68 protein-coding genes, 2 pseudogenes and 1 riboswitch (1 of these 71 running past the window's edge) are annotated in these 55,520 nt (G+C 42.2%); of the genes and pseudogenes, 24 read left to right on the top strand and 46 right to left on the bottom strand.

The features are described from left to right. Positions 1-600, bottom strand: the beginning of a protein-coding gene (pmbA, locus tag F0226_RS09930) for a metalloprotease PmbA (RefSeq protein WP_171735482.1). Its footprint begins 744 nt before the window's first position; only the first 600 of its 1,344 coding nucleotides appear in the window; it begins with the start codon at positions 598-600; its stop codon lies beyond the left edge, outside the window. A gap of 117 nt (positions 601-717) precedes the next feature. Here pmbA and yjgA point away from each other — a divergent pair, with 117 nt between their 5' ends. Beyond that, the gene (gene yjgA / locus F0226_RS09925; protein ID WP_137375178.1) at positions 718-1,242 is read left to right on the top strand and encodes a ribosome biogenesis factor YjgA; all 525 of its coding nucleotides are present in this window, start codon (positions 718-720) and stop codon (positions 1,240-1,242) included. Between the two features lie 161 nt (positions 1,243-1,403). On the opposite strand, the gene thiQ is transcribed toward yjgA, so the two are convergent. The 5 genes from thiQ to mpl all read right to left on the bottom strand — a co-directional run bounded on the left by thiQ (position 1,404) and on the right by mpl (position 7,065). Then, on the bottom strand, positions 1,404-2,108 hold the full coding sequence (gene thiQ, locus F0226_RS09920) for a thiamine ABC transporter ATP-binding protein (RefSeq protein WP_171735481.1): 705 nt from the start codon (positions 2,106-2,108) through the stop codon (positions 1,404-1,406). Then, positions 2,108-3,721, bottom strand: coding sequence for a thiamine/thiamine pyrophosphate ABC transporter permease ThiP (thiP, locus tag F0226_RS09915; RefSeq protein ID WP_171735480.1), 1,614 nt, complete (start codon positions 3,719-3,721; stop codon positions 2,108-2,110). Before thiP ends, thiQ begins: the two co-directional genes overlap by 1 nt. Positions 3,722-3,764: 43 nt before the next feature. Then, on the bottom strand, positions 3,765-4,775 hold the full coding sequence (gene thiB, locus F0226_RS09910; protein ID WP_171735479.1) for a thiamine ABC transporter substrate binding subunit: 1,011 nt from the start codon (positions 4,773-4,775) through the stop codon (positions 3,765-3,767). Positions 4,776-4,826: 51 nt separating this feature from the next. After that, positions 4,827-4,946, bottom strand: a riboswitch (TPP riboswitch). A gap of 43 nt (positions 4,947-4,989) precedes the next feature. After that, positions 4,990-5,613, bottom strand: coding sequence for a flavin prenyltransferase UbiX (locus tag F0226_RS09905; RefSeq protein WP_171735478.1), 624 nt, complete (start codon positions 5,611-5,613; stop codon positions 4,990-4,992). Between the two features lie 39 nt (positions 5,614-5,652). After that, positions 5,653-7,065: a UDP-N-acetylmuramate:L-alanyl-gamma-D-glutamyl-meso-diaminopimelate ligase gene (mpl, locus tag F0226_RS09900; RefSeq protein ID WP_171735477.1), complete on the bottom strand. Its 1,413-nt coding sequence runs from the start codon at positions 7,063-7,065 to the stop codon at positions 5,653-5,655. Between the two features lie 284 nt (positions 7,066-7,349). Here mpl and fbp point away from each other — a divergent pair, with 284 nt between their 5' ends. Continuing rightward, positions 7,350-8,360, top strand: coding sequence for a class 1 fructose-bisphosphatase (fbp, locus tag F0226_RS09895; protein ID WP_171735476.1), 1,011 nt, complete (start codon positions 7,350-7,352; stop codon positions 8,358-8,360). Between the two features lie 175 nt (positions 8,361-8,535). Next, positions 8,536-9,066, top strand: a complete 531-nt coding sequence (ppa, locus tag F0226_RS09890) for an inorganic diphosphatase (RefSeq protein WP_171735475.1) — start codon at positions 8,536-8,538, stop codon at positions 9,064-9,066. 71 nt (positions 9,067-9,137) lie between these two features. Here ppa and F0226_RS09885 read toward each other — a convergent pair whose 3' ends face one another. From F0226_RS09885 to F0226_RS09875, 3 genes are read right to left on the bottom strand one after another with little or no spacing between them, the layout of a single operon-like run. Continuing rightward, on the bottom strand, positions 9,138-9,488 hold the full coding sequence (locus F0226_RS09885) for a gamma-glutamylcyclotransferase family protein (protein WP_171735474.1): 351 nt from the start codon (positions 9,486-9,488) through the stop codon (positions 9,138-9,140). Positions 9,489-9,541: 53 nt separating this feature from the next. After that, positions 9,542-13,315 carry a translocation/assembly module TamB domain-containing protein gene (locus F0226_RS09880; RefSeq protein WP_171735473.1) on the bottom strand — a complete coding sequence of 1,258 codons (3,774 nt, stop codon included), beginning with the start codon at positions 13,313-13,315 and terminating at the stop codon, positions 9,542-9,544. Further along, complete coding sequence (locus F0226_RS09875) at positions 13,312-15,039, bottom strand: autotransporter assembly complex family protein (protein WP_171735472.1); 1,728 nt, start codon at positions 15,037-15,039, stop codon at positions 13,312-13,314. The genes F0226_RS09880 and F0226_RS09875 overlap by 4 nt, the downstream gene beginning before the upstream one ends. 326 nt (positions 15,040-15,365) lie before the next feature. Between F0226_RS09875 and msrA the strand changes: the two genes are divergently transcribed. After that, on the top strand, positions 15,366-16,004 hold the full coding sequence (gene msrA / locus F0226_RS09870) for a peptide-methionine (S)-S-oxide reductase MsrA (protein ID WP_171735471.1): 639 nt from the start codon (positions 15,366-15,368) through the stop codon (positions 16,002-16,004). A 150-nt stretch (positions 16,005-16,154) separates the two neighbouring features. Here msrA and F0226_RS09865 read toward each other — a convergent pair whose 3' ends face one another. Further along, complete coding sequence (locus tag F0226_RS09865) at positions 16,155-16,355, bottom strand: DUF1107 family protein (protein ID WP_137375166.1); 201 nt, start codon at positions 16,353-16,355, stop codon at positions 16,155-16,157. Positions 16,356-16,600: 245 nt separating this feature from the next. On the opposite strand from F0226_RS09865, the gene F0226_RS09860 reads away from it, so the two are divergent. The 7 genes from F0226_RS09860 to F0226_RS09830 all read left to right on the top strand — a co-directional run bounded on the left by F0226_RS09860 (position 16,601) and on the right by F0226_RS09830 (position 22,335). Beyond that, complete coding sequence (locus F0226_RS09860) at positions 16,601-17,152, top strand: YtfJ family protein (RefSeq protein WP_171735470.1); 552 nt, start codon at positions 16,601-16,603, stop codon at positions 17,150-17,152. A gap of 89 nt (positions 17,153-17,241) precedes the next feature. Continuing rightward, on the top strand, positions 17,242-17,532 hold the full coding sequence (locus F0226_RS09855; protein WP_171735469.1) for a DUF2607 family protein: 291 nt from the start codon (positions 17,242-17,244) through the stop codon (positions 17,530-17,532). Between the two features lie 38 nt (positions 17,533-17,570). After that, a complete protein-coding gene (locus F0226_RS09850) occupies positions 17,571-18,404 on the top strand; it encodes a DUF2796 domain-containing protein (protein WP_171735468.1) in 834 nt (277 codons plus the stop codon). A 105-nt stretch (positions 18,405-18,509) separates the two neighbouring features. Next, positions 18,510-19,217 carry an ABC transporter ATP-binding protein gene (locus F0226_RS09845; protein WP_171735467.1) on the top strand — a complete coding sequence of 236 codons (708 nt, stop codon included), beginning with the start codon at positions 18,510-18,512 and terminating at the stop codon, positions 19,215-19,217. Beyond that, the gene (locus F0226_RS09840) at positions 19,214-20,473 is read left to right on the top strand and encodes an ABC transporter permease (RefSeq protein WP_171735466.1); all 1,260 of its coding nucleotides are present in this window, start codon (positions 19,214-19,216) and stop codon (positions 20,471-20,473) included. The genes F0226_RS09845 and F0226_RS09840 overlap by 4 nt, the downstream gene beginning before the upstream one ends. 14 nt (positions 20,474-20,487) lie before the next feature. Then, positions 20,488-21,036 (top strand): DUF3299 domain-containing protein, encoded by a 549-nt coding sequence (locus F0226_RS09835; RefSeq protein ID WP_171735465.1) that lies wholly within the window; start codon positions 20,488-20,490, stop codon positions 21,034-21,036. 360 nt (positions 21,037-21,396) lie between these two features. Next, on the top strand, positions 21,397-22,335 hold the full coding sequence (locus tag F0226_RS09830; protein WP_171735464.1) for a TIGR03899 family protein: 939 nt from the start codon (positions 21,397-21,399) through the stop codon (positions 22,333-22,335). Positions 22,336-22,519: 184 nt separating this feature from the next. Here the strand turns inward: F0226_RS09830 and cysC are convergent, their stop codons facing one another. From cysC to cysD, 4 genes are all read right to left on the bottom strand, one after another. After that, positions 22,520-23,140 carry an adenylyl-sulfate kinase gene (cysC, locus tag F0226_RS09825; RefSeq protein WP_171735463.1) on the bottom strand — a complete coding sequence of 207 codons (621 nt, stop codon included), beginning with the start codon at positions 23,138-23,140 and terminating at the stop codon, positions 22,520-22,522. A gap of 24 nt (positions 23,141-23,164) precedes the next feature. Further along, positions 23,165-24,889, bottom strand: a complete 1,725-nt coding sequence (locus F0226_RS09820) for an SLC13 family permease (RefSeq protein WP_171735462.1) — start codon at positions 24,887-24,889, stop codon at positions 23,165-23,167. 62 nt (positions 24,890-24,951) lie between these two features. Then, positions 24,952-26,379, bottom strand: coding sequence for a sulfate adenylyltransferase subunit CysN (cysN, locus tag F0226_RS09815; RefSeq protein WP_171735461.1), 1,428 nt, complete (start codon positions 26,377-26,379; stop codon positions 24,952-24,954). Between the two features lie 18 nt (positions 26,380-26,397). Continuing rightward, positions 26,398-27,342 carry a sulfate adenylyltransferase subunit CysD gene (gene cysD, locus F0226_RS09810; RefSeq protein WP_261856030.1) on the bottom strand — a complete coding sequence of 315 codons (945 nt, stop codon included), beginning with the start codon at positions 27,340-27,342 and terminating at the stop codon, positions 26,398-26,400. Between the two features lie 414 nt (positions 27,343-27,756). On the opposite strand from cysD, the gene F0226_RS09805 reads away from it, so the two are divergent. The 11 genes and pseudogenes from F0226_RS09805 (at position 27,757) to F0226_RS09755 (ending at position 38,039) form a co-directional block, all read left to right on the top strand. Further along, positions 27,757-29,733: a bifunctional 2',3'-cyclic-nucleotide 2'-phosphodiesterase/3'-nucleotidase gene (locus F0226_RS09805; RefSeq protein WP_171735460.1), complete on the top strand. Its 1,977-nt coding sequence runs from the start codon at positions 27,757-27,759 to the stop codon at positions 29,731-29,733. Between the two features lie 326 nt (positions 29,734-30,059). Then, positions 30,060-30,647 (top strand): DedA family protein, encoded by a 588-nt coding sequence (locus F0226_RS09800; protein ID WP_171735459.1) that lies wholly within the window; start codon positions 30,060-30,062, stop codon positions 30,645-30,647. After that, a complete protein-coding gene (locus tag F0226_RS09795; RefSeq protein ID WP_171735458.1) occupies positions 30,644-31,777 on the top strand; it encodes an ATP-grasp domain-containing protein in 1,134 nt (377 codons plus the stop codon). The genes F0226_RS09800 and F0226_RS09795 overlap by 4 nt, the downstream gene beginning before the upstream one ends. Positions 31,778-31,911: 134 nt before the next feature. Next, entirely contained in the window at positions 31,912-32,418 is a 507-nt protein-coding gene (locus tag F0226_RS09790; RefSeq protein WP_171735517.1) for a hypothetical protein, read from the top strand. A gap of 1 nt (position 32,419) precedes the next feature. Beyond that, positions 32,420-33,097: pseudogene (locus F0226_RS09785) on the top strand (NRDE family protein); the annotation flags it as partial. 161 nt (positions 33,098-33,258) lie between these two features. Beyond that, the gene (locus F0226_RS09780) at positions 33,259-33,696 is read left to right on the top strand and encodes a YHS domain-containing (seleno)protein (protein WP_171735456.1); all 438 of its coding nucleotides are present in this window, start codon (positions 33,259-33,261) and stop codon (positions 33,694-33,696) included. A gap of 10 nt (positions 33,697-33,706) precedes the next feature. Beyond that, positions 33,707-34,159, top strand: coding sequence for a hypothetical protein (locus F0226_RS09775; protein ID WP_171735455.1), 453 nt, complete (start codon positions 33,707-33,709; stop codon positions 34,157-34,159). A 2-nt stretch (positions 34,160-34,161) separates the two neighbouring features. Further along, entirely contained in the window at positions 34,162-35,916 is a 1,755-nt protein-coding gene (locus F0226_RS09770; RefSeq protein WP_171735454.1) for a lysophospholipid acyltransferase family protein, read from the top strand. Between the two features lie 112 nt (positions 35,917-36,028). After that, entirely contained in the window at positions 36,029-36,598 is a 570-nt protein-coding gene (locus F0226_RS09765) for a Crp/Fnr family transcriptional regulator (protein ID WP_171735453.1), read from the top strand. Positions 36,599-36,727: 129 nt separating this feature from the next. Continuing rightward, positions 36,728-37,183 (top strand): GNAT family N-acetyltransferase, encoded by a 456-nt coding sequence (locus F0226_RS09760; RefSeq protein ID WP_171735452.1) that lies wholly within the window; start codon positions 36,728-36,730, stop codon positions 37,181-37,183. A gap of 13 nt (positions 37,184-37,196) precedes the next feature. Then, entirely contained in the window at positions 37,197-38,039 is an 843-nt protein-coding gene (locus F0226_RS09755; protein WP_171735451.1) for a DMT family transporter, read from the top strand. A 46-nt stretch (positions 38,040-38,085) separates the two neighbouring features. Here the strand turns inward: F0226_RS09755 and F0226_RS09750 are convergent, their stop codons facing one another. After that, the gene (locus F0226_RS09750; RefSeq protein WP_171735450.1) at positions 38,086-38,643 is read right to left on the bottom strand and encodes a LysM-like peptidoglycan-binding domain-containing protein; all 558 of its coding nucleotides are present in this window, start codon (positions 38,641-38,643) and stop codon (positions 38,086-38,088) included. Positions 38,644-38,854: 211 nt separating this feature from the next. Between F0226_RS09750 and F0226_RS09745 the strand changes: the two genes are divergently transcribed. Both F0226_RS09745 and F0226_RS09740 read left to right on the top strand, forming a co-directional pair. Continuing rightward, positions 38,855-39,475: an FKBP-type peptidyl-prolyl cis-trans isomerase gene (locus F0226_RS09745; RefSeq protein WP_171735449.1), complete on the top strand. Its 621-nt coding sequence runs from the start codon at positions 38,855-38,857 to the stop codon at positions 39,473-39,475. A 117-nt stretch (positions 39,476-39,592) separates the two neighbouring features. Then, on the top strand, positions 39,593-40,087 hold the full coding sequence (locus tag F0226_RS09740; RefSeq protein ID WP_171735448.1) for a DUF2780 domain-containing protein: 495 nt from the start codon (positions 39,593-39,595) through the stop codon (positions 40,085-40,087). Positions 40,088-40,320: 233 nt separating this feature from the next. On the opposite strand, the gene rplQ is transcribed toward F0226_RS09740, so the two are convergent. The 31 genes and pseudogenes from rplQ to F0226_RS09585 form a co-directional block, all read right to left on the bottom strand. Then, positions 40,321-40,701 (bottom strand): 50S ribosomal protein L17, encoded by a 381-nt coding sequence (gene rplQ / locus F0226_RS09735; protein WP_004729812.1) that lies wholly within the window; start codon positions 40,699-40,701, stop codon positions 40,321-40,323. Between the two features lie 24 nt (positions 40,702-40,725). Then, on the bottom strand, positions 40,726-41,718 hold the full coding sequence (gene rpoA / locus F0226_RS09730; protein WP_004729813.1) for a DNA-directed RNA polymerase subunit alpha: 993 nt from the start codon (positions 41,716-41,718) through the stop codon (positions 40,726-40,728). Between the two features lie 22 nt (positions 41,719-41,740). After that, a complete protein-coding gene (gene rpsD / locus F0226_RS09725) occupies positions 41,741-42,361 on the bottom strand; it encodes a 30S ribosomal protein S4 (RefSeq protein WP_137375141.1) in 621 nt (206 codons plus the stop codon). A 31-nt stretch (positions 42,362-42,392) separates the two neighbouring features. Beyond that, positions 42,393-42,782, bottom strand: a complete 390-nt coding sequence (gene rpsK, locus F0226_RS09720) for a 30S ribosomal protein S11 (RefSeq protein WP_004738778.1) — start codon at positions 42,780-42,782, stop codon at positions 42,393-42,395. A gap of 19 nt (positions 42,783-42,801) precedes the next feature. Further along, complete coding sequence (gene rpsM, locus F0226_RS09715; RefSeq protein WP_004738779.1) at positions 42,802-43,158, bottom strand: 30S ribosomal protein S13; 357 nt, start codon at positions 43,156-43,158, stop codon at positions 42,802-42,804. A gap of 148 nt (positions 43,159-43,306) precedes the next feature. Beyond that, complete coding sequence (gene rpmJ, locus F0226_RS09710) at positions 43,307-43,420, bottom strand: 50S ribosomal protein L36 (protein ID WP_000868186.1); 114 nt, start codon at positions 43,418-43,420, stop codon at positions 43,307-43,309. A gap of 39 nt (positions 43,421-43,459) precedes the next feature. Continuing rightward, a complete protein-coding gene (gene secY / locus F0226_RS09705; protein WP_137375140.1) occupies positions 43,460-44,794 on the bottom strand; it encodes a preprotein translocase subunit SecY in 1,335 nt (444 codons plus the stop codon). 20 nt (positions 44,795-44,814) lie between these two features. Further along, positions 44,815-45,249 carry a 50S ribosomal protein L15 gene (gene rplO, locus F0226_RS09700; RefSeq protein WP_137375139.1) on the bottom strand — a complete coding sequence of 145 codons (435 nt, stop codon included), beginning with the start codon at positions 45,247-45,249 and terminating at the stop codon, positions 44,815-44,817. A 6-nt stretch (positions 45,250-45,255) separates the two neighbouring features. Next, on the bottom strand, positions 45,256-45,432 hold the full coding sequence (gene rpmD, locus F0226_RS09695; protein ID WP_004736756.1) for a 50S ribosomal protein L30: 177 nt from the start codon (positions 45,430-45,432) through the stop codon (positions 45,256-45,258). A 7-nt stretch (positions 45,433-45,439) separates the two neighbouring features. Then, a complete protein-coding gene (gene rpsE, locus F0226_RS09690) occupies positions 45,440-45,940 on the bottom strand; it encodes a 30S ribosomal protein S5 (protein ID WP_137375137.1) in 501 nt (166 codons plus the stop codon). 14 nt (positions 45,941-45,954) lie between these two features. After that, positions 45,955-46,308, bottom strand: coding sequence for a 50S ribosomal protein L18 (gene rplR / locus F0226_RS09685; RefSeq protein ID WP_137375136.1), 354 nt, complete (start codon positions 46,306-46,308; stop codon positions 45,955-45,957). A gap of 9 nt (positions 46,309-46,317) precedes the next feature. Continuing rightward, entirely contained in the window at positions 46,318-46,851 is a 534-nt protein-coding gene (rplF, locus tag F0226_RS09680; RefSeq protein WP_171735447.1) for a 50S ribosomal protein L6, read from the bottom strand. A gap of 13 nt (positions 46,852-46,864) precedes the next feature. Further along, positions 46,865-47,257, bottom strand: coding sequence for a 30S ribosomal protein S8 (gene rpsH, locus F0226_RS09675; protein ID WP_017061309.1), 393 nt, complete (start codon positions 47,255-47,257; stop codon positions 46,865-46,867). Positions 47,258-47,286: 29 nt separating this feature from the next. Further along, entirely contained in the window at positions 47,287-47,592 is a 306-nt protein-coding gene (rpsN, locus tag F0226_RS09670) for a 30S ribosomal protein S14 (RefSeq protein WP_171735446.1), read from the bottom strand. 17 nt (positions 47,593-47,609) lie between these two features. Continuing rightward, positions 47,610-48,149: a 50S ribosomal protein L5 gene (gene rplE / locus F0226_RS09665; protein WP_137375134.1), complete on the bottom strand. Its 540-nt coding sequence runs from the start codon at positions 48,147-48,149 to the stop codon at positions 47,610-47,612. Between the two features lie 24 nt (positions 48,150-48,173). Beyond that, a complete protein-coding gene (gene rplX, locus F0226_RS09660; protein ID WP_137375133.1) occupies positions 48,174-48,491 on the bottom strand; it encodes a 50S ribosomal protein L24 in 318 nt (105 codons plus the stop codon). An 11-nt stretch (positions 48,492-48,502) separates the two neighbouring features. Then, positions 48,503-48,874, bottom strand: coding sequence for a 50S ribosomal protein L14 (rplN, locus tag F0226_RS09655; protein WP_004738793.1), 372 nt, complete (start codon positions 48,872-48,874; stop codon positions 48,503-48,505). Positions 48,875-49,035: 161 nt separating this feature from the next. Continuing rightward, a complete protein-coding gene (gene rpsQ / locus F0226_RS09650) occupies positions 49,036-49,290 on the bottom strand; it encodes a 30S ribosomal protein S17 (protein WP_137375132.1) in 255 nt (84 codons plus the stop codon). Continuing rightward, complete coding sequence (rpmC, locus tag F0226_RS09645; RefSeq protein ID WP_004736737.1) at positions 49,290-49,481, bottom strand: 50S ribosomal protein L29; 192 nt, start codon at positions 49,479-49,481, stop codon at positions 49,290-49,292. The genes rpsQ and rpmC overlap by 1 nt, the downstream gene beginning before the upstream one ends. After that, positions 49,481-49,891 (bottom strand): 50S ribosomal protein L16, encoded by a 411-nt coding sequence (gene rplP / locus F0226_RS09640; protein ID WP_004736736.1) that lies wholly within the window; start codon positions 49,889-49,891, stop codon positions 49,481-49,483. Before rplP ends, rpmC begins: the two co-directional genes overlap by 1 nt. Positions 49,892-49,902: 11 nt before the next feature. Then, positions 49,903-50,601 (bottom strand): 30S ribosomal protein S3, encoded by a 699-nt coding sequence (gene rpsC / locus F0226_RS09635; RefSeq protein ID WP_004736734.1) that lies wholly within the window; start codon positions 50,599-50,601, stop codon positions 49,903-49,905. Positions 50,602-50,619: 18 nt separating this feature from the next. Further along, positions 50,620-50,952, bottom strand: a complete 333-nt coding sequence (gene rplV / locus F0226_RS09630) for a 50S ribosomal protein L22 (RefSeq protein ID WP_004736732.1) — start codon at positions 50,950-50,952, stop codon at positions 50,620-50,622. Between the two features lie 10 nt (positions 50,953-50,962). Further along, positions 50,963-51,241, bottom strand: coding sequence for a 30S ribosomal protein S19 (gene rpsS / locus F0226_RS09625; protein ID WP_004736729.1), 279 nt, complete (start codon positions 51,239-51,241; stop codon positions 50,963-50,965). 19 nt (positions 51,242-51,260) lie between these two features. Next, positions 51,261-52,085: a 50S ribosomal protein L2 gene (gene rplB, locus F0226_RS09620; RefSeq protein WP_171735445.1), complete on the bottom strand. Its 825-nt coding sequence runs from the start codon at positions 52,083-52,085 to the stop codon at positions 51,261-51,263. 15 nt (positions 52,086-52,100) lie between these two features. Beyond that, positions 52,101-52,403 (bottom strand): 50S ribosomal protein L23, encoded by a 303-nt coding sequence (rplW, locus tag F0226_RS09615; protein ID WP_137375130.1) that lies wholly within the window; start codon positions 52,401-52,403, stop codon positions 52,101-52,103. Beyond that, positions 52,400-53,002, bottom strand: coding sequence for a 50S ribosomal protein L4 (gene rplD / locus F0226_RS09610; protein ID WP_171735444.1), 603 nt, complete (start codon positions 53,000-53,002; stop codon positions 52,400-52,402). Before rplD ends, rplW begins: the two co-directional genes overlap by 4 nt. Before the next feature lie 16 nt (positions 53,003-53,018). Beyond that, the gene (rplC, locus tag F0226_RS09605) at positions 53,019-53,648 is read right to left on the bottom strand and encodes a 50S ribosomal protein L3 (RefSeq protein ID WP_004736763.1); all 630 of its coding nucleotides are present in this window, start codon (positions 53,646-53,648) and stop codon (positions 53,019-53,021) included. A gap of 14 nt (positions 53,649-53,662) precedes the next feature. Then, the gene (gene rpsJ / locus F0226_RS09600; protein ID WP_004736761.1) at positions 53,663-53,974 is read right to left on the bottom strand and encodes a 30S ribosomal protein S10; all 312 of its coding nucleotides are present in this window, start codon (positions 53,972-53,974) and stop codon (positions 53,663-53,665) included. 380 nt (positions 53,975-54,354) lie between these two features. Further along, a complete protein-coding gene (bfr, locus tag F0226_RS09595) occupies positions 54,355-54,837 on the bottom strand; it encodes a bacterioferritin (RefSeq protein WP_171735443.1) in 483 nt (160 codons plus the stop codon). An 80-nt stretch (positions 54,838-54,917) separates the two neighbouring features. Continuing rightward, positions 54,918-55,106 carry a (2Fe-2S)-binding protein gene (locus F0226_RS09590; RefSeq protein ID WP_171735442.1) on the bottom strand — a complete coding sequence of 63 codons (189 nt, stop codon included), beginning with the start codon at positions 55,104-55,106 and terminating at the stop codon, positions 54,918-54,920. A 310-nt stretch (positions 55,107-55,416) separates the two neighbouring features. Then, positions 55,417-55,520 (bottom strand): annotated as a pseudogene (locus F0226_RS09585) (elongation factor Tu); the annotation flags it as partial.

Below are 55,520 nucleotides of genomic sequence, written 5' to 3'. Positions count from 1 at the left end.
TCGCTCCATTTCCCCATTTGCACCTTCACCAATCACACAACAGCTCGTGCTGTGACGACTTGAAGCATAGCTGGCTAATAATCCATGGCTATTACCATAAACCTTCACACCGTAATGGCTGTCGTAACTTGCACCATCACTTTGCTTAATCTTGTCACTATAAGCCAGAGCTTGTCTTTCTGCTGCAATAGCAATCTCAGCGGCAGTATCAGGGTTAGGTTCGTCAGGGTGGAATAGGTCAAGGTCAGGAATATCTTGAACCATTAACTCTTTAGGTGCAGGACCTGCATATGGGTCTTCAGAAGTGTACTGGGCAATATCTAATGCAGCAGCAACAGTCTGAGCGATAGCTTTTTCACTAAGATCAGATGTTGATGCGCTGCCTTTCTTCTGACCGCGATAAACAGTAATACCAAGCGCACCATCACTATTAAATTCAACGTTTTCCACTTCACACATGCGAGTAGAAACACTTAATCCCGTTGATTTAGTTATTGCGACTTCAGCAGCGTCTGAGCTGACTGATGCCATGTCTAATGCTTTCGCTACTGCGGCTTCTAACTCAACGCGTTGCTGAGCGACTTGCTGTTTCACATCCATATCTAATCTAATTTTAAGTATCAATATTCGTTAGGATAACAAGAATTTCGCATTCTCCCCAAGATTCTTGCTAAAATAGGCGTATATTCGTTTGAGATAGTGATATAGGCAGAAAAGATGGCTCGCAAAAACCAAAAAGCCCCATGGGAACCAGAAGAAGAAATCATCTGGGTAAGTAAGACAGAAATGAAAACGGACATGGACGCCCTGCAAAAGCTGGGAGAAGAGCTTGTTGAACTAAAGCCTTCTATTCTTGATAAGTTTCCTTTGTCTGAAGATCTGGCTTTAGCGATTAAAGATGCACAGCGCTTTAAGAACGAAGCAAAGCGACGTCAGCTTCAATACATTGGTAAAGTAATGCGCAATGTAGATCCTGAGCCAATTCAAGCGGCTTTAGATAAGATTCGCAACAAACACTCTCAAGCAACTGTTGAACTGCACAAACTAGAACAACTGCGTGACCGCGTTGTAGCAGAAGGCGATAAAGCTATTTCAGAAGTGATGGACATGTACCCTGAAGCAGACCGTCAACGTCTTCGTCAGCTCGCTCGCCAAGCTAACAAAGAGAAATCAGCGAATAAGCCAGCTAAATCTTCTCGTGAGATTTTCCAAATCTTAAAAGAGTTAAAGCTAGGCGACTAACCTTCGCCTCCCTTGACTAAGAAAGATAATCAAAGACCTAGCACATGCTAGGTCTTTTGGTTTTAGAAGTTCTTATTATTCATATGTACTGAAGTATTAAGATATACCGAGTATTAATATGTACTTAGCCTCAATATGTATTGAGTATCAAAGTTCAGTCATCACTCACCCGCTTTAACAAATGAGCTCAATTCTTGCTGTGGATGATCAGCCGTCAGTACTTCTATCGAGTCTTCAACCAGCACCTTACCAAGAGCCACAAAAACAAACTTATTCGCGATACTGCGTGCATCACCTAAATGGTGAGTCACCATCAAGACCGTAATATTTCGCTCTGCCGCCAATCGCTTCACTAGGTTAAGCATTTCCTCACGAAGCAAAGGGTCAAGTGCTGAGAAAGGTTCATCAAGTAACCAAATATCATGCGGCTGAACAAAACAGCGGGCAAGCGCGACACGCTGACGTTGACCGCCAGATAAATGCTCCGGCAATCTATCTAAATATTCCGCCACTCCAACTTGTGCTGCAGCCTGCTCAACTTCGAGCTTTTGGGTTACTGTAAGCTTTAAACCCGGATGCAACCCTAAGCCAATATTTTCACGTACCGTGAGGTGGGCAAACAGGTTATGTTCTTGAAACAACATAGCCAATGGGCGTTGATGCGCTTCTTTACCAATAAGCGATTGCCCTGCCACAGAGATCTCACCCGATGTGGGCTCGATAAATCCCGCAACCAGCGCCAATAGTGTAGATTTACCAGCACCGCTCGGTCCCATCAAAGCGACAATGTCGCCCTGCTCAGCTTGAAAATCAAAGCGAAACAACTCTCGGTGATAGTGGTAGTTCACCTCTTTCATCACTAACATTATCGGTTCCTTAACTCTTTAGCGTTGGGATTTGAATTTCGAGTAAATAAGAATTCAATCAGACTGAAACTACCCACACTCAGCAACAATAAACTCACAGAAACCACCGCAGCCGCTTCCATTTGATAACTGCCTAACAACTGGAATAAATACAAAGGTAGCGTTCTAAAATCATGACTGCCAAATAAGGCAATTGCGCTTAAGTCACCAATAGCAAGCATAAAGCTAATCGCAAACGCTTGTGCCATCGGCTTTCTTAATGCTCGCCACTCCACCAGCCTAAATCGAGTCAGCCCTGTCATACCCAAACTTGGGCACAAGTATTGGTATTGCTGTGCTAGGTGCAACATAGGTTGAGCAAGGGTTTTAATCACGTAAGGCAATGCCATTAAGCTATTAACCGCAACCACAACGAAAAAGGCTAAGCTAAAAACATCGGTAAATGATCGAAGTAACAAGAATAAACCAGTACTGATCACTAGCCCTGGTGTCACCAAAATAATGGTGCCCACTAATTCAATTTTATCGGCTTTGAAGTTTTTGCCATGCAAACGCCAAGCTCGGCTAGTTATAAGAATCGCGATACCAATGATCATCGCAATAGTACTGGCAAGCACCGCCACTTTTAATGAAGTTCCGAGAGCTGCCCAAAAAGGCGTACTGGTTAAGACAGTGAAGCCTTGCGCATTAATACCACTGATGATGACCATGATTAAAGGTGGTAACACAAGCAATGAGACTACGATGATCCAAAAGCTATCCCACCCTTTTGACCAATAGGTATCTTTCACTAAGTACTTATCATCAGACTGTTGGCTAGGAGTAACAGAGATCGGTTTAGAGAAGCGTTGAATACTGATCGCGAGGACACCACACAATAGCATTTGCCAAATCGCCAGTATCGCCCCCGCCTGCAAATCAAAATCAAACTTAATCGCTTGATAAATGGCGAGTTCAATAGTGGTCGATTTCGGACCACCTCCCAGCGCCATGACAGTTGCAAAACTAGTAAAGCAAAGCATAAACACTAAGCCACAGACATGGGGAAGCTGCTGGCGTAACCTCGGCCATTCTACCCATTTGAATTTATCCCAGTGCGTCATTCCTAAATGAGCACACAGCTTGTGCTGTTCTGCAGGCACAGTCTCGATAGCTTGTAATAAAAGTCGGCTCGCATAAGGTAAATTGAAAAAGACATGCGCAAGCAAAATGCCATTAAGACCGTAGATAGAAAATGGGAGTTTAATATCAAATTGAGCGAGCCCTTTCGCTAGCCAACCACTGTTGCCATAAATCGCTAGAATCCCAAACACACCAACGAGAACAGGAAGCACCAAGGTAGAGGCAAAAAGCCGCAATAGAATACTTCGCCCAGGGAACTGCCTACGAGATAAAGCATGAGCAACAGGAATAGCAAAAAGCACACTCAATAACATCGAAAGTGTAGCTTGATAGAAACTGAATTTTGTTACATGCCAATAGTAAGGGTCTGACCATACTTGGCTTATATCAAGAGAAGGGGCATTGCTAAGCAATGCCCCTACTGATGAAATAACAAAAGCGGCAATGAGTAACGCAACCCATAAGCCAATCTTTGGAATCGAATTTAACATGTCGCTCCGTTAAAAATGTTCAATTTAGAACCAAAAAGAACGATTAAAAAGTTAAAGCACTTTGCCATTCACGGATCCAAGTTTTACGGTTTTCAGCCACTTCATCTGAAGAAAAACTCAGTGCATTACTTGGCACTGTCAACGCTTCAAAACCTTCAGGTAATTTAACGCCAGTCACTGGGTACATCCAATTTCCGGTTGGCATGGCTGATTGGAAGCCATCGCTTAAAATGAACTGCATGAATTCGTCAGCAAGCTTCTCATTTTTGCTGCCTTTCACTTTTGCTGCCACTTCAACTTGTGTGTAATGACCTTCAGCAAAATTTGCGGCTGCGTATTTTGATTCGCTTTCTGCAATAATGTGATAAGCAGGTGACGTCGTGTAAGAAAGCACTAAATCAGATTCACCCTCTAAAAACATAGAGTAAGCTTCAGACCAACCTTTAGTCACGGTTACTGTCTTTTTCGCTAGCTGTTTCCATGCTTGAGTCGTGTCGTCACCATACACAGACTTCATCCAAAGCATTAAACCTTGACCAGGCGTTGAGGTGCGAGGATCTTGATAAATCACTTTAAGATCATCACGTTGTTCAACTAATTCTTTTAAGCTTTTTGGCGGATTTTCTAGCTTTTCTTTATTGTAAACAAAAGCAAAGTAACCAAAGTCGAACGGTACAAACGTATTATCGCTCCAACCATTAGGCAAAGTAACAGCTGAAGTATCGACTTTATGCTCAGTCAATAAACCTGTTTTTTTCGCTTCAGCCATCAGGTTGTTATCTAAACCCAATACGATGTCAGCTTTACTATTGCCACCTTCAAGACGCAGACGGTTTAAAATAGACACGCCATCTTCTAAAGCAACAAAGTTAACATCACAGCCACACTGAGCTTCAAACGCTTTTTCTACTGCTGGTCTCGGTCCCCAATCAGCAGCAAAAGAATCGTATGTGTATACTGTTAATGTGCTGTCAGCCGTTGATGTACTATCAGCAGCTAAAGCTGAGAATGAAGTCACTGTTGCTAAAGCAAGAGTAGTTAATGCAAATTTCACTGGACGCTCTCCATGGTCTTGAGCGGCACAGGTTTGAGGGAGGATAAATAGGTAGGATCCTAACTCAATTCCTACGCCAGCATTATCTGGTTCAGGTTTACGGGTCCCAAGGTTAAACTTGATCTCAGCTAACATTCATAAATTGAATGCTTCGCTCCCCGATGAGTGATTTGGATTGTAATTGGAATTGACTCAATAAGCTATAACGATCCTGTTACTTGCGTTGATCATATCCCCAACGTGGTACTAAACCTTGCTCAACGCCAAGATGATCCAAAATTCTCGCCACCATAAAATCCACCAGATCTTCAATGGTCTTAGGTTGATGATAAAAACCCGGAGCAGCGGGCATAATAGTCACACCCATAGTGGATAGTTTATGCATGTTCTCTAAATGCAGTGTAGAAAATGGAGTTTCTCTTACCACCAGCAATAATTGCCCACGCTCTTTCATCACTACATCGGCTGCCCGTTCAATCAAATTATCTGACATTCCATGAGCGATAGACGCAACACTTCCTGCTGAACATGGGCAAACCACCATCTGCTTAGGAGCAGCAGAACCTGATGCCACAGGCGAAAACCAATCATCCTTGCCACATACAATCAGCTTTTCAGGATCGCAATTCAAGTGCTCAACCAACACCGATTTTGCCGCGTCTGGACCTGCTGGCAATTTAAGATCATGTTCCGTTGCCATGACTACGCGAGCCGCAGAAGAAATGAGCAAATACACTTGATAATCAGCAGCAAGTAAACACTCTAATAAACGCAAGCCATAAGGGGCACCAGAAGCACCCGTAAAAGCTAATGTGATGGCTTTATTCTTTGTCGTCATGATCTCAATTACTTCTTATTAATGATTCTATGGTGAGTGTTAATTCTTGCTCGCAAGTGCATCAAGTAGCTTTTGATGGATACCGCCAAAGCCGCCATTACTCATCACAAGTATTTGGTCTTGTGGCTGTGCTTCAGCAACAATTCTTGATACGAAAGCGTCCATATCATCACTCACATAAGCGGGCTGATGACATGCGTCAGCAATATCTTGCACTGACCAATCAATGTTATCAGGCTGGAACAAGTAAGTAGAATCAGCCTGCTTTAAAGAGCCAGCTAAGGTTTCTTTATGTACGCCTCGTTTCATCGTGGCAGAGCGAGGTTCCAAAACCGCGATAATTTTCTTATCACCTACTTTATTACGTAACCCGCCTAAAGTAAGTTCAATCGCTGTAGGGTGATGAGCAAAATCGTCATACACCTTCACTTCTGCAACTTCGCCTTTTAGTTCTAAACGACGCTTCGTATTAATAAACTTGGCAAGAGATTCACAACCTAAGTCTGGAGTCACGCCCACATGGCGAGCGGCAGCAATTGCCATCAGTGCATTATTTACATTGTGGTCGCCAACAAGGTTCCAATCCACCTTTCCGACTTTTTCATTTTGGAAATACACATTAAATTGAGAGCCATCTTTCACTAACTTTTCAGCTCGCCAATCATTCAGGCTTTCTTCACTAGGCTGATTCACTAAAGCATCAGTTTCTTGATTCAATGAAGCTTCACTGCTGTATTCAGTTTCACTCCAACAACCACGTTCCAGTACATCTTCAATGGCAGAATCTTGTCTTGGGGAGAAAATACGACCATTACTTGGAACTGTGCGCACCAAATGATGGAATTGACGCTTAATGGCCTCTAAATCATCAAAAATATCTGCATGATCGAACTCTAAATTGTTCATGACCAAGGTTCTTGGATGGTAGTGAACAAACTTAGAACGTTTATCGAAAAAAGCACTGTCATACTCATCAGCTTCGACTACGAAGAACATACTCTCACCTAAGCGAGCTGAGATACCAAAATTGCCAAGTACCCCTCCCACCAAGAAGCCAGGGGCATAACCACAATCTTCTAAAATCCAAGCTAGCATACTCGATGTAGTCGTTTTTCCATGCGTTCCAGAAACCGCAATAACCCAGCGATCATGCAGCAAGAACTCTTGTAACCACTGGGGTCCAGACGTGTATTTGAGATTATTGTTTAATACATATTCAACGCACGGATTACCACGGCTCATCGCATTACCAATCACCACTAAATCAGGTCTTGGCTCTAACTGCTGAGGATCGAACCCTTCAATAATCTCGATTCCTTGGGATTCTAAAAGCGTGCTCATGGGCGGGTAAACGTTAGCATCGCTTCCTGTCACTTTATGACCTAATTGACGAGCTAAAACAGCGGCACCACCCATAAAAGTGCCACAAATCCCTAAGATGTGAATATGCATAAGTTACTTCCAAATACTTGTCGAAAAGTGCTAGTGAAATGAACAATTTCTCAATAAAACTATTTGCATTACTTATCACGAATCGGCTTCTAAAAGCGAGCAGCAATGCAAAACAAATTTAGTCGACATTGTAACTGAGATCTCTGTCGCTTAGTTCATTACCATTAAAAAGATCTACCCCGTAGAATTTAGCTTAAGTGTCTAGGTGAATAAAAGCCCACTAGAGGTCAGGTTCAGTAGCACTAAAATCCCCCACTATATTTAGAGAAGCTTAAGGAATTAACATGTCTGAGATGCGCACCCTTGGCGAGTTTATTGTTGCAAAACAAAATGACTTCCCTCACGCAAGCGGTGATCTTTCATCCCTTCTATCATCAATTCGTCTTGCTGCAAAAATCGTAAACCGTGAAATCAATAAAGCAGGTCTCGTTGATATTACTGGTGCAGTTGGTACAGATAATGTTCAAGGTGAAGAACAGCAAAAGCTTGATCTATACGCTAATGACAAGTTTAAAGCCGCTCTAGAAGCTCGCGATCAAGTTTGTGGTGTTGCGAGTGAAGAAGAAGACGAAGCTGTTGCTTTTAATAAAGAACTGAACAAGAACGCTAAGTACGTTGTACTTATGGATCCTTTGGATGGCTCATCAAACATTGATGTGAATGTTTCAGTTGGTACTATTTTCTCTATTTACCGCCGAGTATCCCCAATCGGTACGCCTCCAACTCAAGAAGATTTCTTGCAGCCTGGTCACAAGCAAGTCGCTGCTGGTTATGTGGTTTATGGTTCATCAACCATGCTTGTTTACACAACGGGCAAAGGTGTGAATGGTTTCACTTACGACCCTTCTTTAGGTACTTTCTGTTTATCTCATGAAAACATGATGATTCCAGATCAAGGTCGAATTTATTCGATCAATGAAGGTAACTACATTCGTTTTCCAACAGGTGTTAAAAAGTACATCAAATACTGCCAAGAAAGTGCACCAAGTGAAGGCCGCCCATACATCTCTCGTTATATTGGCTCATTGGTATCTGACTTTCACCGTAACCTTCTTAAAGGCGGCATCTACTTATACCCAAGTACTGAAAGCCACCCTCAAGGTAAGTTACGTCTACTTTATGAATGCAACCCAATGGCATTCATTATGGAACAAGCGGGTGGTACGGCATCTGATGGTGTAAATCGTATTATGGATTTGAAACCAACTGAATTGCACCAACGTGTCCCATTCTTTGTTGGCTCACCAAGTATGGTGAAAAAGGTTGAAGAGTTCTTGGAGTTAAACCAAGACTAACCTAACATCCAAATGGAAACGCTTACTTCGGTAGGCGTTTTTTTTGCGAGAAAGATAATAATGGGAAGGTAATTTAAACCCGTAAAGTTTACTACTTCGCCGATTTACAGCTAAAGTTTAATGATAATCGACCAATTTAATATGGTTGTTTTTGTTTTAACTAAAGGAAATCGTAATGAGTTTAAACTTAGTTCCTGCAGGTCTATCCCTTCCTGATGATCTCTATGTTGTCATCGAAATCCCAGCCAATGCTGACCCTATCAAATATGAAGTTGATAAAGATTCTGGTGCTGTATTTGTTGATCGCTTTATGTCAGCTCCTATGTTTTATCCCTGTAATTACGGTTACGTAAATGACACACTGTCTTTAGATGGTGATCCTGTTGATGTACTAGTTCCGACTCCCTATCCTCTTATTCCAGGTTCTGTCATTCGCTGCCGGCCAGTTGGGGTGTTAAAAATGACAGATGAGTCAGGAGAAGATGCGAAAGTATTTGCCGTTCCACACTCAAAGCTTTCAAAAGAGTATGACCATATCCAAAATGTTGGCGATATTCCGGAATTATTAAAAGCTCAAATCACTCAGTTTTTTGAACGATATAAAGAGCTAGAAGCAGGGAAGTGGGTAAAAGTAGATGGATGGGCAGACATTGAAGCCGCTCGTGAAGAGATTCTAGCCTCACACAAAAGAGCACAAAAATCATAAAGAAAAAGCCAACATATAAGTGTTGGCTTTTCTTCTGAGAACTTAAATCTTAACTCAGCAGTGAACTCTGGTTAAACCCTTTGGCACCAATCCCCAGAAATAATTTCACTTCCATTCTTCGAAGTGCTCAGCTGATAGATATATATCCACGCAGGACCAAAATTGGTCTGAATGGTTTCTCGGCGATACTCTACGGGTATATCTTCCAGCACATCAAGTTGTTTCAAAACCTCGTCATCAACCATATAGACCTCTCCAGATACCCTCTTCTTTCCAGAAGTAATACCGGGGTATGCGCCAAGGTCATATAAAGCGAATTCAGGTTGAGTTTCAAAGCTTCCTAGCAATTCGCTAGAAGAAAGGTAATGCGCGTTTGATTGCCCTTTTCTTAAAGTTCCATATACAAAAACAAGATGTTGCATTGCCTTATCCCTCCTTTGAAAACCTAATTCTGTACTACTTTTGCTCTGAACGATTAATCAAATTCAAACTGGTAGAGCAGATCAACTGCGCTGTCTAAGCCAGATACCGCTTCTACGTAAAGATCTTGCATTAGGCGATAACGAACGGTGAATTCACCTAAGGAATTAAATATACCGACGCCATATTTCACTTGTAAGCCAGGTAAAATATAACCACTTACAGTGACTTGAGAGTCATCACCTGAACCTGCAGTATCTAACTGTAAATCTTGCACACCAAAAGCTTCACCAATCTCACCGACGACTTTTCCGCTCTTCGCTAAACTTAAGCCAATCAGAGTTGTTGTCATTGAGCCGCCACCTGATTCACCATCAATATCTTGCCCGCGGAGCAAGTAAGACAACGCATTGGCTTGAGGCATTGCAGGATCGGAATAGATTTCAACTTGTGGCTCCGTTGCAGGACCTGTCACTCGAACACCAGCCGTCACATCATCTTGTGTGTTGTCTGGATTTCGAATGGCGTTAATCGTGACATAAGGCTGATCGACGGGTCCGTTCATCAAAATCTTACCTTCTTTGATTACCAAGTCTTGCCCAAAGGATTGGTAGGTACCATCTGCGATATTGACTTCACCGGTTATGAAAGGACCTTTATCTTTCTGGGAAACGTTTAGCTTACCAATTAGCCCACCTTCTAAACCAAAAGCAGACAATTGGAAATCATCACCAATTGAGATGTTAATGTCCGTTTCTACATCAAAAGGAATGCTATTTGCCGAATCATCGGCTTCAAGGTTTTCATTCAACACCACTTGGTCTTTTGATACTCCAACAGCACTTGGAGGCAGCTCTTCCACTACGATTCTGCCCCAAGGTAAGCTAATGTCACCGGTTATTTTGGCAAGCTTAGGAGTGATATCTATGGCCATGTCTGGCACGACTTTGATTTTGACCATCGGCGGTAAATTCACTTTAAGCTCTTCAGCAAAAATACGTAGATTCGAGTTCCAATCTTCTAGATCTTGCCAATCACCTGAACCCTCAATATCTAGCTTGCCATCGGGAGTGATAATGTCTGCATTCACACTCGCGTTGTAACCGTCAAAATCAAGTTGAACCTTGCCGCTATTAACATCGACGGGTGTGATATCACCTTTAACTTGAATACCATCAACAGAAAATTGCCCAAAGACTTGAGGGTGCATTAACTGCCCTTTGATCGCCAATTCAGACTGAAGTTCGGCTTGCAGCAAGCTGTACTGCCCTAAAATCGGCTCTAAGAAATCTAAATTGAATGTTGTGAGTTTAAATTCAGCATCAACCGTTTTATCTTCGATAAGCACATCGGGTAAAAATAATTTACCTGAAATATCACCGTTATCGGTCACGTCCAACATCCAGTCTGCATTTAACTGGTTACCTTTCACTTGAGCATTCAGTGAAATGCTTTCCCAGCCAAGAGTCACAAGCTCACCAAGGTTTTGAATCGCTTTGCCTTTAGGTAACGTTACTTGAAGCGTCACTTCAGGTGCTGCGCCTTCTGCCCACTTAGCATCAGCAGTAGCATTTACAAAACCTTCAACATTCGTACCTTCAGGGATGTATTGTTTAATTTGCTCAAAGTTAAACTGATTAATGGCAAGCTTCGCTTCACCCGCCTTACCTACCGTCGCATCCTCAGTTAAACAAACACTTGATCCCGCTTGTTGCCAACAATGGTTTTGAACCATCACAGACTCTTTATCAACATCAGCTTTAATTGATACTGATTTATCTAACACCCATGAACCTTGCTCTGAGGTCACTTTCATTCTCTCAAGAGCACCATTCCAAATCATGGTTGGCTTCTGTGTTAACTCACCAGAAATAGCCAAACTGGTTGAAACAATGTTAGACACCACATCTAACGTTAACTCATGAGACTCCTCACCACCTTTAACATTTAATTGTACGTTATCTACGGTGTTCTCTTGATAAGCGATACCTGTCGCAGAAAGAGTCAGATCAGCTGAAGGATGAGGAAGTGGCGTAACTGAACCAGATAATAAAAGCTTGTCCAATGTCGCTTCATCTTTCCAATTCACTTTTTCTAAATTAAGGGAAAGATCCGCTTCAGGTTCTAAGAATTGACCTTTTAAGTGAATTTCACCTAGCAGTTTTCCAGCTAATTCAGGAACGCTTTTGGCGAGTTCAGGGAAATTAACCTCAACATCCATATTCCATGTTTTGTCTAATGTTCCTTTTGCCTGTAACGCGTTAGGGCCATGAGATAGCACCAAACCTTGAGTCGTAATTTTTGGCTCTCCGGTCGCACCTTTATCTGAAGCATTGAGTTGGCCTTCAATGTTCAGAGGGTAATCTCGCAAAATGCCATCTATGTCTAGCATTGGTAATTCGACCGCCCAACCTCCAGCTTCCGTTAACTCACCAGACGTTTGAAGTTTTCCGCTAATGTTCCCTTCGGCTTTTGGCCATTGTAAACCAGGCTGAATATCTTTAAGTGAAATGTCAGCCGTCCAGTTAATTGGAGTAGCCCAATTCGCCATTACTTTACCGCGAACTTCACCGCCTAATGTACCTAGCGTTAAGCTTTCTAAATCGATTTGCTCTAAGGTACCTTTACCTTTTAAATCTATAGCAAGATCAGGAATATCTTTTCCGGCAATACTGGTATTAAGAAGTAACGTGTATCCATCAAGCGAGCCACTTGTTTTCAACTGTGCGATATCAACACTAATATCGCTTTTACCTTTCAAAGGCCATTGAGCGACACCATTATTCAAGGTTAAGTCGAAAGGTAATGTAGGTTCTAAAGGCTGGATATTGCCTGATAGTTCCGCCTGAATAACGTCAGAAAATGTAGAATCAAAGTGCAACTCAGCAACACTTCCGTTTGCTTGAATGTTCACGGTTTGCCCAGAAATATCCGTTTCTTTAACTAAAGCATCTAACGATAATTCAATGGGGTAACCGCCCACCAGCTCAACACGTGTCGATAAATTAGCGCTAGCTTGAGGAACATCGAGCTCTAATGTTGTTACATCAACAACATTGCCACCAATTGTCGCTTCAACACCTAAGTGATTCACGATAACGGGGGTTTCTTGATTTAATGTGAAACGATTTAGATCGAAGCGTTGTAAGGCAATATTAATCGGGATCCACACTTCGGGTAATACAATTGGCTGTGGTTCAGATTGGGTAGTTTGGCTCTGAGCATCATCAGCCTTTTCAGCTGTATCACCAGTTTCCGATCGAGCCAGCTCAACTGAAAGATCATTAAAAGCAGTCGGTGCGATCGTTAATCGATCGCCATTCATTTTTAAAGCAGTTGAAAACAATGCCCAGTCAACTTGATTGCCTAAGATATTCAAATTGATATCAGATAATTCAATGCGATTAACCATTATCGGTAACGGTGTCGCTATGGATTTAGCCGGTGGCGTTTCAGGCTCTTGAGTTTCAGTTGGCTCAGGAAGTTCAGATAACGTGAAGTCCAAACCTTGAATAGCAACCTCATCTACGCACAATGCAGGATCTAACAGGCACCTTGGGTTAATAGCCAAAGTGACCGTTTCAAGTTTGGTATCAACATGAAGGCTTTCATCTTCGAAAGAAACATTATGAAGAGTAAATCGAGGAAAAAGTGCGCCTGAAGTTTCAGTAACTTTTAATTGAGGAAGCGCCTTCTCGGCTCCCCATAAGACTAAATTCAAGCCAGGGTTCGTAAACAAGATTGTCGCCAAGAAGACAACAACCACTAACAGCAGTGAAATGAGTGAAATTGAGCTCCATTTGGCCCATTTCGTCATCACTTTAATCATAACTCAGGTCCTAAAGTGAAATGCACTTGAAATTCATCACCAGGGTCTGCATCTAAGCCCCAAGCAAAATCTAAACTAATAGGTCCAACAGGCGATGCCCATCGCACCCCAACACCCGTACCTTTTTTCCACTCTGGTGTATTGTTGAATGCATCACCCATGTCAACAAACATGGCTCCCCACCAGTTGCCATAAACTCGATATTGATATTCAAAAGTGCTGCTGGCTGTGAATTTAGCACCCGTTAATGCGCCACTGGAATCGGTAGGGGAAATCGACTCATACCCATAACCACGAATGCTGTTGTCACCACCAGCAAAGAACCTTAAGGAAGGAGAAAGAGCATCAAAATCTTCCGCGATGTTAGCCCCGCCTTCTAGACGAGCTAAACCTCGATGGTTTTCACCAATACCACGGATCCAAGTTGTACGCCCTTGCACCCTAAATACTCTTGTTTCTGACAACAAAGCGTCATCACCCACTTCCATGGTAATACTCTGTTTATCTCCCCACATCGGCATTGAACCACCACGACTTCGAGTTCGTGAAAAAGAGATACCTGGCAGTAGGAACTGACCAACATCACTTTGTAAGCCTTGTTCATAGTTTTCAATAAGATAACGAATGAAAATCGTTCTGTGCCAGCCGCTTTCTAATCTCCAATGTCTCTCCAGTGCTAAATTAGACTCTAAACTTTTAGTATCTCGGTTATCTAGGTTTTTCATCCCATATTGAATTTGATAATACTCATTTAAGGCATCTTCAAGAGGGATCTTATAGCTGGCAACTACCGTTTGTTCCGGCTCTGAAATAGACAAGCTGCTATTAAAACTATGCCCGTATTCGTTTAACCATGGTTTCTTCCATTTCAATGTACCTTTCACACCAACATCCGTCGAAAAACCAATACCTGTTTCCAGCTGGTTTTTAGACTGAGGAGAAAGCGACACTTTCATTGGAATTTCACGACCTTTACCTAGGTACTCAAGATCGGGTTCGACAAACACAGAAGAGAACCAATCGGTGTTCGACAAGTTACTATTATATTCACCTACTTTTGAAACAAGGTAAGGTTCATTTTCTGCAAATGGTCTTAACGACTCAACTCGATCTTCTTCAATTTGGCTGCCAATGACTTTCGTTTTACCGAAGTGGTAGCGAATACCACTGTCATAATGCAATCGCACATAAGCACGATTCAGATCAGGCACAACTTCAAGACGGCTCACAAGGTAATTGCCATCAAAATAGCCTTTCGCTAAAGCTAAATTTCGAATGGCCGATTTTAATGAATCATAATCACTATGATTTAAGACACTGCCTTGAGTTAACTTTGTGCTGGCTACGAGTGCTAAAAAATCAGGATCATTTTCAGCTTCACCACTGATCACAATATCCGCAGTATGAATGAGCATCGGCTCACCAATATCCACCACAGCTAAAAGCTCTGAATCGTCATTCGTCGATGTAAAGTCAATAACGGGGTGGTAATAGCCCAAAGCATTCAATGCTTCATTAATTATCGACTCAATACGAGATTGGAAACGAAGGGATACTGAGTACTCCTCTTCAGGAATCGCACTCAAATAAGCATCTACATTATCTTGAAGAGCACCGTCTAGCCCCTCTATTTCCAAAGAAACATCGGCAAGGGCATTGGCTGAAGAGAACACTGAAGTTGCCAATATGGCGCTAATCAGAACTGGTAAAGTTTTTCTTATCATGCTTAATTGGTAAATACGTTATCAATACGTTAAGAAGTAAGCGAAATAATACCGCTAAAAGACCACTGCGTCTGTAATAAATAAGACCATATCTCGGTCTATTTTGAGGACGGTATAAACTTTTAACGAATTAATGAAACATTTTGGGAAACCATTCTCACGAAGAATCTATTAGATTACGAAATATCGACCAATCATGAACTTATAACCTTACCTTTTGTATGAAAGCTATATTGAAATGGCTCTACCGAAGGTTATAAGCGAATAAATTTGTACTGGCTGATGCATGCCAAAACAGCGAATCAAAGAATAGAAAAGGATGAATAATGATTAACAAACAAGACATGGTAACAGCCAATGATGCGCTTGCAGGAAATGAGCAAAGAATTGAAGTCACTGAACCACATTTTGTCAATCAAACTGACTTAACTAAAGCACCAGAAGGCAATCAACAACAAGTACTGCTTGGCATGGGATGCTTTTGGGGAGCTGAACGACTTTTTTGGAACTTAGATGGCGTTGTCTCAACTTCTGTTGGCTATGCTGGTGGGTTTACTAAACACCCAACATACGAACAAGTATGTACTGCTCAAACTGGTCATACTGAAATGGTAAGAGTGATTTTTGATAGCCAAGTTTTGCCACTAAGCCAACTGCTCCAAACATTCTGGGAACGTCATGACCCTACACAGGGAATGCAGCAAGGTAATGACCGAGGCACTCAATATCGTTCCGCGATTTATACATTTAGCGAAGACCAGCAGAACGTTGCATTACAATCTAAAGAGCAATATCAAGCAGCGCTTTCTCAATCACTTGGTAATACCGTGACGACAGAAATCCTGCCGGCAGGTCAGTATTTTTATGCTGAAACTTACCACCAGCAATACCTAGCTAAAAATCCAGAAGGTTACTGCGGTTTAGGTGGTACAGGGGTTTGCTTCCCGCCAAGCTTAGCTGAATAAAATAAGCCAATTTAGAGCTCACCATATAAATCAGATATAACAATGTAAATCAGATATAAAAATGGCTTCCTCTCTGGAAGCCATTTCTTCATACCGCACTAAAAAGCTAAATTGCTCGCCATCAAAGACCTTAATGCTTAATGCAAAAGATTAAACGGGTAAGCCTGCAATCGTGCCATTCACTTCTTTAAAAATGGTCAGTTTTTGTTTGTCTGAAATTTCGGGAAGAAGAACCTTGCCTTGATCGAATCGAAATTCGCCGATTCCTTCAATTGCAAACTGACCTTTAAACAAAACTTTAACGAAACGCGCCACTTGACGTGGACGGTATGTAGAAAATTCACGGAGCATATACAACCTCAATTCCATTTGGGGTAAAACAGTATTCACTTAGGTGTTCAAATTTACCTTATTTTCAGCTAATTCCTTTAGCTAAACCAACATGATCGTGTACCAAGTCGGTATAGCGTACATTATACTCATCGATAACATATCTGCAACACCTTTCTATAGCGCACGATAAGAAAGTTAACAAAGCAATTTTCTAATTTCATATTATACTTCCAAGGCAAACCAACTAGCGGAATAAAAATATAATGAAAAACAAAACTCTACTTGCTCTACTACTAACAGCCTCTCCACTATTCGCAAACGCTCATAACCTTTCAGTTGGCGGCTCAGTGCCAGCTGTTGAAGTAAGTAGCTACGGTGAAATAATTCTTAAAGACGGCAATACGGACTACCAAACTTGGTCGACCAATGATCTTTTAGGAAAAGTACGCGTCATCCAAGCCATTGCAGGAAGAAGCAGCTCAAAGGAAATGAATGCGCCTTTAATGGCTGCTATTACGGCGGCTAAGTTCTCTGAAAATGACTACCAAACCACAACAGTCATCAACCAAGATGATTCCATTTGGGGGACAGGATCGTTTGTGAAATCTTCTGCGGAAGACAGTAAAGAAGAATTTCCTTGGTCATCAATGGTTTTAGATGAAGATGGGCAAGTAGCAAGCTCTTGGTCTCTACAGGAAGAAAGCTCTGCTATTATCATTCAAGACAAGCAAGGCAAAGTTTTATTCGTAAAAGAAGGTTCATTGACTGAAACTGAAATTGCTAACGTGATTACTCTAATTAAAACCAGCCTATAATCATTTATTACTTCTTTTTGAAGACCTACCTAAAGGATATTGTTATATTGTAACAGTATCCTTTTTGCATCTATGGTATTCATTTCTACATGCGGCATAAATCTTTAGTGACATTACAGCGTGGGAGCTATTTAGCGTTAGTACTCGTACTTATGCTGAATGTTGCTGCTATTGCTCATGCCATTGACGACGCGCCCCATCACCATTTACATCATCAATGCGAACTATTTTCTGCTATCCAATTTGGGCTAGCACATACGCCCGTTACATTGCCTCAAGTAAAACAGAAATTTGAAACTTCTCAGCCACTTGCGATACAAAAGGTAAAGAGACTTTATTTCGCCTACTTGGCACGTTCTCCACCAAGCATTGTCAGTTAACTTATTACTTTAACTTTTAATTCTTTAGGAAAACTCAAATGAAACGTACTTTAATCTCATTATGTATCGGTCTTACTGCTTCTCACTCAGCTTTAGCAGAAGAACACTTTCGCTCACACGATGCACATGTTCATGGACATGTAGAAGTTAACATTGCACAAGATAACAATGAGTTATTAATCGAGGTCACAGCTCCAGGTTCTGATGTTGTTGGTTTTGAACACGCTCCAACAACACCTGAGCAAATAAAAGCACTAGAGCATGCAACCGCAATGCTTAACCAACCAGAAAACTTATTCGCTTTTAGCAACGCGCAGTGTGAACTTAAATTTAAATCCGTTTCAAACTCATTAGAGCAAGAAGAGCATCATGCTCACGAAGGTCATGATCACCACGATGACAAACATGACCATGACGCTCATGAAGGTCACGACCACCACGATGACAAACATGACCATGACGATCATGAAGGTCACGACCACCATGATGACAAACATGACCACGACGCTCATGAAGGTCACGACCACCATGATGACAAACATGACCATGACACTCATGAAGGTCACGAGCACCACGATGACAAACATGACCATGACACTCATGAAGGTCACGAGCACCATGATGACAAACATGACCATGACGCTCATGAAGGTCATGATGATCACAAAGGGCACGACCATTCAGAAGGCGGTCACGGTGAGTTTACTGTGGAATACCACTACGATTGTTCTGCAATCAACAAACTGGACTCAATCAGTACTCAATGGTTCTCAACATTCACTAGCACAGAGTCAATGACAGTGAACTTGCTGACAGATACAAAACAAGTTCAACAAAAACTCACACCAAAACAAGTTAGTTTTCGCTTTTAATCTGGCTATATAGTCTACATTGAAACCGTACAATGCCAGCCAAGTAAGTAGCTACTTACTTGGCTGGTTATATTGTATTTATTACACCGCTATTTAGGAGCGACTATGTCAGATACAAGCTCACCACTTGTCGTTGAACTCCGTGATGTACAATTTCGTTGGAAAGCGGATTTACCTGCCACTCTTGAAATCTCATCATTACAGATCAAACACCAAGAACACTTGTTCATCAAAGGACCAAGTGGCTGTGGCAAATCAACCCTACTCGGGTTATTAACCGGTATAAACAAAGCTCAACAAGGGCAAGTGACGATTCTAGGGGAAGACCTCACCCAATTATCCCCACGTCAATGTGATATGTTTCGCGCAGATAACATCGGTTACATTTTCCAACAGTTCAACCTATTGCCATATCTATCAGTAATAGATAACGTCACTCTACCTTGCCAATTTTCCAAAGTACGTAAGCAGCAAGTGACTGGTGTTCTAAAAGCAACAGCACGCGAATTACTCGATAGATTACAGCTACCAAAAGCGCTCATGGATAAGCCTGTAATCGAGTTAAGTATTGGACAGCAACAAAGGGTTGCTGCTGCGCGAGCTTTGATAGGTCAACCCAAGATTATTATCGCAGATGAACCCACTTCTGCATTGGATCACGACAATCGAGAACTCTTCATAGAGTTACTCATGGAACAAGCAAACCAAGCAGGTTCAACGCTTATTTTTGTTAGTCACGACCCGACGTTAGAAAAACTTTTCAAGCGTAGTATTGATTTAACGACGGTTAATGAAGCGCAGGTAACACTATGAAAGTAATTACTCACTTAGCGTTTAAGAGCGTACTTAACCGTAAAGCTACCGCTATTTTGACTATCTTAACGGTAGCCGTTTCGGTCATTTTACTATTAGGTGTGGAGCGCGTTAGAACTCAAGCAAAAAGCAGCTTTGCCAATACGATTTCAGGTACTGACCTCATCGTGGGCGGTCGCTCTGGGCAAGTAAACCTTTTGCTGTATTCTGTTTTCCGCATTGGTAATGCGACCAATAATATCGATTGGAAAAGCTATGAAGAGTTCAGCCAGCATAAATCAGTGAAATGGGCAGTGCCGATTTCACTTGGTGATTCTCATAAAGGCTTTCGAGTCATGGGCACCAATCACAGCTATTTTGAACACTACCGATATGGAAGTAAGCAGTTACTAACATTACAACAAGGCACAGAGTTCAATAGCCTTTTTGAAACGGTGCTAGGGTCAGATGTAGCCAAACAATTAGGCTACAAAATTGGCGATAAAATCACGCTTGCTCATGGGCTCAGTGATGTGGCTTTCAGCCGTCACGATGACCTTCCCTTTACTGTTGTGGGCATAATAGCTCCGACAGGTACACCTGTAGATAAAACCGTTCATGTTTCACTAGAAGCAATAGAAGCTATTCATGTTGGTTGGGAGTCAGGAGCAAACTTAGGCTACAAGCCCGATGTTGAAAAACTCAAAGCGCATACATTTGAACCACAGCAAATCACCGCGATGATGCTGGGCTTAAATTCCAAAATTCAAACTTTTGCTTTGCAAAGAGAAATCAACACCTATCGCCAAGAACCACTGAGCGCCATTATGCCGGGTATTGCCCTTTATGAATTATGGGGAATGATGGCAGTAGCAGAACAAGCACTACTCATAGTGTCAGGGTTTGTCGTTGTGGCAGGGTTACTTGGCATGTTGAGCAGCTTATTAACCAGCTTACAAGAGCGTCGTCGAGAAATGGCAATCTTAAGAGCAATGGGCGCAAGGCCAAGGCACGTATTCAGCCTATTGATCAGCGAAGCAAGTGCGCTGACCTTCTTAGGAATCATGCTTGGAGTGACGACTTTATTTGCATTAATTACGATAACAGCACCGATAATTCAGCAACACTACGGCATCAATATATCCATATCAGCGATTACATCACATGAATGGCAATTACTTATGCTTGTGCAAGTTGCTGGCATTATTATTGGTTTCATTCCAGCATTTCGTGCCTACCGCCAATCACTGGCAGATGGCATGACAATTAGAATTTAGTACAGGATTTAACAATGAAGCATAAATTATTGCTGCTTATAGGGTTAGTCTTCATCCCTTTTTACAGCGTAGCAAATTCAGGAAGCACAGCAGATAACCAGACAACACAAGAAAGTGATAGCACCATCAGTAATGATGCTTTGCTTAATCTTGACTGGATCGATCTGATCCCTGAATCTGAACAGTCATTTTTAGACCCATTTGGAATGCCTGCAGTTGATCACTCGCAAGAAAAACCGGAACAATCAAAGCTAGGAGCAATTCGACCTGAGCTAAACGGCAGCAAAGTTAAAATTCCTGGGTTTGTTATTCCATTAGAAGGTGATGCTGACATGATCACCGAATTCTTACTCGTCCCATACTTCGGAGCGTGCATCCATGTACCACCACCACCACCGAACCAAATCATTTATGTGAAATTCCCTAAAGGCGCTCCAATACAGGAGTTATGGGATGTGATTTATGTCGTGGGAACACTTAAGACAGAAAACATCAGCCATGATTTAGCTGAGACAGGATACTTGATCGATGGGATCGAAATTGAAGCTTATGATGATATGTAACCTTCAATGAATTGCTTTATTCATCTTAACGTTACACATAAAAGTTAAATGTATGACACCATACACATAACAAGGTGATAACTGGCTAGCTTATCTATTTTAAGCAATATACTTAGATAGATAAGCTAGTAAAGCCACATAACTGACCAGTATTAAACCTAATGTGAGCTGCTTTTTCAGCTTATTGTCATTCACTTGACTCATATTCCCTCCATAATAAACACAACAAATTTAACATTTTATTATCATTACCTGAAGCTAAATTTTGTAATGTCTCTTCCTTGTGACATCAGTATCTAGCAACTCTGATAATAAAGAGTTACATTTTAATCAGTTACAGTTTTCCTTTACGGTATTCTTATGTCTGAAAACAAACAGCCCGTCGTCATTGAGCATGACAATACAGCTCGCAACTCATCTCACCATGAAAAATCGTCTCATCACGAAAAAAAAGCCTACATAAAAGACAGTGCAAGCCGAGTGCTTAGTATTGCTCAAAGTTTTGGTTTAGACGCTTTGTTCAAAGAGTCAGGAAGTTCGACAAAGTCAGAGAGTACCGATAAGTCTTTAATTGAAAGGGCACTCTTAAGGGAAAAGAAACGAAAAGAACAAAGACAAAAGAATTTGGAACAGATTCTGAAGCTCGCGCATTCTTCATGCAAAGATGAAACCGCAGGTGATCCCGATCAAGACTGGCTTTACCGCTTCTTCGATATGGCACAAGACATCCACAACACATCCATGCAAAGGCTCTGGGCTCAAGTACTTAAACGAGAAGTCACCAACCCCGGTTCAACGTCAATGAAAGCGTTACAAGCGCTGCAAGATATGACACCAAGAGAAGCTCAAAACCTTCAAAGAGCGGCATCGTTAGCGTGTAGCTTTGGTAGTGATAGCAGCCGAAAATTGTTACTCGGATTTAAAGCTCATGGTGGGATTTTTAGTTTCGGTAAGCGTGATACGACCAACACGATCAATCTTGGTGGGCATCAATTACCCTATTCAAGTTTATTGCACCTGATTGAATTAGGATTAATTTTGGGAACGGAATTAGAGTCCGGTGAAATTGATTTTGATCCTGCTCTAAGCCTTGTTTATCAAGGTAAAAACATGAGTTTACTGCCCATCACAAAGGGCGTGAAACTGATCTATTATCGCTTTAGCCCAACGGGGAATGAGCTTTGTAAATTACTCGGTAATAAGCCGAACATTCAGTATTATGACCAGCTCATCGCATTATTAAGTCAGAAGTTCACGGTGCAAACTGAAGCGAAAAGCAGTGTTCATCACACTGTTTAAACTGACGAAACGAATTGCTTGGATATTAAGAAATCAACAGTCGAACTAGGCAAGAACGAAACAAATCAATAAATTGACGAAGTTAGTTAACTCATCTTTGATTAACTAACTTGGTCTTTTATTTGCTTAGTCTCTTATTTAGTCTCTTATTTACTCTCTTGGTAATGACTCATTCCTCGTTCTTTTACGAAGCTAAGATGCCGCGCTCTTTAAGGCTTGTCACACACTGATCGACCAACTCTTCTAATGATTTATCTCCTGCAAGTAAGTCGATTTCAGGATTTTCAGGCGCTTCGTACACAGAGCTAATACCTGTAAAATTCGGGATCTCCCCTGCTCTTGCCTTTTTATACAACCCTTTAGGGTCTCGCTGCTCGCAGATCTCCAAAGGAGTATTCACGAACACTTCTAAAAACTCACCTTCAGGCAATAAGTCACGAACTAATTTTCGCTCGGCTTGATGAGGCGAAATAAACGCAGATAAAACAATTAACCCGGCATCTGCCATCAGTTTTGCAAGCTCACCAATGCGGCGTATATTTTCACGTCTGTCTTGCTCTGAAAAACCTAAATCACTGCATAAACCATGGCGAACATTATCGCCATCAAGCAAATAGGTATGGTAACCAAGTTGAGCTAAACGGGTTTCAAGTGCCCCAGCAACGGTAGATTTACCTGAACCAGATAATCCAGTAAACCAAAGTACAGCTGGTTTCTGTGACTTTATATTTGCTCTAAATTCTTTATCAACCGAGTGTTGATGCCAAACAATATTCTCATCTTTTGGCTTAAGAGAAGTCGTCATGGTTAGTCCTTTAAGTGAACAACATTAGAATGGAAAAAAGTAAGGGATCAAACTCAATACTAATACCGAATATACAATCGAGATGGGAATACCAATACGTAGGTAATCCGTAATATGGTAATTGCCAACACTGTAAACAAGCAGGTTTGTTTGATAACCATAAGGAGAAATAAAACTGGCACTCGCACCGAATAATACCGCCATAATAAACGGCATTGGATCAACGCCATACCCAATTGCCATACTGTAGCCAATTGGAAATGAAAGAGCGGCAGCAGCGTTGTTTGTAACAAGTTCAGTCAGTACCAGTGTCATCAAGTAAGTTGCAACCAGAGCACCAAAGACGCCCCAGCCGTTAAATGCTTCCATGAACATCAGCCCCATCCTTTCAGATAAGCCTGATGAAATCATCAATTGTGCAATCGACAGTGCAGAGCCAACAATAACAACAATATCAACCGGAAAACGTCTACGTAACTCACTAAGCTGAACCACTCCAAAAACTACCAGCAGTAATAAGAATACCGCTAATCCTTTAATGATTGGCGCAATGCCCGCAAGTGAAAAGCCAATGACAGCAGCAAACCCTAGCAGTACGAAAGTAGATTTATCGCCATCAAGCTTGGCGCTAGAATCTAGGTCATTCATCAACACAAATTCTTTATTGTGTTGCTGACGTTGTTCTTCGAAACGCTTACCAGGAACTAAAATTAAAGTATCGCCAGCGGCTAAAGTAATATTACCTAATCCGCCCTCAAGCCTTTCGTGACCACGGCGAATCGCTACCACCACAGCATCGAATTTATCTCTGAACTGGCTGGTTTTTAAAGTTTTATTACAAAAGCTTGCAGATGAACTGACCACGACTTCCACAAAGTTTTGACCATTCAAATGGTGCTGACCAAATAGAGTGAGACCTTGAATTTCTTGCAGTGTCGCCACACTTTCTACATCACCACAAAACAGCAGTCTATCTCTGGCTTGTAAAACAAAGTCTGGGTCAATGGATGCGGTCGTTTGCCCATCTCGAATCACTTCCGCTAGAAACAGTTTTCTTAATGCTCTTAGATTATTTTCGCTCACGCTACGCCCAACAAGAGGAGAGCCAGGTTCAACGCGAGCCTCTAAAAAGTAAGGAAGATCATCTTGCGATCCATCGTCATAGGCAGGCAGTAGATAGCTTAATGGAATAAGGATCAGCACCCCGCCCACCAGCACAGCTAAACCGATCAATGTCGGAGCGAAAAAATTTAAACTGGGTAAACCCACATCTTCTACAAAGCTGTTGATGATCAAGTTGGTTGACGTTCCGATCAAAGTCAGCGTGCCACCTAAAATGGCAGCGTAAGATAAAGGGATTAATAGTTTTGATGGTGCGTGCTGCTGATTTCGTTTGATCGCTCCGATCAATGAAACCACAACCGCGGTATTATTGGTAAAAGATGAAAGTAACGCTGTGGAAATACCCAACTTTGCTACAACTGTACCTAGCCGACCTTCTGAAATATTACGGCTAACCCAGCTAATTAAGCGAGTTTTCTCCAACGCACTAGACGCAAGAATAAGAAGAATAAGAGTCAGTAAAGATGAATTGGTAAAATTGGTCGCTAAGCTTGTAAGATCAATTAAACCAGCCATGAACGCAATGAATGCGGCACTGGCAAAAATGTAACTTGGTTTAATTCGAGTGACCAGTAGGCAAGTTATGATGCCAAGCAAAATCGCTAATACAAATCCTTGTTCCCACATAAACTTATCCTTAATGGCGGAAGCGAATGCCTCCGCCTATTAGTCTTTAATTCAGTTCTGAATTATTTCAATAACTGACTTAAATCTTTCGCATCCCAATGTGGGAAATGCTTACGAACAAGTGCATTAAACTCAATCTCGAACGCAGAGAAATTACCGACTTGCTGCTCAACTGAATCTAAACGGTCACGGATCAAACCAGCACCAACCGTTACATTCGTGAGACGGTCAATGATAATAAAACCACCGGTATCAGCACTTTCTCGGTACTTATCAAGCGCGACGGTTTCATTGAGAGACCATTCACAAAGTCCGATACCATTCAGCGGTAATTCACTCGCTTCATAGCTTGATAAGTTATTGATGTCGTATTGATGTTTAACTGCCTGCACCTGACCAACCGTTTTCTTACCCGCAATTTTAATATCGTAATCACGACCAGCTTGTAACGGCTGCTCAGTCATCCAAACAACGTCTGCAAGAATATGGTTTGTCGATTCAACCTGAGCACTTTCCAGTACAATCAAATCACCACGGCTGATATCAATTTCATCTTCTAACGTAAGTGTTACGGCTAACCCAGCTTGCGCTGACTCTAAGTCGCCATCAAAAGTAACGATGCGCGCTACTTTTGATTTTTTACCAGAAGGAAGTGCTTTGATTTCATCGCCAACACTTACTCGACCAGAGGCAACCGTGCCTGAAAACCCGCGGAAATCGAGATTAGGTCGGTTGACATATTGCACAGGGAAGCGGAACTCACCTGACGATCGCTTTTGATCAATGTCTACATTCTCAAGCACTTCAAGTAATGAAGGACCTTCAAACCAAGCGAGTTCTTTGCTTTCAGAAGCAACATTAATTCCTTCCAGAGCTGAAACTGGAATGATTTGGATGTTAGTTTCACCTTCCAAGTTTTCTGCAAACTCTAAGTATTGATCACGAATCTCTTCAAAACGTTCTTGTGAGTAATCCACAAGATCCATTTTGTTTACCGCAACAACAAAGTGTTTCAGACCTAGTAGGTTAGATATGAAAGAGTGACGACGCGTTTGATCCAATACGCCCTTACGAGCATCAATTAAGATCACAGCGAGATCACACGTTGAAGCACCCGTTGCCATGTTACGCGTATATTGCTCATGCCCTGGTGTATCAGAGATGATGAACTTACGTTTTTGCGTAGAGAAATAACGGTACGCAACATCAATGGTTATACCCTGCTCTCGCTCTGCTTGTAGACCATCTACTAACAAAGCTAAATCTGGTTTCTCACCAGTAGTACCAACACGTTGGCTGTCAGAGTGAACCGCTGCTAGCTGATCTTCATAAATTTGTTTTGTATCGTGGAGCAAGCGTCCAATTAGAGTACTTTTTCCGTCATCTACAGAGCCACAAGTCAAAAATCTAAGCATTGATTTATGTTGGTGTTGGCTTAGGTAGCCTTCAATTCCTAGCTCGGCTAGTTCGGCTTCTACTGCACTATTCATTCTTCTTTCCTTAGACTCTTAGAAATAACCTTGGCGCTTTTTCAGCTCCATAGAACCAGATTGGTCATGGTCGATCGCTCGCCCTTGACGCTCACTTGACGTCGCCACCAGCATTTCTTCAATAATGCCTGTTAACGTATTTGCTTCAGACTCCACCGCACCAGTCAGTGGGTAGCAGCCTAAAGTACGGAAACGAACGCTTTTCTCTTCAATCACTTCACCTTCTTCAAGCTTCATACGGTCGTCATCAACCATGATCAGCATGCCATCACGCTCAACTACAGGGCGCTTTTCAGAAAGGTAAAGTGGAACAATTTCGATATTTTCTAGGTAGATGTACTGCCAGATGTCCAGCTCAGTCCAGTTAGATAAAGGGAACACACGAATACTTTCGCCTTTATTCACTTGACCGTTATAAGTACGCCATAATTCCGGACGTTGGTTTTTTGGATCCCACGTGTGGTTTTTATCTCGGAACGAATACACACGCTCTTTTGCTCGTGATTTTTCTTCATCACGTCGAGCACCACCGAAAGCAGCATCAAAACCGTATTTGTTTAACGCCTGCTTCAACCCTTGAGTTTTCATGATATCGGTGTGCTTAGAAGAACCATGCACAAATGGGTTACATCCCATTTCGATGCCTTCTGGGTTTTTGTGTACCAATAGGTCAAAACCGTATTTCTTGGCTGTGCGATCACGGAATTCAATCATTTCGCGGAATTTCCAATCGGTATCTACATGCAATAGAGGGAAAGGAATTTTTCCTGGGTAAAAAGCTTTACGAGCTAAATGAAGCATCACAGATGAATCTTTACCGATTGAGTACATCATTACCGGATTATCAAACTCAGCGGCAACTTCACGGATAATATGAATACTTTCCGCTTCTAGCTGTTTTAAGTGGGTTAAACGTTCTTGGTCCATTTCAGTGCTTCCTTTAAGGCTCGCTTCACGAGCAATTCATTACTTGGCTAACCAAGCATGGGATTTGACTTATTCACCAATGACGGTGAGTCGGACTTCGGCACTAACTAGGGGAATATTATTGTTGAGCGATCCGTTGCTAGTCACTGCCGAGTGCATCCTTGATATAGGCATTATGACCAGCTCCTTATATTACTGGAAATTCTAAAATTTCATTTTTTATTCGAAAAGCTGATAAGGGAAAATAAATCGATGAATTATAGAGATTTAACAAAGCCAACATTTAGCGGTTAAATGTGATGAACTTGTATACATACTGAGGTAACAAATAGCAGAACGGCATCAAGTAATAGAGACAAGTCACGTTTTAACATTCACCGTAATCTGCGTTTCATTAAAATTTGTTACATTACGCAACGTATTTTCTTTTATCCACTTTGGAGCTACATAATGAAAGTTGCTATGAAACCTTTATCTCTGGCAGTACTTGCTGGTTTAGGCCTGACACTTTCAGGTTGCACAACGACACCTGATACTGATGAAGTGATTAATTTACGTGTTGTAGAAACTACTGACATCCATACCAACCTTATGGACTACGATTACTACAAAGATAAACCATCTAAAAAAATTGGTTTAGCACGTACTGCAACTCTCGTAAAAGAAGCTCAAAAAGAAGTAACCAACAACGTATTAGTGGATAACGGTGACTTGCTGCAAGGTAGCCCTATGGGTGACTACATGGCAGACAAAGGCATCGAAGCCGGTGAAGTTCACCCAGCTTACAAAGCAATGAACCAACTGAGCTACGATGCGGCAAACCTAGGTAACCACGAGTTCAACTATGGTCTAGAGTTCCTAGAAGAATCAATCAACGACGCTGATTTTCCATACATTAGCGCGAACGTTTACGACGCAGAAACCAAAGAACACTACTTCACGCCTTACATTATCAAGACACATACTTTTGCAGATACTGCTGGTGTAGAACACGAAGTAAAAGTCGGTTACATCGGTTTTGTTCCACCGCAAATCATGACGTGGGATAAGAAGAACCTTGAAGGTAAAGTCATCGCTCGCGATATCATTGAAACCGCTAACGAGTTAGTACCTCAAATGAAAGCGGAAGGCGCTGAAGTGATTGTTGCAATTCCTCACTCTGGAGTTTCAACCGATCCGTACAAGCAAGGCGAAGAAAACTCGACTTTTTACCTATCTGAAGTAGAAGGTATTGATGCGATTGCTTTTGGTCACGCGCACGCGGTTTTCCCTGGTAAAGGATTTGACGACATCCAAGGTATTGATAACGAAGCTGGAACCATGAATGGCGTTGCTGCTGTTATGCCTGGTCGTTGGGGTAGCCACGTTGGTGTTATGGACCTAACACTTGCACAAAAAGACGGTAAGTGGAGCGTGGTAAAAGGTCAATCTGAAGCTCGCCCTATCTACGATAAAATTGAGAAAAAATCTTTAGCGGCAGCTGATGAAGGTATCGTCACTGCACTAGAAAAAGATCACGCGGGTACTCGAGAGTTTGTTAACCAACCCATTGGTAAAGCAGACGATGTGATGTACAGCTTCCTATCTCTAGTTCAAGATGATCCAACTATCCAAATTGTTAACCTTGCACAAAAAGATTACGTTGAGCGTTTCATTCAAGGTGACCCAGATCTAGACGGTATTCCAGTGCTTTCAGCCGCGGCACCATTTAAAGCAGGCGGTCGTAAGAATGACCCAGCTAACTTCACTGAAGTAGAGTCAGGTCAGCTCACTTTCCGTAACGCAGCTGACTTATATCTTTACCCGAACACGCTAGTAGCGATGAAAGTTACAGGTCATGAAGTAAAAGAATGGCTTGAATGTTCTTCAGGTCAATTCAATCAAGTCGATGTGAACTCAACAGCACCGCAACAATTGATTGAGTGGGATAACTTTCGCACTTACAACTTCGACGTTATTGATGGTGTGGATTACCAAATCGACGTAACTCAACCTGCAAAATACGATGCTAATTGTAAAGTGGTTAACCCTGATTCACAGCGTATTGTTGGTCTTACTTACCAAGGTAAACCTATTGATATGAAGCAAGACTTCCTTATCGCGACCAACAACTACCGCGCTTACAGCAACAAATTCCCGGGGACAGGTGAAGACTTCATCGCATTTGATGCACCAGATGAAAACCGCACCGTTCTTGCGAACTACATTTCCCGAGTAAGCAAAGAGCAAGGTCAAGTAAGCCCAACGGCTGACAACAACTGGTCTTTTGCTCCTATTACTACCGATAAGAAACTTGATATCCGTTTCGAAACGTCTCCAAGTGAGAAAGCCGCGCAGTTCATCAAAGATAAAGGTCAATACCCGATGAAGCGTGTAGCGACTGACGATGTTGGTTTTGCTGTTTACCAAATCGATTTATCGAAATAAGCAAATCTAAAGTAATTCGATACACTTAAACGATAAAGGCTGAGTAGTTTTACTCAGCCTTTTTTATTTCTAATTTTCTAATCATCACCTATTCAACCCTCTCCTTCTGCCTTATTTCGCTTAATTAGCTCCTCATTTATCTATTTAGTCCCCTTACCCACCAGATTTAAAAGTCTTCGAAAATAAACGTCTTAGTAAAAAAACGATTTCAATCTGTAATTTTTTTGTATCAGCCCCTGTCTACTATTTAACTACAATTAATTGGTAACAAATTGATAACCAAATATCCATTTACCAATTAGCACTAGAAAGCAAAGGCGATATTTATGGGCATCACAGAGAGTATTCAAGTATTCCTAAATTCTGGCGAACAGTCAGTTGGATGGCTAATGCTCGCTATTATTGCTTTGTCTTACTTATTAGAAGACTTAGCCATAGTCACGGCTGCGGGGCTGGCAGTACAAAAAGTGATGCCACCTGAACTTGCTTTATTCGCCATTTTCATTGGTATTGCGACGGGTGATCTTGCCTTGTATTACTTAGGGCATTCTGGCCGTTACTTCCGCGGGGTTCGTTATAAAGCACTGACCAACCGTCACTTCAGAGCTTTGCATCATAGGCTACATAAAAACGCCTTCATGAATTTATTCATCATTCGCTTCATTCCTGGGCTAAGAACCGTAGGTTTTACTCTTAGTGGTTTCTTCTCTGTATCCATTCCTGTCTTTCTTGCCGCTGTACTCAGTGCTACGGCAATTTGGACCTGTCTTGTTTTCTCAATCATCTATTACTTAGGTTCTTCAGCTTGGTTACAAGCCACTCAGTACCAATGGGCTGTAATCCCTTGTGCAATCTTATTATTAATTACTGCCAATCGTCTGCTTAATAGAACTTACTCAAGAGGGCTGTCATGAGCTTACTAAATGCAATCCAGTGTATTCCACCTCATAAGATCAATGCGGGTATGCCACCATTAGAAGAAGATACCAAACGCAGTGTGTCGCCTTATGAGTTCCTGCCGAGTTGGTTTTTCTATACCCCTGTCTTCGTGCAAAGCTTACTCCAAGGGCTACAGCATCAAGACTTAGGGTTACCACTTATTGCTAACCCTAGTATCAAGCTCAGCGGCATGGTCGGTGAATCCAAGCACGACATTTTGAGCTTAGCGGGTAAGCAAAGCCAACCGTGGATCTCGCCTTTTATCACACTGACCAAAACGGATCTTAATGCTCAAAAACAAGCAAAAGATGCTTACTCTGCCCTGCAACAATCAAACCTAGATTTCCCAATTGTGGCTAAACCAGATCTAGGTTGCCGTGGAGCTGGAGTCAAACTGATCAACACACAAGATCAACTTGAGCAATATATTGATTCATTCCCAAATCAAGCGCGTTTTTTACTTCAGCAAAAAGCCCCTTATCAAGCTGAAGCGGGTGTCTTTTATGTTCGCTATCCAGAGCAAAAGCAAGGGCAGATCATTTCGATCACTTTGAAGTATGCACCAACCGTAACTGGGGATGGTGAACATACTCTTAAAGATCTTATCAAGAGTCACCCAAGAGCCGGTCAACTTAGCCACCTTTATCTGCCAAGACACACTGACAAGCTAGATTGGATTCCTCAAAACGAAGAAGAGTTTCAACTCGCTTTTGCCGGAAGCCACAGCCGTGGATCTATTTTCAGAAACGGTAACCAATTCATATCTGAAGCACTCACCCAAAAGTTGGATGCGATTTTCAATGATTTTGGTGGCTTCTATTACGGCCGTTTAGATATCAAATTCAAAGACATCCAAACATTAATGCAAGGCAAAGACTTTACGATTCTAGAAGTGAATGGAGCCAGTAGTGAAGCGGCGCATATCTGGGATCGAAATACACCTCTGAAAGAGATTTTTTCCACATTACTTCAGCAATATCGAATTTTATTTGAGATTGGCGCGCAACAAAAAAAACGTGGTCACCGCACTCCCCCACTCAAAGAATTATTCAATGCTTGGCAAGATGAAAAGCGGCTTGTGCAGCAATACCCGAGCACCGATTAAAGCATCTCCCCAAAATTCATAATGTACAGATAAAGTAAAAACGATGAATTGAACCCTTTATCTCATAAAGAAAATCAAACCAGTTTCGAGGATTTTTAATGAACCAAATAAGAAAGGCAACGCCGCAGATAATTATGCCTTCAAGTGTGACAGGAGCGATCGAAATTCTAAATCAAGGGTACGAATTTCTTTGCTCAATTTCAGATAGCGATTATCTATGCAGTGCTAAGCCACATATCACAAGCTCTATTGGTGAGCATACACGCCACACTCTCGATCTTTTTCATGCGCTCATCACTCAAGAAGATCTAACCGTGGATTACAACACTCGTCGCAGAGGGCATGCAGTAGAAAATGAGCGCACGATAGCTCTCTCCGAGATCCAGTATGTCATTAACTGGCTAAAACAAGTTGATCCAACATTACTCAGTACTGCGATCACTATTGAAACTGAAGTCTCTATGAATAACCAAGTTTTTCATTCTATTCCATCAAACATAGAACGAGAGATCACTTTTGCTGCTCTGCACGCGAATCACCACTACGCAATGATCAAAGTGATCGCGACTTTTTTAGAAATACAAACTTGCCACGCTTTTGGTTACGCCCCAACAACTGCTAGTTACCTGAGGGAGCAATAAAATGTGCTCAGTATCTTGGCTACTAGAAAAGAAAGGCTACCAAGTCTTTTTTAACCGTGATGAACAAAAGTCACGTGCCTTAGCGTTGCCACCTAAAAAATTCACATTTAATGGTGTGGACGTCTTAATGCCTTTAGATCCTGTGGGTGGCGGGAGTTGGATTAGCATGAATCAATTCGGCTTATCCTTATGTTTACTCAATAACTACCAAGGAAAGCTTTCTTCAGGTTCACTCTTAAGCCGCGGCCTATTACTAAAGCAACTTTCTAGCAGTTCGACCATAGAACAAGTCGCACAACAATTTCAGCAGCTTGAAATAGAGAAATTTGCACCATTTACGCTGTTAGTTTTCTCACCGAATCTAAGCCTATTGAACCCGAAGGTTATGGCTTATGCGTGGAATGGTGAACAAATCTCAATATATGAAACTGACTCGCCTTTATTTTCATCTGGCTTTGATTTATCTAACGTCGTGCATTATCGCCAGACCATTTACCGAAAGCTGACCCAAACAGGTAAATCACAAGAAGCGTTACTTGCCTTTCATTCTCATCATCACCCTGATTTCAGCCACATGTCGACATGCATGCACAGAGAAGACGCACACACCGTTAGCTTTACGCATTTGCATTCAAATAATGGTGATTTCTCAATGTTTTACCGCCCTGGTTCGCCATGCTTGTCATTAACAGAGCCATCAATGAAGTCTGGAACACTCCAGCCCCAAACAATCACACCACATCAATTATCTAGTCACCAAATAACAGCTAACGAAATTAGCCAAAACCGATCCAATTTTGATCTTTCAGAAGCACTAAGCACATAGAAATGGAGAATATTATGAGAAAACTACTGACAGCATTCTTATTACTGCTCAGCCCTTTATCTTTCGCCGACGATGAAATTTATACCGGTATTTTCAGCAGCAAAGCCCTTGATGGCTATGACACCGTTGCCTATTTTTCACAGAACAAGCCAGTGAAAGGAAGCAAGCAATTCACAACAGAGTACAAAGGTGCGGATTGGTATTTTTCTACTGAAACCAATTTGACTTTATTTGTTAATAATCCTGAAAAATATGCTCCTCAATATGGTGGCTATTGTGCATGGGCAGTTTCAGCTAAAAATGACTTCGCGCCAGGAGATCCATTGCAGTGGAGCATAGTGAACAACAAGTTGTATCTCAATTATGACCAAGACATTAAAGATCTTTGGGAAACAAAAAGAGATGCACATATTCAGCAAGCCGATAAAAATTGGCCACAGCTAATCAATTAAGGAATTCACTATGACATTCGCTCCACTTAAACATATTCCTTCAGCATTTATTGCTTTTGTATTTATTCAGTCGCTATTTTTTAAGTTCACAGGCTCATATGAAACAGACCATATATTTGGAACTCTAGGTGAATGGTCTGGGCTTGATTGGTTTGGATCAATCGGTGGGTATATCATTGGAATAGCAGAGCTTATTGCCGCCTTTCTACTTTTCAGCAGGTTTCATGGGATGGGAGCACTCATGAGTGTCGGCATCATGAGTGGCGCTATTTTCTTCCACCTATTTACGCCTCTCGGAATTCAAATGCCTGAGTTTAATGCGACAGGTGACATTATCGGATATGACAGTGGCTTGTTATTTGGAATGGCATGTCTCGTTTGGCTATGCGGTGCATTTCTCACAGTAAAAGATCTAAAAAATCAAAATGGTTTTCTTTATAACTTCATTAATAAGGCAGAATAATTATGATTGATAGTCCTTTTCGTTTACCTCGTTATACACCTTTCGGTTTAGGTGAGTCTGTTGTCGAGTGGGCAACAGGGCTATCTAAGCTTGATCAAATATATCAACAGCGCCCAGCCGAGCTATCGAGCTTTGAATTCATGCATCATACTTTGTCTGCGTTAAATATTGATTATAGTATTGCAGCGGGATCAACCACTAATATCCCAACAGGAGGTCCTGTCGTTATTGTGGCTAACCACCCTTTAGGGGCAATTGAAGGAGTGATCCTTGCCGATCTGGTTGGATCCATACGTCAAGATGTGAAGGTGCTTGCTAATGAGTTATTGAAACGCTTACCTGAACTCGATGAGCTATTTATCGGTGTTGATGTCTTTAATAACAAGCAAGCTAAGCAAACCAATGCAAAAGCGATTCGCGATGCCAATCACCACTTAGCTGATGGTGGCGTGCTCATTGTTTTTCCTGCTGGTGAGGTATCAAGTTATTCAAAGGAAGACAGAACTCTGACCGATATCAAGTGGAGTAAGTCTGTCGCTAAGTTTGTTAAACGCCATCAAGCTGCAACAGTGCCAATTTTCATCAACGGCAAAAATAGCGAACTGTTTTACCAAGCCGGTCGTGTTCACCCTTTGCTTAGAACAGCATTGCTCGGTCGAGAGTTGCTGAACAAGCGAGCTTCTACAATTTCCATCTCTATTGGTTCTGCGATTCCTTATTCTGAAATTAAATCTTTCGAACAAGATATGGATATCGTTAATTACCTTCGTTTGAATACCTATTTAATGAGCCAAGAAGATGACCAGTTTTCGGAAGACATCTCAAATCAATTGTTTGATACTTCAATAATTTCAGCCATCGACCCTAAGATACTCAGCCAAGAGGTCGCATTGATTCCAAGCGAAATGAAGCTTTTAGAGCAAGGTGTTTTTGAAGTGTATTGTACACCGAGCCAAGTTATCCCTAATCTAATGCAAGAGATTGGCAGAGTGAGAGAAGAGAGCTTTAGAGAAGTGGGAGAAGGCAGCGGTCTCGCCTGTGATTTGGATGAATATGACCTGTATTACAACCAACTATTTGTTTGGAATACCGAAAAGTCAGAACTAGTAGGCGCATATCGATTAGGTTTAGTAGACGAGCTTATCTCAGAACAAGGTTTAAGCCACCTCTACTCTCGTAGCTTATTCAACTACAACCAAGAATTTATCGATACTTTAGATCACAGCATTGAGTTAGGTAGATCCGTTGTCAGTAAAGCCTATCAAAAGAATCTCAATTCACTACTATTGCTATGGAAAGGCATTGCGACATTTGTTGCTCGTAACCCGAAATATACGCACTTATTTGGTCCTGTTAGCATTAGTAATGATTACAGCCACACAGCCCGCTTACTCATTGCGACTACTTTATCTATACATCATTACGATGAAGAAAAGGCGAACTTAGTCAGCCCACTCTCTCCATTGAGTACTAACAAGAAAGTTTTTTGGCAAAACCACTTATTGTCATCACTTGCCAGCGTACCTTTATTATCGAAAGTGCTTTCTCGTATGGAGCAAGGAAAAGGCTTACCTGTCTTACTGAGACAGTATTTAGGCATGAATGGAAAGCTGGTTTGTTTTAACGTCGACCCCGCATTTAACGATGCTTTAGACGGTTTAATTGTCGTCAATCTCCCTAAAGTGCCACTTAAAACCTTAGGCAAGTATATGGGAAGAGACAAAGCAGAAGCCTACATCAACAATCACTTAACCTAACTTCAGGGCTTTAAATCCCAACAAGTCAGACATAAAGATCATTAGACGGTGTCTATACCTAAGCCTAAATAAGTGCGATGATTTCTGCAGTTATTTGGCTTAGGTGATACACATGCATTCAGCGTTTATTGAACAACTAAAAAACTATAGCTTTAGTGATCAAGAGATAGAGTCTCTTATCTCTGTCGCTAAATCGATAGAGCTTCCTACACGACATATTTTAGTGAACCAAGGAGAAATGGCAGACTCCATTTACTTTATACTTGAAGGGTTGTGCCATGCTTGTTATCTAACAGAGGAAGGAAAACAGTATAGTAAAGAGTTCTACTGGGAGCATGATTGGGTGATAGGCTTCGAAAGCTTAATCAAATCTCAGCCTTCTCCGTACTTACTTGAAACCCTCACTCCTATTACTTTGATAGAAATCCCAATGAAATGGCTTGTCGAATGGCGAGAGCAAAATAACCCTCTTTACCTTAAGTTGCTTGAGACACAATTAATGTATAAAGAGAACAAAGAACGCTTCATGCTGCTTTATACACCAGAACAACGCTACCAATTATTTTGTGAACATTATCCTGACCTTTTGATGCGACTGAATGACAACCAAGTTGCGGCATATTTAGGGATCACAGCAATCAGCCTAAGCAGGATTAAGGCGAGAATAGCGGATAACTCATAACCGTTTTTAAAGAGGCGTCTAAATACCGATCGCTCTAGTAAATGAAAGCTGCATTAATTAACAATTGTTAATGATTAACCACAACGCTATTGATACATTCACTGCCATAATTTAATTCAGGATGAAAATATGATTACGTGGCAGTGCATTCCTTTCTCACAACTCACCACTCAGCAGTTGTACGAACTCTTACGATTAAGAACCGATGTTTTCGTCGTCGAACAAACATGCCCATATCCAGAGCTTGACGGCAAAGATACCGTAAACGGCGTTCATCACTTACTTGGTTATAAAGACGCAGAACTCGTGGCATGTGCGCGATTACTTCCACAAGGTGTCACCTACGATAATGTCAGTATTGGTAGAGTCGCCACGCGTTTATCTGCACGTGGTAATGGGTTAGGACATAAATTACTAACTCAAGCTCTACTCCAAACTGAAAGATTATTCCCTAGTCAAACCATTGATATCGGAGCACAAGAGCACTTAGAAAAATACTATGAGCAGCATGGATTTAAAAGAATTTCAGACATGTATCTAGAAGATGATATTCCGCACATCGATATGCGCTTAGAAAAGAAGTAAAACAGAGGCAACCATGAGTAATATTACAATTGGAATCCTACTTTTGGTTGCAGGGAATTTTTTTGCTTCATTGTCAGATGTGGCAGTGAAAACACTACAAGGTGATGTTCAACCTTTCCAGTACATGTTCATTCGCCAGTTGTTTTCCTTAGTCTTAATCACTCCTCTGTGGTTAAAACAATCTAGAGCACAAAAGAAACTTCAACAAAAAAGCATTACTTTAATTAGAGCCCACCTCATTCTTATTGGGAGCGGCTGTATGGTAATGGCTATCACTTATTTACCACTAGCAACCGCCAATGCAGTTTTCTACACTGCTCCTCTCTTAATGCTGCCCCTTTCTGTTGCTTTGCTTAATGAGAAGCCAGCTTCAGGGAAAGTTTTAGCCACAATAATAGGTTTTGTTGGGGTTTTGATCGTTCTTAGACCATCTCAATTTCATTGGGCCGCGCTATTTGCATTAGGAACAGCATGCACTCTTGCGCTTTTCAATATACTGGTTAGAAAGTTACCCAAAGAGCAAACTGTAATAACGACCCTATGGTGGACAACCATATTATCCTTACCTACCTCGCTTATATTAACTGTTGGGTATTGGCAGCCAATCAGTCATACCAATATTGCCTTTATAGCTTTGAGTGCAGCACTGATTTTAGGCTACAACGGATTGGCGGTTTTAGCTTATAAAAAGGCATATTCAAGCGAAATTGCCCTAGCGGAATATTCAGGGCTTATCTTCGTTGCATTGTTCGGGGCACTTTGGTTTGATGAGATACCTGACTGGATAACATTAATTGGTATCCTTCTGATTGTCCTTCCACTTGCTCCATTGAAAAGACCAAAAAAAAAGAGCTAATAACTAGCTCTTTCTTTAAAAACTCGTGTGATAGCCAATATCAACTCTATTTACTGCGACCAAAACCACCATCAGATAAGCGGAAAAACATCACTGACGATGTCCCTTTCTCTAACTGAAGTATATCTAATTGACCAGATTCCTGCAGTTTGAATCGTACCAACTGACCTTTTCTGATTTGACTAAGCGGCTTATCTTGACCTTCAATTTTGACGAGAGCGTTGAGATCAGCTTGAGACAACTTATTATTTCTAAATACTTGGGCAAGCGTATCACCTTGCTGTACTAAATATTCACGCCAGTCATTGGATTGAAGAGGTTGCTGCTTAGCTCCAGCTTGTTCACTCAATCCTACAGTACTAATCTCTAATTCAACTCGACTGGTAGCTTCTTGCGGATCTTTTGAAGCTTCTGGAATCGGAATGAAGAACAAAATAATAACAATGGGAGCAAGAACTAAGAGTAACTTTCGATGTAATGACGGCAATAATGCCCAAAAAGCGGCAATACGATTTCGCACTTGAGAGACGTCAACTGCACTTAACTTATCTTTGATTGAAGCTAAATGATCAACTTTCTTCTTTTTTTTCTGACGACGATTCATACTATTCCGCCTTATAAATGAATGACTACAGTATAAAAAGCAATTCGCACTGAGTATAGTTCTTTCCACTATAACAAGAACCAGGTACAAAAATTTGCAGTCAATGTGATTCGGTAGCCAAACGTAACCAGAATAGACCGGACCAACCGTTTCTTCATGCTCTCAATACTGGTATTCTTACCTTTTTAGTACTGATAAAAGAGTGACATTCATGTCTGAAGTAAAATTTGAAACTGTAGAGCAAAAAGCAAGCTACGGCATCGGCCTACAAATGGGTCAACAACTAGCAGGTTCTGGTCTTGAAGGCTTAAACGTTGACGCTATCGCAGCTGGTATCGCAACAGCTCTAACTGGCGACATGCCAGCTATCGAGATTGACGAGATCAACAATGCACTACAAGAACTTCACACTCGCGGTGAAGCAGCTCGTCAAGAGCTAGCTAAAGTTGCAGCAGCTGACGGTGAAGCTTTCCTTACTGACAACGCTCTACGTTCAGAAATAACAGTTCTTGAGTCTGGTCTTCAATACGAAGTACTAACTGAAGGTACTGGTGAAGTTCCAACATCTGACAAGCAAGTACGTGTTCACTACCACGGCGAACTAACAGACGGTACTGTTTTTGATAGTTCAGTATCTCGCGGTCAGCCAGCAGAATTCCCAGTGACTGGCGTAATTCAAGGTTGGGTTGAAGCTCTTCAACTAATGCCTGTAGGTTCTAAGTGGAAACTATACATTCCACAAGATCTAGCATACGGTGAGCGTGGCGCAGGTGCTGCAATCCCACCATTTGCTGCTCTAGTATTTGAAGTTGAGCTACTAGCAATTCTGTAATTAAAACAGACTGCTGCAAGCAAATAAAGTTAAAATAATGCAACGGTGATGTGACAACATCGCCGTTTTTCGTTTATAGTAATGATGTTTAATTACTTTATTACTTAAGGACGAATAATGAAGAAAGTACTTATCACTGCATTATGTAGCTTAGCAGTTACCTCATGTGCAAGCACTACTGACTCATCAACTCCATCAGTTACATCAGGTATTGATTACTCTCAACTAAGCCAAACAGCATTAATGGCTGCTGTCGATATGTGGGCTCAGCAAAATGAAAGTTCATCACTCGCAGATACATTAGCAAAAGAAACTTCAGTTACTGGAGAGCAGGCATTAGGCGGTGTAGGTTCTCTTCTTGCCTTAGCTCAAAATTCCCTAAGCACATCAGACTCTCAAGAATTATCTTCACTGATTCCAGGCGCTTCAACACTAGAAAGCTCAGGTTTAACATCTTTGCTTCAATCAAAAGGAGCAGTTGAAAGTGCATTTAGTAGCTTAGGTATGGATCCATCTCTTGTTACTACTTTCGCACCAATCATCCTTCAAGTGTTACAAACACAAGGTGCAAGTAGCTCACTGCTTAGCTCTTTAGGCTCTATCTGGAAATAAGTAGCTTAGAGTAAATAATAAAAACTAAAGGGCACTACAAGTGCTCTTTTTTTTAGCATTTCTATACGAATCAAAAGCTACAGAACTGATTAAAGAATCAATTTAAGAAAAAATTAAATCGCAGGTAACGATAAATAACTCAAATTATTATTATCAGAAAATAAATTCAGTTATTACAAACGCAAAAAAGCCGAGCTAATGCTCGGCTTTTTGTATTAAGAATCTAGTATAGATTACTCAGCAGCTTCTTCAGCAGCTGGGCGGTCTACAAGCTCAATGTAAGCCATTGGAGCTTTATCACCAGTACGGAAACCACATTTTAGAATGCGAGTGTAACCACCTTGGCGAGCCGCGAAACGCGGGCCTAGTTCATTAAATAGTTTTGCAACAACTTCGTTATCACGAGTGCGTGCAAATGCAAGACGACGGTTAGCAACACTGTCTGTCTTAGCTAGGGTAATCAATGGCTCAATTACGCGACGTAGTTCTTTTGCTTTAGGCACGGTAGTTTTAATAACTTCGTGACGAACAAGAGAGCTAGCCATGTTGCTGAACATCGCTTTGCGATGACTGCTGTTGCGGTTGAGTTGACGACCACTTTTACGATGGCGCATGACCTAATCCTTCTAACTTTTCGATTAATCTTCAGCGATTGACGCTGGTGGCCAATTTTCTAGACGCATGCCTAGAGAAAGACCACGTGAAGCAAGCACATCTTTAATCTCTGTAAGAGATTTCTTACCAAGGTTTGGCGTTTTAAGTAGCTCAACCTCAGTGCGCTGTACAAGATCACCGATGTAGTGAATCGCTTCTGCTTTCAAACAGTTAGCAGAGCGAACTGTTAGTTCAAGATCGTCTACAGGACGCAGTAGGATAGGATCGAATTCTGGCTTCTCTTCCTTCTCCTCAGGTACACGTACATCACGAAGATCTACGAACGCATCCAATTGTTCAGCTAAAATAGTAGCTGCACGACGGATTGCTTCCTCAGGTTCAAGAGTACCGTTCGTTTCCATATCGATAACAAGCTTATCCAAATCTGTACGTTGTTCTACACGTGCAGCTTCTACAGCATAGGCGATTTTATCGACTGGGCTGTAAGTAGCGTCAACTAGTAGACGACCGATTGGGCGCTCATCTTCTTCAGTATGGATACGAGCTGAAGCTGGAACGTAACCACGACCACGTTCAACTTTGATACGCATAGCGATCTCAGCGTTGTCATCCGTTAGGTGACAAATAACGTGCTCAGGGTTAGCGATCTCTACATCACCATCGTGGGTGATGTCACCTGCAACAACAGGGCCTGAGCCTGATTTATTCAGTGTAATAAACACTTCATCTTTGCCTTCAGCAACGCGTACAGCTAAACCTTTAAGGTTTAAAAGGATTTCTAGGATATCTTCCTGAACGCCTTCTTTTGTACTGTATTCGTGTAGCACACCTTCAATTTCAACTTCTGTTACGGCACAACCCGGCATAGAAGATAGAAGAATGCGGCGAAGAGCATTACCTAGAGTGTGGCCGAAACCGCGCTCTAATGGCTCAAGAGTTACTTTCGCGTGTGTCGTATTGATCTGTTCAATGTCAACAAGACGCGGCTTAAGAAATTCTGTTACAGAACCCTGCATTGTGTCCTCTCTTTTTTTAACCTTACTTAGAGTAAAGTTCGACGATCAAGTGTTCATTGATGTCAGCTGATAGATCAGAACGTTCAGGCATACGCTTGAATGTACCTTCCATTTTGCCAGCATCTACTTCAATCCAAGTTGGCTTTTCACGTTGTTCAGCAACTTCTAGAGCAGCTTTAATACGAGATTGCTGTTTAGCTTTCTCGCGAATAGAAACAACGTCATTTGCCGCTACTTTGAAAGAAGGAACGTTTACAACTTTACCGTTAACTAGAATAGACTTGTGGCTAACTAGTTGACGAGATTCAGCGCGAGTTGCACCAAAGCCCATACGGTAAACTACGTTATCAAGACGACCTTCAAGAAGCTGAAGTAGGTTTGCACCTGTGTTGCCTTTAAGACGTGCAGCTTCTTTGTAGTAGTTACGGAATTGCTTTTCTAGAACGCCGTAGATACGACGAACTTTTTGCTTCTCGCGAAGCTGAACGCCATACTCAGATAGACGACCGCGACGAGCGCCGTGTACACCTGGTGCGTTATCAATTTTACACTTGGTCTCGATCGCACGGACACCAGACTTAAGAAATAAGTCAGTACCTTCGCGACGGCTAAGCTTAAGCTTAGGGCCCAAATATCTTGCCATGATCTTTCTCCAATATTCCTAGAAACGAAACTTAAACGCGACGTTTCTTAGGTGGACGACAACCGTTATGAGGGATTGGTGTCGCATCAACAATGTTAGTGATACGGAAACCAGCAGCATTCAGAGCACGAACAGTAGATTCGCGACCTGGACCTGGACCCTTAACCATAACTTCCAAGTTCTTTAGGCCATATTCTTTAGCCATTTCACCACAACGCTCAGCTGCAACTTGTGCTGCGAACGGAGTAGATTTACGAGAACCACGGAAACCTGAACCACCTGCTGTAGCCCATGCAAGAGCATTGCCTTGACGGTCAGTGATAGTTACGATTGTGTTGTTGAAAGAAGCATGGATGTGCGCTACGCCATCAGCTACTTGCTTGCGTACGCGCTTACGCGCGCGAGTTGGTTGTTTTGCCATTGTACTCTACCTTATCCGACTATTTCTTGATCGGCTTGCGCGGACCCTTACGGGTGCGAGCGTTGGTTTTAGTACGCTGTCCACGTAGTGGTAGACTGCGACGATGACGAAGACCGCGGTAACAGCCAAGGTCCATAAGACGCTTGATGTTCATCGATACTTCACGACGTAGATCACCTTCTACAGTGTATTTAGCTACACCATCACGCAGTTGATCGATCTGCTCTTCAGTTAGTTCACTGATCTTAGCATCTTCAGCAATACCCACTTCAGCTAGAATAGCTTGAGAGCGAGTTTTACCAATACCGTAGATTGCAGTTAATGCAATTACAGAATGCTTATGATCAGGAATGTTAATGCCGGCTATACGGGCCATTATTCACTCCTAAGGGGTTCATAAAAGAATTATCCGCAGCAAAGCCCGTTATGGATACGCTGCGGCATACTACTTCTTTTGCACGCAAAAGGTAGGCCGAGAAATATACTCGACTCTACCTTGTATTTCAAGTAAAAATTTCTGCTAATTAGCCTTGGCGTTGCTTATGCTTTGGCTCACTGCAAATCACGCGAACGACACCGTTACGCTTGATAACTTTACAGTTACGGCAGATTTTTTTAACGGAAGCACGAACTTTCATTGCTAAACTCCGTAAATGGAATTGAAATGTTACAGTCGATTAACGACCGTAGCCTTTCAAATTCGCTTTCTTTAACACAGAATCATACTGTTGTGACATCAGATGAGTCTGTACCTGTGCCATGAAATCCATGATAACTACAACTACGATTAGTAGTGAAGTGCCGCCGAAGTAGAAACGAACGTTCCACGCGACCATCATGAATTCAGGAATCAGACATATAAAAGTAATGTATAGAGCACCTGCAAGGGTTAATCTAGTCATCACTTTATCGATATATTTCGCTGTCTGCTCACCTGGGCGGATACCGGGTACGAATGCACCAGACTTCTTCAAATTATCTGCTGTTTCACGTGGGTTAAATACCAACGCTGTATAAAAGAAACAGAAGAAAATAATTGCTGCAGCATAAAGCATTACATACAAAGGTTGACCTGGGCTAAGAGCCAAAGACACATCAGTTAACCAACCGAATGCGCTGCTCTCACCATTTTGACCAAACCACTGTGCTAATGTTCCTGGGAACAAAATAATACTAGATGCAAAAATTGCTGGTATTACGCCTGCCATATTAATTTTAAGAGGCAAGTGTGAACTTTGTGCTGCAAAAACCTTACGACCTTGTTGACGCTTTGCATAGTTAACGACGATACGACGTTGACCACGCTCCATGAAAACTACGAAGTAGATTACAGCGAAAGATAATACCGCAATAAACAGTAGAAGAAGTACGTGCAATTCACCTTGACGCGCTTGCTCGATTGTTTGACCGATTGCTGAAGGCAAACCAGCAACAATACCTGCAAAAATCAGAATGGAAATACCATTACCGATTCCTCGCTCAGTGATTTGTTCACCTAACCACATTAAAAACATGGTACCAGTTACTAAACTCACGGTAGCAATTAGCGTAAACATGGTTTGGTTGATAACAACCAGATTATCGACCATGTTTGGTAAGCCAGTTGCAATACCAATAGCTTGGAATGTTGCAAGTACAAGCGTGCCGTAGCGTGTATATTGGCTTATCTTACGACGGCCTGCTTCACCCTCTTTCTTGAGTTCCGCTAACGCTGGATGAACTACAGTTAGCAATTGGACAACAATAGATGCCGAAATATACGGCATAATGCCCAATGCTAATATAGATGCACGCTCAAGAGCACCACCGGAGAACATGTTAAACATTTCTACGATGGTACCTTTTTGCTGTTCGAACAAATCGGCAAGTACAGCCGCGTCAATACCAGGGATCGGCACAAAAGAGCCGGCTCGGAATACTAAAAGTGCACCAATTACGAATAATAAGCGCGACTTTAGTTCACTTAAGCCGCTCTGAGCACTACGAAAATCTTGTCCTGGTTTCTTAGCCATCTGTACCTCGTTCCTCGAGATTATTCCTCGATTTTGCCGCCTGCAGCTTCGATTGCAGCTTTAGCGCCTTTAGACACGCGTAGACCTTTAACAGTCACAGCTTTACTAAGGTCACCAGAAAGAACGATTTTTACAAATTCAATGTTCTTAGTGATAACGTTAGCAGCTTTAAGGCTGTTAAGATCAACTACGTCACCTGTTACTTTCGCTAGCTCAGCTAGACGAACTTCAGCAGACACTAGGCTCTTACGAGAAGTGAAACCGAATTTAGGTAGACGTTGTTTTAGAGGCATTTGACCGCCTTCAAAACCTGGACGAACAGAGCCGCCAGAACGTGACTTTTGGCCTTTATGACCACGGCCAGCAGTTTTGCCAAGGCCTGAACCGATACCACGACCTACACGCTTCTTAGAAGGTTTAGAGCCAGCAGCCGGTGATAGAGTATTCAAACGCATTTCTGATTACTCCTCAATCTTAACCATGTAGTAAACCTTGTTGATCATACCGCGTACGCACGGAGTATCTTCAAGTTCTACTGTATGGTTGATGCGACGAAGACCTAAACCTTTAAGACACGCTTTGTGCTTAGGTAGGCGACCAATTGAGCTTTTAGTTTGAGTTACTTTAATAGTTGCCATCGTGTTCTTACTCCGAAATAGATTCAACAGTTAGACCACGTTTAGCAGCAACCATTTCTGGTGACTTAACGTCTGCTAGAGCACCAATCGTTGCGCGAACAACGTTGATAGGGTTCGTTGAACCGTATGCTTTAGAAAGTACGTTATGTACGCCTGCAACTTCAAGTACAGCACGCATTGCGCCACCGGCGATAACACCTGTACCTTCTGCAGCTGGCTGCATGTAAACTTTAGAGCCCGAATGACGACCTTTCACCGGGTGGTGAAGTGTGCCTTCGTTAAGTGCAACTGTAACCATGTTACGGCGCGCTTTTTCCATTGCTTTTTGAATCGCAGCAGGTACTTCACGAGCTTTGCCGTAACCGAAACCTACGCGACCATTACCGTCACCAACTACTGTTAGTGCAGTAAAGCTCATGATTCGACCACCTTTAACCGTCTTAGATACACGGTTAACAGCGATTAGCTTTTCTTGCAAATCATTAGCTTGTTGTTGTTCTTTAGCCATCTTCCAACCCTACCTTAGAATTTCAGACCAGCTTCGCGAGCAGAATCTGCTAGCGCCGCTACTCGACCGTGGTATTGGAAACCAGAACGATCAAATGCAACTGAAGCTACGCCTTTTTCAAGAGCGCGCTCTGCAACAGCTTTACCAACTGCTGCAGCTGCATCGATGTTACCAGTACTCTTCACTTGCTCACGGATCGCTTTTTCTACAGTAGAAGCTGCGGCGATAACCTCAGAGCCATTAGATGCGATAACTTGAGCGTAAACATGGCGTGGAGTACGATGTACTACCAAGCGAGTTGCACCAAGTTCTGCAATCTTACGACGTGCGCGTGTAGCACGACGGATGCGAGATGCTTTCTTATCCATAGTGTTACCTTACTTCTTCTTAGCTTCTTTAGTACGCACATTTTCATCTGCGTAACGAACGCCTTTGCCTTTATAAGGCTCAGGTTCACGGTAAGAACGAATGTCAGCCGCAACTTGACCAACTAATTGCTTATCGCAACCAGTAATAATGATCTCAGTTTGGCTAGGGCACTCAGCTTTAATACCTTCAGGTAGAGCGTGCTCTACTGGATGTGAGAAGCCAAGAGTAAGGCCTACAGCGTTGCCTTTCATAGCAGCACGGTAACCTACACCTTTAAGAGTTAGCTTCTTAGTAAAGCCCTGAGTAACACCAACAACCATGTTGTTTACTAGTGCACGAGCAGTACCTGCTTGTGCCCAAGCGTTAGCAACACCTTCGCGTGGACCGAAAGTTAGGTTGTTTTCTTCCTGTGCAATCACTACTGCGTTGTTTAAAACGCGAGTTAGCTCACCTTTGTCACCTTTTACAGTGATTTCTTGGCCGTTTAGTTTCACCTCTACGCCAGCTGGAATAGCGACAGGTGCTTTAGCAACACGAGACATAATCTACTCCTTATTAAGCTACGTAACAGATGATTTCACCGCCAAGACCTGCCTTGCGAGCAGCACGGTCAGACATCAGACCCTTGGAAGTTGAAACAACAGCAATACCAAGACCACCCATCACAGTCGGTAGCGAGTCTTTATTTTTATAAACTCGAAGACCTGGACGTGATACACGTTTGATTTGCTCGATTACAGGTTTTGCTTGGAAGTACTTAAGAGTAACTTCTAGCTCAGGTTTTGCTTCGCTGTTAACAGCGAAGTCTACGATGTAACCTTCAGCTTTAAGTAATGCAGCAATTGCAACTTTAAGCTTTGAAGAAGGCATTTTTACAGCAACTTTGTTTGCTGCCTGACCGTTACGAACTCGGGTCAGCATATCCGAAATCGGATCTTGCATGCTCATAAGATATACTCCAAATGATTAAGTGGCAATTACCAGCTAGCCTTACGAAGACCCGGAATCTCGCCTTTCATGCAAGCTTCGCGAACCTTAATACGGCTTAGACCGAATTTACGTAGGAAACCGTGTGGACGACCAGTTTGGTTGCAACGGTTGCGCTGACGTGATGCACTTGAATCACGTGGAAGAGATTGCAGTTTAAGAACCGCATTCCAACGATCTTCTTCTGATGCGTTAACATCGCTAATGATAACTTTTAGCGCAGAACGCTTTTCAGCGAATTTTGCTACTAGTTTCGCACGTTTAGCTTCACGTGCTTTCATTGATTGTTTAGCCATAACAGTAACCCTACACCCTATTTACGGAATGGGAAGTTAAAGGCAGCCAGCAGAGCTCGGCCTTCCTCATCGGAACCAGCGGTTGTCGTGATAGTAATATCAAGACCGCGGATACGATCGACTTTATCGTAGTCGATTTCCGGAAAGATGATTTGCTCGCGAACGCCCATGCTGTAGTTACCGCGACCGTCAAAAGACTTAGCGCTAACACCACGGAAATCTCGTACACGTGGAAGAGCAATAGAGATTAAACGCTCTAAAAATTCCCACATGCGCTCACCACGCAAGGTTACTTTACAACCAATTGGGTAGCCTTCACGAATTTTGAAACCAGCTACAGATTTACGAGCTTTCGTGATAAGTGGCTTCTGACCAGAGATCGTTGCCATATCAGATGCTGCGTTTTCTAGCAGTTTCTTATCGTTGATTGCTTCACCAACGCCCATGTTTAGGGTGATTTTATCAATCCTAGGGACTTGCATGACGCTTGTGTAGCTGAACTCTTTGGTAAGCTCAGCGACTACAGACGACTTGTAGTAATCATGCAGTTTCGCCATAGTAGAACTCCAAATTACTTCTAATTAGTTAGAAACGATTTCGCCGTTAGATTTAAAGAAACGAACTTTCTTACCATCTTCAATACGGAAACCGATGCGGTCTGCTTTACCAGTAGCCGCGTTGAAAACTGCAACGTTAGAAGCATCAATTGCTGCTTCTTGTTCAACGATGCCGCCTTGTTGACCTAGAGCCGGAACCGGCTTTTGGTGTTTTTTAACAAGGTTGATGCCTTCAACGATAACTTTACCAGTTGTCAGAACCTTAGTTACTTTACCTTTCTTGCCTTTATCTTTACCAGCAAGAATGATTACTTCGTCGTTACGACGGATTTTAGCTGCCATGTTGCCGCTCCTTACAGAACTTCAGGTGCTAGTGACACAATCTTCATGAATTTCGCATTACGAAGTTCACGAGTCACAGGACCAAAGATACGTGTGCCGACTGGTTGCTCAGTAGTGTCATTTAACAATACACAAGCATTACTGTCGAAGCGAATGACAGAACCGTCTGGGCGACGAACGCCTTTACGGGTGCGCACTACTACCGCCTTCAGAACATCACCTTTTTTTACTTTACCGCGAGGAATTGCTTCTTTCACTGTAACCTTGATGATGTCACCGATATGTGCATAACGGCGGTGAGAGCCACCCAGGACCTTAATACACATTACCTTGCGCGCACCAGAGTTATCTGCAGCGTCAAGTGTACTTTGCATTTGGATCATTGTTAGTGCTCCGCTATATGTTAAAACTAGACCCTCTCGGGTCGGGCTGCCTCTTTAAAAGGGACGCGAATTGTACCACCCTTTTTTTCAATTGGGTAGACAAAAAACAAGCGGCTCCAAAAAAACTCTGGAGCCGCTTATAAGTCATAGGTTTACGATGATTAAATCTTCGCTTTTGCTATAACTTTAACCAATGTCCAAGACTTAGTCTTAGACAGAGGACGACACTCAGCGATTTCAACTTTGTCGCCTAGGCCACAAATGTTGTCTTCGTCGTGTGCGTGTACTTTGGTCGTGCGTTTGATGAATTTACCGTAAATTGGATGTTTTACAGTACGTTCAATAGCAACAACGATAGACTTATCCATCTTGTCACTTACTACACGGCCTTGCTGGATGCGGTTAGTCTCGCTCATTATGCGCCTGCCTTTTCAGTCAAAACAGTTTTCACACGTGCGATATCACGGCGTACAGCTTTAAGAGTATGAGTCTGCTGAAGTTGACCAGTAGCAGCTTGCATACGCAAGTTGAACTGTTCACGTAGCAAATTCAATAGCTCAGCATTAAGCTCTTCAACGTTTTTCTCGCGTAGATCTTGTGCTTTCATCACATCACCTGCTTAGTTACAAAAGTAGTTTTAACAGGCAGTTTACGCGCCGCTAGGCGGAACGCTTCACGTGCCAACTCTTCAGGTACGCCATTCATTTCGTACATAACCTTGCCAGGTTGGATTTGAGCAACCCAGTACGCAACTGAACCTTTACCTTTACCTTGACGAACTTCAAGAGGCTTTTCAGTAATAGGTTTGTCTGGGAACACACGGATCCAGATTTGACCTTGACGTTTAATGTGACGTGTCATAGCACGACGTGCCGCTTCGATTTGACGTGCAGTCAGGCGACCACGGCCAACAGCTTTAAGACCGAATTCGCCGAAGCTTACTTCAGTACCTTTAGCTAGACCACGGTTACGACCAGTCATAACCTTGCGGAACTTAGTACGTTTTGGTTGTAGCATCGTTCGACTCCTTACTTACGGCCTTTACGCTGCTTCTTAGGCTTATCGCCTTTAGGCTCTACTGCGTTAGCAGCTGGCATACCGCCTAGAATCTCACCTTTGAAGATCCAAACTTTAATGCCGATCACACCGTATTGAGTGTGAGCCGAAGAAGTTGCGTAATCAATGTCTGCACGTAGAGTGTGTAGAGGCACACGGCCTTCACGGTACCACTCTGAACGTGCGATTTCAGCGCCGCCTAGACGACCACCTACTTGTACTTTGATGCCTTTAGCGCCTAGACGCATAGCATTTTGTACCGCACGTTTCATTGCACGACGGAACATAACACGACGCTCTAGTTGAGACGCGATGCTATCAGCTACAAGCTGACCATCTAGCTCAGGCTTACGTACTTCAGCGATATTAATTTGCGCTGGTACACCTGCGATTTTAGCTACAGCTGCGCGTAGCTTCTCTACGTCTTCACCTTTCTTACCGATAACAACGCCAGGACGAGCAGTGTGAATAGTCACACGAATGCTCTTAGCTGGACGCTCAATAACGATACGAGATAATGATGCTTTTTGTAGTTCCTTTGTAAGGAACTGACGTACCTTGAAGTCGCCGTCTAGGTTGTCAGCGAATTCGTTGGTATTAGCAAACCATGTAGCATTCCAAGGCTTGACGATGCCAAGACGAATACCATTAGGATGTACTTTCTGACCCATTGCTTACTCTCCTAGTCTTTAGCGATCTGCTACAACAATAGTGATGTGGCTTGAACGCTTCAAGATACGATCCGCACGACCTTTAGCACGAGGCATAATACGCTTCATGATAGGGCCCTCATCTACGAAGATTTTAGCGACATTTAGATCGTCGATATCTGCACCTTCGTTATGTTCCGCGTTAGCGATAGCTGACTCAAGAACTTTCTTAACTAATACAGCAGCTTTTTTGTTGCTGAAAGTTAGAATTTCTAGAGCCTGGTCTACCGACTTACCGCGAATTTGGTCTGCAACTAAGCGAGCTTTCTGTGGAGAAATACGAGCAAAGTTATGTTTAGCTAAAGCTTCCATCATCTACTCCTTATTTCTTCTTAGCTTTCTTATCTGCAGCATGACCGCGATAAGTACGAGTTGGTGCAAATTCGCCCAGTTTGTGACCAATCATTTCTTCGGTAACGAAAACTGGAACGTGCTGACGACCATTATGGACAGCGATGGTCAAACCAATCATTGTTGGGATGATCATTGAGCGACGGGACCAAGTCTTAATAGGCTTTTTGTCTCCGCTTTCCACCGCTTTCTCTACCTTCTTCAGCAAGTGTAGGTCAATAAAAGGACCTTTCTTGAGAGAACGTGGCATGGCGATTCCTCTTTATAAATTATTTAGTGCGACGACGTACGATGTACTTGTCAGTGCGCTTGTTCTTACGAGTCTTGAAGCCCTTAGTAGGAACGCCCCAAGGAGATACTGGGTGACGACCACCAGATGTGCGGCCTTCACCACCACCATGTGGGTGATCCACCGGGTTCATTACTACACCACGTACGGTTGGACGTACGCCGCGCCAGCGTGAAGCACCAGCTTTACCAAGTTCACGTAGCATATGCTCAGAGTTACCAACTTCACCGATCGTTGCACGACCTTCAGAAAGTACTTTGCGCATCTCACCAGAACGTAGACGGATAGTTACGTATGCACCATCGCGAGCGATGATTTGAACATAAGCACCAGCCGAACGAGCTAGTTGAGCACCTTTACCAGGTTTAAGTTCAACACAGTGTACAGTAGAACCTACTGGGATGTTGCGCATCGGCAGAGTGTTACCTGCTTTGATTGCTGCATCTACACCAGATTGGATCTGGTCACCGGCTTGAACACCTTTTGGTGCAATGATGTAACGACGCTCACCGTCTGCGTACAGAACTAGAGCGATGTTAGCACTACGGTTTGGATCGTATTCTAGACGCTCAACTTTCGCTGGGATACCATCTTTAGTACGTTTAAAGTCAACTACACGGTAATGGTGCTTGTGACCACCACCAATGTGACGTACTGTAATACGACCGTTGTTGTTACGACCACCATTTTTAGAGTTTTTCTCTAAAAGTGGAGCGTATGGCTTACCCTTGTGTAGGTCAGCGTTAACAACTTTAACGACGTGACGACGACCAGGGGAAGTCGGCTTACATTTAACAATAGCCATTTTTAACTACTCCTGTTATTCCGCACCGCCAGCGAAGTCAAGATCTTGACCTTCTTTCAAAGTAACGTAGGCTTTCTTAACGTCTGAACGACGGCCTTCACGCATACCTTGACGCTTAGTCTTACCCTTAAGAACAAGAGTATTTACAGATTTAACTTCAACTTCGAATAGCTTTTCTACAGCTGCTTTGATCTCTTTCTTAGTTGCATCTTTAGCTACTTTGAAAACGATAGTGTTCGCTTTCTCAGCTGCCATAGTTGCTTTTTCAGAGATGTGTGGAGCACGTAGAACTTTTAGTAGACGCTCTTCAGTGATCATGCCAGCATCTCCTCAACTTGCTTAACTGCGTCAGCAGTCATTAGAACCTTGTTGAATGCAATTAGAGATACTGGATCAATACCAGCAACATCACGTGCGTCAACTTTATATAGGTTACGAGCAGCTAAGAATAGATTCTCATCTACTTCGCCAGTTACAATCAGAACGTCGCTTAACTCAAGTTCATTAAGTTTAGCTACTAATTCTTTTGTTTTTGGTGCTTCTACAGAGAAATTATCAACAACGATTAAACGCTCTTGACGAACTAGCTCAGACAGAATGCTCTTCATAGCACCGCGGTACATTTTTTTGTTTACTTTTTGGCTGTGATCTTGTGGTTTCGCAGCAAAAGTAACACCACCTGTACGCCAGATTGGGCTACGAATTGTACCAGCACGTGCACGGCCAGTACCTTTTTGGCGCCATGGCTTAGCACCGCCGCCTGATACTTCAGAACGAGTCTTTTGAGCACGAGTACCTTGACGAGCACCTGCTGCATATGCAACAACCACTTGATGTACTAGAGCTTCGTTAAAGTCACGTCCGAAAGTAGTCTCGGAAACAGTTAGTGCATCAGCACCTTTAACCATCAATTCCATTACTTACTCCTAGACGTTATGCTTTAACAGCAGGTTTTACGATCACGTTTCCGCCTGTTGAGCCTGGTACTGCACCTTTAATAAGAAGCAGATTGCGCTCAGCGTCAACACGTACGATCTCTAGATTTTGAGTCGTTACACGCTCAGCACCCATGTGACCTGCCATTTTCTTGCCTTTAAACACGCGACCTGGAGTTTGACATTGGCCAATTGAACCCGGTGCACGGTGAGACAAAGAGTTACCGTGAGTCATATCTTGAGTAGAGAAGTTCCAACGCTTAATCGCGCCTTGGAAGCCTTTACCTTTAGATGTACCAGTAACGTCTACTTTTTTAATTTCATTGAAAAGTTCTACGTTTAGCTCAGCGCCAACTTCAAACTCTTCACCGTTTTCTAAACGGAATTCCCAAAGACCGCGGCCTGCTTCAACACCTGCTTTCGCAAAGTGACCAGCTTCAGGCTTAGTTACACGGTTAGCTTTCTTAGCACCAGTAGTTACTTGGATTGCTGCGTAGCCGTCTGTCTCAAGAGTTTTAACTTGAGAAATACGGTTCGCTTCAACCTCAACAACAGTTACTGGGATAGAAACGCCTTCTTCAGTAAATACGCGGGTCATACCCACTTTACGTCCGACTAGACCAATCATTATTCTTATCTCCCTTAACCTAGGCTGATTTGAACATCAACGCCAGCAGCAAGATCAAGACGCATTAGAGCATCAACAGTTTTGTCTGTTGGCTCAACGATGTCGATCAAACGCTTGTGAGTACGAATTTCGTACTGGTCACGTGCATCTTTGTTGACGTGTGGAGAGGTAAGAACAGTGAAACGCTCTTTACGAGTAGGTAGTGGAATAGGACCACGAACCTGTGCGCCGGTACGTTTTGCTGTTTCAACGATTTCCGCAGTTGAAGCATCGATTAGCTTGTAATCGAAAGCTTTAAGGCGGATACGAATACGTTGGTTCTGCATGAGACAGAGCTCCAATAATAATTAATTACACAAACAATATCGCCACTCAAGCTCGAAAAGACGAGAGAATGCCGATTGATTTATGTGAAACCGTAGCATCCAAAATTAGGACGCATTGTCAGTTAACTTTTGAAGTGATCTCTAAAAAGGGACCAACTATTTATATTAACCGCGAACATAAGCTGAGTATACATTACCAGGCTTCGCCTGCTCCTCATCGCTTATTGGTTCACAACCAGCGTTAGCCAGTGCGATGCATTATACAGATCACACAATCAGTTGCAAGTAGTGTTTTAAATTTAATCGAGAGCATTACAACTGAATAGTTTTCTTATGAGAAATGAATCGGCTCATAGTCCCACTAAGAACCGATTTTGATTTTATGCATCATCCTCATCAACATATTGCGCTTGCAGATAATTTTCAATGCCTGTTAATTTTATTAGCCCGAGTTGTGTTTCCAACCAATCGACATGTTCTTCTTCATCTTCAAGAATATTTTGGAATAGATCACGGGACACATAGTCATGCGTATCTTCAGCATAAGCAATTGCATTTTTTAGATCTGGAATTGCTTTCATCTCAACATCAAGATCACTTTCTAGCATTTCCTTGGTATCTTCACCAATATTAAGTTTTCCCAAATCTTGTAGATTTGGTAACCCTTCAAGAAAAAGTATACGCTCTATCAAATGATCGGCATGTTTCATTTCATCAATAGACTCATGGTACTCTTTATCTGCGAGATGTTTTAACCCCCAGTCTTTGTACATTCTTGCGTGTAGAAAATATTGGTTGATGGCAACAAGTTCATTACCTAGGATTTTGTTGAGATGTTGAATAATGATTGGATCACCTTTCATAGCACAGCCCTCCTCTTTGGCTCTTCTAACTGTAGAACCAATCCGAGAACTGTCAAAAAGTTAGTTTTAAGTTTTAGCGACTAACTTGCCTGTTTGAACAGGTCTTTTGAGAATTCGTTGATAATATCTTTAGCTGGTCGTACACACTTGCCGCATTGACTGCCTAGTGCTGTACATTTTTTTATCCCTCTTATATCAGTAATACCTTCTTCGACAACGAGTCTTCGAATGGTTTTATCCGACACTCCATGACACAAACAAACAAACATGCATATTTCCAAAAACTTATTCAATCATAAATATAAAAAGTAATCATTCTTATTACCAGTCCTATTTAACATTAAATTTAGAACATTTCGTTATACGTGAATAACATGATATTTGATTGGAAGCCGTATGAGGGTAGTTGAGAATACGTTTTAGCCTTTAAACATCTGTATCTATTAATAGTATTTATAGTCCACTGCTAAATAGTGTTCAGTTTTCCTTATAACTAAAATACAAAAAGGGAAGCCGAAGCTTCCCTTTTTTTCAGATGCATGCTCTTCTAATGAAGAGTGTACAAAAATCTAAATGCGATTATGCAAAGATTTTAGCTACAACACCAGCACCAACTGTACGGCCACCTTCGCGGATTGCGAAACGTAGACCTTCGTCCATTGCGATTGGAGCGATTAGCTCAA

Origin of the sequence: Vibrio sp. 99-70-13A1 (assembly GCF_013114625.1) — a bacterium.
Classification (GTDB): Bacteria; Pseudomonadota; Gammaproteobacteria; order Enterobacterales; family Vibrionaceae; genus Vibrio.
The sequence above is the reverse complement of the archived record's forward strand: the minus strand, read 5'-3'. Positions and strand labels throughout refer to the sequence as shown.

What these genes read in the sequence shown, in the direction of transcription:
- yjgA (WP_137375178.1), top strand. Translation starts at nt 718, where the DNA reads ATGGCTCGCAAAAACCAAAAAGCCCCATGGGAACCAGAAGAAGAAATC.
- thiQ (WP_171735481.1), bottom strand. Translation starts at nt 2,108, where the DNA reads ATGTTAGTGATGAAAGAGGTGAACTACCACTATCACCGAGAGTTGTTT.
- thiP (WP_171735480.1), bottom strand. Translation starts at nt 3,721, where the DNA reads ATGTTAAATTCGATTCCAAAGATTGGCTTATGGGTTGCGTTACTCATT.
- F0226_RS09905 (WP_171735478.1), bottom strand. Translation starts at nt 5,613, where the DNA reads ATGACGACAAAGAATAAAGCCATCACATTAGCTTTTACGGGTGCTTCT.
- mpl (WP_171735477.1), bottom strand. Translation starts at nt 7,065, where the DNA reads ATGCATATTCACATCTTAGGGATTTGTGGCACTTTTATGGGTGGTGCC.
- fbp (WP_171735476.1), top strand. Translation starts at nt 7,350, where the DNA reads ATGTCTGAGATGCGCACCCTTGGCGAGTTTATTGTTGCAAAACAAAAT.
- ppa (WP_171735475.1), top strand. Translation starts at nt 8,536, where the DNA reads ATGAGTTTAAACTTAGTTCCTGCAGGTCTATCCCTTCCTGATGATCTC.
- F0226_RS09885 (WP_171735474.1), bottom strand. Translation starts at nt 9,488, where the DNA reads ATGCAACATCTTGTTTTTGTATATGGAACTTTAAGAAAAGGGCAATCA.
- F0226_RS09880 (WP_171735473.1), bottom strand. Translation starts at nt 13,315, where the DNA reads ATGATTAAAGTGATGACGAAATGGGCCAAATGGAGCTCAATTTCACTC.
- F0226_RS09875 (WP_171735472.1), bottom strand. Translation starts at nt 15,039, where the DNA reads ATGATAAGAAAAACTTTACCAGTTCTGATTAGCGCCATATTGGCAACT.
- msrA (WP_171735471.1), top strand. Translation starts at nt 15,366, where the DNA reads ATGATTAACAAACAAGACATGGTAACAGCCAATGATGCGCTTGCAGGA.
- F0226_RS09865 (WP_137375166.1), bottom strand. Translation starts at nt 16,355, where the DNA reads ATGCTCCGTGAATTTTCTACATACCGTCCACGTCAAGTGGCGCGTTTC.
- F0226_RS09860 (WP_171735470.1), top strand. Translation starts at nt 16,601, where the DNA reads ATGAAAAACAAAACTCTACTTGCTCTACTACTAACAGCCTCTCCACTA.
- F0226_RS09855 (WP_171735469.1), top strand. Translation starts at nt 17,242, where the DNA reads ATGCGGCATAAATCTTTAGTGACATTACAGCGTGGGAGCTATTTAGCG.
- F0226_RS09850 (WP_171735468.1), top strand. Translation starts at nt 17,571, where the DNA reads ATGAAACGTACTTTAATCTCATTATGTATCGGTCTTACTGCTTCTCAC.
- F0226_RS09845 (WP_171735467.1), top strand. Translation starts at nt 18,510, where the DNA reads ATGTCAGATACAAGCTCACCACTTGTCGTTGAACTCCGTGATGTACAA.
- F0226_RS09840 (WP_171735466.1), top strand. Translation starts at nt 19,214, where the DNA reads ATGAAAGTAATTACTCACTTAGCGTTTAAGAGCGTACTTAACCGTAAA.
- F0226_RS09835 (WP_171735465.1), top strand. Translation starts at nt 20,488, where the DNA reads ATGAAGCATAAATTATTGCTGCTTATAGGGTTAGTCTTCATCCCTTTT.
- F0226_RS09830 (WP_171735464.1), top strand. Translation starts at nt 21,397, where the DNA reads ATGTCTGAAAACAAACAGCCCGTCGTCATTGAGCATGACAATACAGCT.
- cysC (WP_171735463.1), bottom strand. Translation starts at nt 23,140, where the DNA reads ATGACGACTTCTCTTAAGCCAAAAGATGAGAATATTGTTTGGCATCAA.
- F0226_RS09820 (WP_171735462.1), bottom strand. Translation starts at nt 24,889, where the DNA reads ATGTGGGAACAAGGATTTGTATTAGCGATTTTGCTTGGCATCATAACT.
- cysN (WP_171735461.1), bottom strand. Translation starts at nt 26,379, where the DNA reads ATGAATAGTGCAGTAGAAGCCGAACTAGCCGAGCTAGGAATTGAAGGC.
- F0226_RS09805 (WP_171735460.1), top strand. Translation starts at nt 27,757, where the DNA reads ATGAAAGTTGCTATGAAACCTTTATCTCTGGCAGTACTTGCTGGTTTA.
- F0226_RS09800 (WP_171735459.1), top strand. Translation starts at nt 30,060, where the DNA reads ATGGGCATCACAGAGAGTATTCAAGTATTCCTAAATTCTGGCGAACAG.
- F0226_RS09795 (WP_171735458.1), top strand. Translation starts at nt 30,644, where the DNA reads ATGAGCTTACTAAATGCAATCCAGTGTATTCCACCTCATAAGATCAAT.
- F0226_RS09790 (WP_171735517.1), top strand. Translation starts at nt 31,912, where the DNA reads ATGCCTTCAAGTGTGACAGGAGCGATCGAAATTCTAAATCAAGGGTAC.
- F0226_RS09780 (WP_171735456.1), top strand. Translation starts at nt 33,259, where the DNA reads ATGAGAAAACTACTGACAGCATTCTTATTACTGCTCAGCCCTTTATCT.
- F0226_RS09775 (WP_171735455.1), top strand. Translation starts at nt 33,707, where the DNA reads ATGACATTCGCTCCACTTAAACATATTCCTTCAGCATTTATTGCTTTT.
- F0226_RS09770 (WP_171735454.1), top strand. Translation starts at nt 34,162, where the DNA reads ATGATTGATAGTCCTTTTCGTTTACCTCGTTATACACCTTTCGGTTTA.
- F0226_RS09765 (WP_171735453.1), top strand. Translation starts at nt 36,029, where the DNA reads ATGCATTCAGCGTTTATTGAACAACTAAAAAACTATAGCTTTAGTGAT.
- F0226_RS09760 (WP_171735452.1), top strand. Translation starts at nt 36,728, where the DNA reads ATGATTACGTGGCAGTGCATTCCTTTCTCACAACTCACCACTCAGCAG.
- F0226_RS09755 (WP_171735451.1), top strand. Translation starts at nt 37,197, where the DNA reads ATGAGTAATATTACAATTGGAATCCTACTTTTGGTTGCAGGGAATTTT.
- F0226_RS09750 (WP_171735450.1), bottom strand. Translation starts at nt 38,643, where the DNA reads ATGAATCGTCGTCAGAAAAAAAAGAAGAAAGTTGATCATTTAGCTTCA.
- F0226_RS09745 (WP_171735449.1), top strand. Translation starts at nt 38,855, where the DNA reads ATGTCTGAAGTAAAATTTGAAACTGTAGAGCAAAAAGCAAGCTACGGC.
- F0226_RS09740 (WP_171735448.1), top strand. Translation starts at nt 39,593, where the DNA reads ATGAAGAAAGTACTTATCACTGCATTATGTAGCTTAGCAGTTACCTCA.
- rplQ (WP_004729812.1), bottom strand. Translation starts at nt 40,701, where the DNA reads ATGCGCCATCGTAAAAGTGGTCGTCAACTCAACCGCAACAGCAGTCAT.
- rpoA (WP_004729813.1), bottom strand. Translation starts at nt 41,718, where the DNA reads ATGCAGGGTTCTGTAACAGAATTTCTTAAGCCGCGTCTTGTTGACATT.
- rpsD (WP_137375141.1), bottom strand. Translation starts at nt 42,361, where the DNA reads ATGGCAAGATATTTGGGCCCTAAGCTTAAGCTTAGCCGTCGCGAAGGT.
- rpsK (WP_004738778.1), bottom strand. Translation starts at nt 42,782, where the DNA reads ATGGCAAAACAACCAACTCGCGCGCGTAAGCGCGTACGCAAGCAAGTA.
- rpsM (WP_004738779.1), bottom strand. Translation starts at nt 43,158, where the DNA reads ATGGCCCGTATAGCCGGCATTAACATTCCTGATCATAAGCATTCTGTA.
- rpmJ (WP_000868186.1), bottom strand. Translation starts at nt 43,420, where the DNA reads ATGAAAGTTCGTGCTTCCGTTAAAAAAATCTGCCGTAACTGTAAAGTT.
- secY (WP_137375140.1), bottom strand. Translation starts at nt 44,794, where the DNA reads ATGGCTAAGAAACCAGGACAAGATTTTCGTAGTGCTCAGAGCGGCTTA.
- rplO (WP_137375139.1), bottom strand. Translation starts at nt 45,249, where the DNA reads ATGCGTTTGAATACTCTATCACCGGCTGCTGGCTCTAAACCTTCTAAG.
- rpmD (WP_004736756.1), bottom strand. Translation starts at nt 45,432, where the DNA reads ATGGCAACTATTAAAGTAACTCAAACTAAAAGCTCAATTGGTCGCCTA.
- rpsE (WP_137375137.1), bottom strand. Translation starts at nt 45,940, where the DNA reads ATGGCTAAAGAACAACAACAAGCTAATGATTTGCAAGAAAAGCTAATC.
- rplR (WP_137375136.1), bottom strand. Translation starts at nt 46,308, where the DNA reads ATGGATAAGAAAGCATCTCGCATCCGTCGTGCTACACGCGCACGTCGT.
- rplF (WP_171735447.1), bottom strand. Translation starts at nt 46,851, where the DNA reads ATGTCTCGTGTTGCTAAAGCACCTGTCGCTATTCCAGCTGGCGTAGAG.
- rpsH (WP_017061309.1), bottom strand. Translation starts at nt 47,257, where the DNA reads ATGAGCATGCAAGATCCGATTTCGGATATGCTGACCCGAGTTCGTAAC.
- rpsN (WP_171735446.1), bottom strand. Translation starts at nt 47,592, where the DNA reads ATGGCTAAACAATCAATGAAAGCACGTGAAGCTAAACGTGCGAAACTA.
- rplE (WP_137375134.1), bottom strand. Translation starts at nt 48,149, where the DNA reads ATGGCGAAACTGCATGATTACTACAAGTCGTCTGTAGTCGCTGAGCTT.
- rplX (WP_137375133.1), bottom strand. Translation starts at nt 48,491, where the DNA reads ATGGCAGCTAAAATCCGTCGTAACGACGAAGTAATCATTCTTGCTGGT.
- rplN (WP_004738793.1), bottom strand. Translation starts at nt 48,874, where the DNA reads ATGATCCAAATGCAAAGTACACTTGACGCTGCAGATAACTCTGGTGCG.
- rpsQ (WP_137375132.1), bottom strand. Translation starts at nt 49,290, where the DNA reads ATGAGCGAGACTAACCGCATCCAGCAAGGCCGTGTAGTAAGTGACAAG.
- rpmC (WP_004736737.1), bottom strand. Translation starts at nt 49,481, where the DNA reads ATGAAAGCACAAGATCTACGCGAGAAAAACGTTGAAGAGCTTAATGCT.
- rplP (WP_004736736.1), bottom strand. Translation starts at nt 49,891, where the DNA reads ATGCTACAACCAAAACGTACTAAGTTCCGCAAGGTTATGACTGGTCGT.
- rpsC (WP_004736734.1), bottom strand. Translation starts at nt 50,601, where the DNA reads ATGGGTCAGAAAGTACATCCTAATGGTATTCGTCTTGGCATCGTCAAG.
- rplV (WP_004736732.1), bottom strand. Translation starts at nt 50,952, where the DNA reads ATGGAAGCTTTAGCTAAACATAACTTTGCTCGTATTTCTCCACAGAAA.
- rpsS (WP_004736729.1), bottom strand. Translation starts at nt 51,241, where the DNA reads ATGCCACGTTCTCTCAAGAAAGGTCCTTTTATTGACCTACACTTGCTG.
- rplB (WP_171735445.1), bottom strand. Translation starts at nt 52,085, where the DNA reads ATGGCTATTGTTAAATGTAAGCCGACTTCCCCTGGTCGTCGTCACGTC.
- rplW (WP_137375130.1), bottom strand. Translation starts at nt 52,403, where the DNA reads ATGATCACTGAAGAGCGTCTACTAAAAGTTCTACGTGCTCCACACATC.
- rplD (WP_171735444.1), bottom strand. Translation starts at nt 53,002, where the DNA reads ATGGAATTGATGGTTAAAGGTGCTGATGCACTAACTGTTTCCGAGACT.
- rplC (WP_004736763.1), bottom strand. Translation starts at nt 53,648, where the DNA reads ATGATTGGTCTAGTCGGACGTAAAGTGGGTATGACCCGCGTATTTACT.
- rpsJ (WP_004736761.1), bottom strand. Translation starts at nt 53,974, where the DNA reads ATGCAGAACCAACGTATTCGTATCCGCCTTAAAGCTTTCGATTACAAG.
- bfr (WP_171735443.1), bottom strand. Translation starts at nt 54,837, where the DNA reads ATGAAAGGTGATCCAATCATTATTCAACATCTCAACAAAATCCTAGGT.
- F0226_RS09590 (WP_171735442.1), bottom strand. Translation starts at nt 55,106, where the DNA reads ATGTTTGTTTGTTTGTGTCATGGAGTGTCGGATAAAACCATTCGAAGA.